The following is a 57,671-nucleotide window of genomic DNA, read 5'->3' on the forward strand; positions in this document are numbered from 1 at the left end:
CCTACAACGAGGTTGTCGCCCTCCTCGAATCCGAAGGCCTCGACAAATTCGTGGCCAGCTGGAAGGAACTCCTGGCCGACGTCGAAGAAGCACTCGCCGCCGCACGGAAGGCTTCCTAAGCCCCATGAGTACTCTCAGTTATAACGCCACCGGCGCTGCCCAGCAGGCACTCGAACTGCACGTCCCTGCCCTGGTAGCCGATCGCATTGCCACCAGGATCTTCGCCAAGGACCACACGCTGTGGGGTCCCGACGCCGAAGCCGAGTCAGCCGTTCGGCTCGGCTGGGTCGAGGCGGCCACCGTCTCGCAGGCCTTGGTCCCGGGCATCCTGGAACTCAGGGACGCCCTCCGCGCCGAAGGCGTGACACGGATTGTGCTGTGCGGCATGGGCGGTTCGTCGCTCGCTCCCGAAGTGATCGCCGGGACCGCAGGCGTTGAGCTGACAGTACTCGACAGCACCGACCCGGATCAGGTTCGCGCCGCATTGGCGGATCGCTTGGCCGAGACCGCAATCGTGGTCTCGTCCAAGTCCGGGTCGACGCTGGAAACGGATTCCCAGCGACGTACCTTCGAGCATGCCTTCACGGAGGCCGGCGTGGATGCGAAGAGCAGGATCATCATTGTGACGGATCCCGGCTCGCCGCTGGACAAAGCTTCCCGCGAAGCTGGCTACCGGGCCGTGTTCAACGCCGATCCCAACGTGGGCGGCCGGTACTCTGCGCTGACTGCGTTTGGACTGGTGCCCTCGGGACTTGCCGGAGTGGACATCCAGGCTTTCCTTGATGAGGCTGAAGAAGCTGCTGAGCACCTCAACGAGGACGCTGCAGACAACATTGGCCTGGCCCTGGGTGCTGCCTTGGGCGGCACCAGCCCGCTGCGCAACAAGATCATCATTGCCGAGGACGGCTCCGGCATCGTGGGCTTCGCCGACTGGGCTGAGCAGCTCATCGCCGAGTCCACCGGCAAGCTGGGTACCGGAGTCCTGCCCGTGGTGGCCGGTCCGTCCTCACCCGAGGCGACCACCGGCGCAGCTGACGTCTTGGTGGTGCGCTTGGTAGCCGCCGACGCCGATGCTGAACTCGGTGCGAATGAAGCGGCAATCGCTGGTGGCCTGCCCACGCAGATGATGGTCTGGGAATTCGCCACCGCCGTTGCCGGCAGGTTGCTGGGCATCAACCCCTTCGATCAGCCCGACGTCGAGGCCGCAAAGGTTGCCGCCCGCGGCCTCCTGGACGCCCAGCCCGAACCCACACCTGCAGCGTTCGTTGACGGTGCCATTGAGGTCCGTGGCGGCGAATGGCTCGGGTCCGCCAGCACAGCTGCTGAGGCAGTGGCCGCACTCCTGGCGACGCTCGAAGCCGACAGCTACCTCAGCGTGCAGGCGTACTTTGACCGCCTCGCGTTTGCTCAGCTTGAAGGGGTCCGGGACGAGCTTGCGGCTGCTACCGGCCGACCTGTCACCTTTGGCTGGGGTCCGCGCTTCCTGCACTCCACCGGTCAGTTCCACAAGGGTGGTCCCGCGATCGGCGTGTTCTTGCAGATCACGGCCACCGAGGTGGAAGACTTGGCTATCCCGGAACGTCCGTTCACCTTTGGTGAGCTGATCTCCGCTCAGGCTGCCGGCGACGCACAGGTCCTGGAAGGTCATGGCCGCCCCGTGCTGCGCCTGCACCTCACGGATCGCAGCGCTGGTGTTGCCCAGCTGCAGCACCTCATTTCGGCACTGTCCGTCTGAAGACTGTCCGCCTAGAACCATCCGCCAACCAGAGCTAGGGCGTAAGAACAAACATGCCAGAAACTGAAAACGGCCGGAACCAAGCAGGGCGTCGGCGTAATCCGTTGCGCGACCCTCGGGATCGGCGTTTGAATCGTATTGCTGGGCCGTCGTCATTGGTGCTTTTTGGGGTTACCGGTGATTTGGCTCGCAAGAAGTTGATGCCAGCTGTGTATGACCTGGCGAACCGTGGTTTGTTGCCGCCTAGCTTTGCCTTGGTGGGGTTTGCGCGGCGCGATTGGTCGCGGGAGGAATTTGCTGCCGAGGTGAAAGCATCGGTCCAGTCCTATGCACGGACGCCGTTTGATGAGGCGGTGTGGAACCAACTCGCTGAGGGTATCCGTTTTGTGCGGGGCGAGTTTGATGATGACGAGGCGTTTGAGCGCCTGGGTGCCACGATCGCGGAGTTGGATGAGCATCGTGGCACCAGGGGTAATCATGCGTTCTATCTCTCGATCCCGCCCAAAGCGTTTGAGCAAGTTTGCCGGCAGCTGTCCAAGCACGGGCTGGCGGAAGCTGGTGGGGATACCTGGCGGCGGGTGGTGATTGAGAAGCCCTTCGGGCATGACCTGGAGTCGGCGCGGGCATTGAACGATATTGTCGAGTCGGTGTTCCCTGCGGACGCCGTGTTTCGGATCGACCACTACCTCGGTAAGGAAACGGTTCAGAACATTCTGGCGTTGCGGTTCGCGAACCAGTTGTTTGAGCCGTTGTGGAACGCGAATTACGTGGATCACGTCCAGATCACCATGGCCGAAGATATTGGGACGGGTGGCCGGGCCGGGTATTACGACGGTGTGGGTGCGGCCCGCGATGTCATCCAGAACCACCTCCTGCAGTTGCTCGCGTTGACGGCGATGGAAGAGCCCATCTCCTTTAACGCGAACGATCTGCGGGCGGAGAAGGAAAAAGTCCTCGCTGCGGTGAAACTCCCGGCGGACCTCTCACAGCATTCAGCGCGCGGCCAGTTCGCTGGTGGTTGGCAAGGTGGCGAGCAGGTCCAGGGCTACCTGGAAGAAGAAGGCATCCCTGCCGACTCCACTACCGAAACGTTCGCTGCGATCCGGGTGGATATCCATACCCGCCGGTGGGACGGTGTCCCGTTCTACCTACGGGCAGGTAAACGCCTGGGCCGGCGCGTCACCGAAATCGCGGTGGTCTTCAAACGCGCCCCCAACCTGCTGTTCCGTGACAACGGAGACGATGACTTCGGCCAGAACGCCGTCGTCATCCGGGTCCAGCCCGATGAGGGCGCCACGATCCGGTTCGGCTCCAAGGTTCCCGGCACACAGATGGAAGTCCGGGACGTCACCATGGACTTCGGCTACGGCCATTCCTTCACCGAGTCCAGCCCCGAAGCCTACGAACGCCTCATCCTCGATGTGCTCCTGGGCGAACCACCATTGTTCCCCCGCCACCAGGAAGTTGAACTGTCCTGGAAGATCCTTGACCCGTTTGAGGACTACTGGGCCGAACTAGCTGAACAACCCGAACCGTACGCTCCCGGAAGTTGGGGCCCAGCCTCCGCCGATGAGCTGCTCGCCCGCGACGGACGCACCTGGAGAAGGCCATGATCGTAGACCTGCCCGATACCACCACCTCGAAAGTGTCCAAGGAACTCACCAACCTGCGTGAGCAGGGCGGCGTGATCGCCTTGGGCCGGGTCCTGACCCTGGTGGTCATCACCACCTCGGGGTTGGAAGAAGAAGCCATCGAGGCCGCCAACGAAGCCAGCAGGGAACACCCTTGCCGGATCATCGTCCTCGCGGACGCTGGCGCCGAAAAAGAGGACCGTCTCGACGCGCAGATCCGGGTCGGTGGGGACGCTGGCGCGTCGGAGGTGATCGTGCTCCGCGGCTACGGCGAGCTCGCCCACGAGAACGAATCCCTCGTCGCAGCTCTCCTGCTCCCTGACGCGCCCATCGTGGCTTGGTGGCCGCACGGTGCGCCGGATAACGCCTCCGAAACATCCATCGGCAAGATCGCGCACCGACGGATCACTGACACCGCGAACGAAGAAGACCCGCAAACGGCCCTGACCCGGATCCAGAAGACCTACCAGGCCGGTGATACCGACCTGGCCTGGACCCGTCTCACCAACTGGCGAATCCAACTCGCGGCCGTCCTGGACCAGATCGATGACAGCGCCATCACCGCCGTGACCGTCGAAGGCGCCACCGACTCCCCCAGCACCGCCCTGCTGGCGGCTTGGCTGACCTTGGCACTCGACGTCCCCGTCAGCATCATCGCCGACCCCGCAGGCACCGGCATCCGCCGCGTCCACCTCACCAGGGCTACCGGCGACGTGCAACTCTTCCGCCCCGGCACCAGCATCGCCGAACTCACCCAACCCAACCAACCCGACCAACGCATCTCACTCCCCCGCCGCGACCTCAAAGACTGCCTCGCCGAAGAACTCCGCCGGCTCGACCCCGACGAAGTCTTCGGTGAAGTGATTACTATTGGACTGCCACGAACCAATCTAAGGAGCGACCTGCCCAGTGACCGTTGAGCCCAGAGTAAGCATCCATCCCGATTCGTCAGTGTTGATGGCAGCGATCGCCGCGCGGTTGATCACCAAGCTCGTTGACGTCCAGGACACCTACGGTGAAGCCACCGTTGTGCTGACCGGAGGCACCGTGGGCATCGGCACCCTGAAAGCGGTGGCAGATTCCCCAGCCGCGCCGGCGGTCGATTGGTCACGGGTGAACTTCTGGTGGGGTGACGAGCGGTTTGTCGGCGCAGCGGATCCAGACCGGAACGTCAAGCAGGCGTACGACGCGCTGCTCTCCCACATTCCCGTTGATCCCGCCCGGGTGCATGCCCCCGGTTCCACGGAAGAATTCGCAACTGTGGACGACGCCGCGGCAGGCTATGCCTTGGAATTGGCCGACGCAGCAGCGGCAGAGCATGCCGCGGATATGTCAGACGACCGGCCCGAGCAACCGGGCGCGCTTCCTCGCCTGGACGTAGTCCTCCTTGGCGTGGGACCTGACGCCCACGTGGCCTCGCTGTTCCCGGAACAGGGCGGTATCCGCGAAAAGAACCGCACGGTGGTGGGCGTCGAAAACTCGCCCAAGCCGCCACCGTTGCGTGTCTCGTTGACCTTGCCCACCATCAACACCGCTGCTGAGGTGTGGATGGTGGTAGCCGGTGAAGACAAGGCTGGCGCTGTTGGCCTCGCGCTTGCCGGCGCGAACCCCATCCAGGTTCCGGCGGCTGGCCCGCGCGGCACCTCCCGGACGCTTTGGCTCATCGACGAGAACGCGGCGTCACGGGTCCCCCAGCAGCTCGTCCGGAAGGACGCTGCGGGCGCGTAGTTTTTCCAGCGCTCCGGCCAGGACATCTTCGGCGTCCTGGCCGGAGCGTCGCTCTTTAAGATATTCCAGGTGGGTCTTGTAGCCGTCTTCACCGGCGTCCGCCGATGCTGCATCTTGGCCGTACCGCGACGCCTGGCCACCGCAACGCCGACAGTCCCACATTTCGGGGATCTGTTCGTCAGGCAACTGCATGAAGATGGGCTGGGTTTGGTGCCCTGAAGGGCACCAGTACGAGACCCTGATCCGGGGCACAGCTACCCCTGGTGAGCCCGTGGCGTGCAGTGCGGATCCACTCCCCGCGGTGACGCCGGCACGAGTGCCTCTGAATCCTGAACCTGGATGCACCATGGGGGCTCCTGACGGGCAACAAAAAACTGTGGCTGTCGGATGAAACCGACAGCCACAGTTTAGTTGGCTTGGAGCGGCAGCGGGAGTCCCGCCACTGTCCAGGGTGCAGCAGGCCCTGTTTAGGAGTCGCCTGCTCCGCTGAAGCGCATGATCAGGCCAAGGCCAATGATCACTACACCCCAGGTGATGCCGAGGATGATCGTGAAGCGGTTGAGGTTGCGCTCCGCTACGCCGGAGGAGCTCAAGCCCGAGCTCATGCCGCCGCCAAACATGTCAGAGAGGCCGCCACCCCGTCCTTTGTGCAGGAGGATGAGCAGCGTGAGCAGAAGGCTGGTGATGCCAAGCAGGATCTGCAGGATGACATGAAGAACGTCCACGACGGCCTTTCAGGGAGTTGGGATGACGGGAGCTTGCGTTGGAACGGACTAGTCCGTGACCAAGTGGCTCTCGAACCTGACAATATTAGCAAACTCCGCCGGATCCAGGCTGGCGCCACCCACGAGGAGGCCGTCAACATCTTTCTCTTTCAGGATTGCTGCGGCGTTGTTTGCCTTGACCGAGCCGCCGTACAGGAGCCGGGTCTTGGCGGCGACGTCTGCGCCGAAGAGCTTTTCCAGCTCGGCGCGGATGGCAGCGCACAGTTCCTGCGCGTCACCGGGGCCCGCCACCTCGCCGGTACCAATGGCCCAGACGGGCTCGTAGGCCACCACGAGTTCTGCAGCTTGATCGTTGGTCAGGCCAGCGACGCCTGCCCGCACCTGAGCGAGGGTGTGCTCAACGTGGGTGCCCGCCTGGCGGATCTCCAGGCCTTCGCCCGCGCACAGGACCGGGGTGACGCCGTGCTTGAACGCTGCGTGGACCTTGGCGTTCAGCGTCTCATCCGATTCGTTGTGGATGGTTCGCCGTTCACTGTGGCCCACCAGGACGTAAGAGCAACCCAGCTTGGCCAGGAACTGCCCGGAGATGTCGCCGGTGTACGCGCCGGAGTCGAACTGGGAGAGGTCCTGGCCGCCGTACACCACATCGAGGTTGTCGCCCTGGACCAGGGTCTGCACCCCGCGAAGATCCGTGAACGGTGGGAAGACCGCCACCTCGGTCCGGCTGTAGTCATGCTTGGCATCGGAGAGCGTCCAGGCCAGCTTCTGCAGCAGCGTGATGCCCTGCACGTGGTCCATGTTCATCTTCCAGTTGCCCGCAATGAAGGGCTTACGGTCGAAAGCACCGTTCGTTGACGTCGTCACGTTTTCTCCAAAGTTTGATAAATGGAACGGCCGGTTGGCGGCTGGGATCAGCCTGCCAACCGGCCGAGGCACTACAGTATTTCCTGGCCGTCAGCGGCCCAGGACGGTCAGGCCCGGCAGGTCCTTGCCTTCAAGGTATTCCAGGCTTGCGCCACCACCGGTAGAGATGTGGCCGAACTGGTCGTCAGCGAATCCCAGCGTCCGGACTGCTGCTGCCGAGTCGCCGCCACCCACAACAGTGAAAGCAGCCGTCTCGGTGAGCGCCTTGGCGACTGCCCTGGTGCCGGCAGCGAAGGACTCGAACTCGAACACGCCCATGGGCCCGTTCCAGAAAACCGTCTTGGCGCCGGCAATCCGAGCCGCAAATGCTGCTGCGGAGTCGGGGCCAATATCCAGGCCGATGCCCTGTGCACCGAAGCTGCTCGATTCGATGGCGTCGGCGGGCACGGTTTCGAACGCTGCATCTGCGGCGAACTTCTCAGCCACGACGACGTCGGTGGGCACCACAAATTCAGTGCCCGCGTCTGCTGCCCGCTTCAGGTAGTCCTGAACCACCGGGATCTGGTCCTTCTCGAGCAGGCTGGCGGCCACATTGTGGCCGGCTGCTGCCAGGAAAGTGAACAGCATGCCGCCGCCCACCAGGATGGTGTCGGCCTTGCCCAGGAGGTTGTCAATGACAGCCAACTTGTCGGAGACTTTTGAGCCACCTAGCACCACAACATACGGGCGCTGGGTGTCGGCGGTGAGCTTGCGCAGCACCTCAACCTCGGTGTGGACAAGGTCGCCCAGGTAGGACGGCAGGAGGGTTGCAACGTCATAGACGCTGGCGTGCTTCCGGTGGACGGCGCCGAAAGCGTCATCCACATAGGCGCCGTTGGTGCCGGTCAAGGCCACGAGTTCAGCGGCGAAGGCGCCACGTTCGGCGTCGTCCTTGCTGGTTTCGCGAGCGTCGAAGCGAACGTTTTCGAGGACGAGAACAGCGCCATCCTGGAGTGCGGCTGCACTTTCCTTGGCGGAGTCACCCACGGTGTCTGCAGCCAAGGTCACGGGGAAGCCTGCCAGTTCCGCGAGGCGGTCCACGGCGGGCTTGAGCGAGAACTTGGCCTCGGGTGCACCCTTGGGGCGGCCGAGGTGGGCGGTGACGATCACACGGGCTCCGGCGTCCGTCAGCTTTGCCAGCACTGGGAGCGAGGCCTTGATGCGGCCGTCGTCAGTGACGGTAGAGCCGTCGAGCGGCACATTCAGGTCACTTCTGACAAGAATGTACCGCCCGCGGACACCTTCAGCGATCAGTTCGTTGAGGGTGTTTGAAGTCATGTGTCTAACCCTAGCCCAGCTTGGATCCGACAAGCTCCGTGAGGTCAACGAGGCGGTTTGAGTAGCCCCATTCGTTGTCATACCAGGAAACAACCTTGACCTGGTTTCCGATGACCTTGGTGAGGCCGGAGTCGAAGATCGAGGAGGAGGGGTCGCCCACGATGTCCGAGGAAACGATGGGCTCGTCCGTGTAGGTCAGGAAACCCTTCAGCTCGTCGGACTCAGCAGCGCGCTTGAGTGCGGCGTTGACTTCCTCGACAGTGGTTTCGCGGCCAACGGTGACGGTGAGGTCGGTGGCGGAACCGGTGGGCACGGGAACGCGGATGGCGTAGCCGTCCAGCTTGCCCTTGAGTTCCGGCAGGACCAGGCCGATTGCCTTGGCGGCACCGGTGGAGGTGGGGACCATGTTGATGGCGGCGGCGCGGGCGCGGCGGAGGTCGCTGTGCGGGCCGTCCTGCAGGTTCTGGTCTGCGGTGTAGGCGTGCACGGTGGTCATCAGGCCGCGTTCGATGCCGAACTCGTCGTTGATGACCTTGGCCAGCGGGCCGAGGCAGTTGGTGGTGCAGGAAGCGTTGGAGATGATGTGGTGCGTGGCGTTGTCGTACAGGCCGTGGTTCACGCCCATGACGATCGTGATGTCTTCATCGGACGCCGGGGCGGAGATGAGGACCTTCTTGGCACCGGCATCGATGTGCTTCTGTGCTGCTGCGGCCTTGGTGAAGAAGCCGGTGGACTCGATGACAATGTCGACGCCCAGCTCGCCCCAGGGAAGGTTTGCGGGATCGCGCTCGGCGAGGACCTTGATGACCTTGCCGTCGACGACGATGTTGCCGTCCTTGACCTCGACGGTCTCCTTCAGGCGGCCTCCGACGGAGTCGTACTTGAAGAGGTGTGCCAGCGCTTCGGGGCTGGTGAGGTCGTTGACAGCAACGATCTCGAGGTCTGCGCCCTGTGCGAGTGCTGCGCGGAAGTAGTTGCGGCCGATGCGGCCAAAGCCGTTAATACCAATACGGGTCGTCACGATTTTTTCAGTCTCCTTAGTGCACGAGTTGCACTACTAGTTGAGCGGGCGTTCAAGCCAACTAACAGATCCCGCACGCCATTGGGCAGAGATGATTACAGATCGGAGGGCGACCAGCCTCATTGCTGAAGGCTGACCGCCTTCCGTGACCTATCTTACGTTTATTTCGGTCCGCCCCCGCAAGTACGGCGGCGGACCGTCCACATCTCGGCCCAAACGGGCCCAATTGTGAAGTTTGTTACACGCAGATGTAACGGCAATCACTACGAGAGGGTAATGAGTCCCGTGGCGTTGGTGCGGGCGGCGTCAAAGCGCTTGGCGACGTCGGCCCAGTTGACGATGTTCCAGAAGGCCTTGACGTAGTCGGCCTTCACGTTGACGTAGTCCAGGTAGAAGGCGTGCTCCCACATGTCCAGCATCAGGAGCGGGGTGGTGCCCAGCGCCACGTTGCCCTGCTGATCGTAAAGTTGCTCGATCACCAGGTTGCCGCCAATGGGCTCGTAGGCGAGGAAGCCCCAGCCGGAACCCTGCAAGCCGAGTGCCGCAGCGGAGAACTGGGCGCGGAAAGCATCGAAGGAGCCGAAGGCGTCGTCGATCGCTGCCGCCAATTCACCCTCGGGCTTGTCCCCGCCGTCCGGCGAGAGGTTGTTCCAGAAGACTGAGTGGTTGACGTGGCCGCCGGTGTGGAACGCCAGGTCCTTCGAGAGCCGGTTGATGTTGGCGAAATCGCCCTTATCGCGGGCCTCGGCCAGCTGTGCCAGGGCGTTGTTGGCGCCAGCCACGTAGGCGGCGTGGTGCTTGCTGTGGTGCAGCTCCATGATGCGCGCAGAAATGTGCGGCTCCAGGGCTGCGTAGTCGTAGCTGAGTTCCGGCAATACGTACTCGGTCACAAAATCCTCCAATATCGTGGACGCTCGGTCCGGTTGGTAACTCTTGGATTGTGCATCCGGACGCGGTGCGTCCGGAAATCTGTGGGGTTTGGTGGTTGCGGTAAACATCCCCTCCCTTTGTGGCCAACCACGGCCAGGGTCAGGATATTTCCCGCCAGGGCTGGGATTTCAGGACAGTCTTAGTCGTCCAGCATTTCGGGAGTCACATTCGCGTCGGTTCCGGGGATGCCAAGGTCAGTGGCGCGTTTGTCGGCCATGGCGAGGAGCCGCCGGATCCGCCCGGCAATCGCGTCCTTGGTCATGATCGGGTCCGCGAGCCGGCCCAGTTCGTCCAGGCTGGCCTGCTTGTGCGCCACCCGCAGTTCGCCGGCGTACTTGAGGTGGTCGGGGACGTCGTCGCCGAGGATTTCCAGCGCCCGGTCTACCCGTGCGCCTGCAGCCACGGCCGCCTGGGCCGAGCGGCGAAGGTTGGCGTCATCAAAGTTGGCCAGCCGGTTTGCGGTAGCACGGACTTCCTTGCGCATGCGCCGCTCCTCCCACGCCATCAAGGCATCGTGGGCGCCCATCCGGGTGAGCAGCGCAGCGATGGTGTCGCCGTCGCGGATCACCACCCGGTCCACACCACGGACTTCGCGGGCTTTGGCCTGGATGTCCAGCCGGCGGGCGGCACCCACCAGAGCCAGGGCGGACTCGGGGCCCGGGCAGGTCACCTCCAGGGCTGACGATCGGCCAGGCTCGGTGAGCGAGCCGTGCACCAGGAACGCGCCCCGCCAAACTGCCTCGGCGTCGGCTGCGGAACCGTTGACGACGGCGGATGGCAGCCCGCGCACGGGCCTGCCCCGGCCGTCGAGGAGGCCTGTCTGGCGGGCCAGCGCTTCGCCGTCGCGCACCACCCGCACCACGTAGCGGCTGGCGCGCCGGAGCCCGCCGGCGGAGACCACGATGATTTCGCTCTGGTGCCCGTAGACCTCCGCAATCGCTGCGCGGAGTCGGCGCGCGGTGGAGGCCAGATCGACTTCCGCTTCGATCACGATCCGGCCCGAAATGATGTGCAGTCCACCCGCGAACCGAAGCATGGCAGAGACTTCCGCCTTGCGCACGGACGACTTTTTGATGTCCAGACGGGACAGTTCTTCCTTGACCGATGCTGTCAGTGCCATGGCACCTTCCTAACTGTTCCCAAAAATGTCTTGGTACGCCGTCGCCAGTCGCAGGGGATCGTGGACGGGCCGGCTTCCCGACGCCCCCACTTTACCCATGACCACCTCGGCGCCGATCATTGCGGCTGCATCTCGGAAGGCTGGGACGTCCACTACGGACTCTGGATCGGCCAGCACGACGTCGACTTTGAAGTCGGGTGCGTAGCGTCGCAGCACGTGCAGGTGATCGGCCGCCGTCATCCCCGAGGTTTCCTTGGTGTCCATGGCGAGGTTCATGGCCAGGCAGCGCTTGGCTGCGGTGTTGCACAGCGCCTCCCGCATCTCGGGCAGCAACAGGTGCGGCAGCACCGAGGTGTACCAGGAGCCGGGGCCAAGGATCACCCAATCCGCCAACTCGATGGCCGTCAGCGCCTCCCGACAGGCGGGGGCGTCGGCGGGCAGTAGGCGGACCTGCTCCAGTGAGCCGGCCACGGCGCAGCGAGCCTGGCCGCTCACGGTCGCCAACGCTGACTCGCCGTTGGGTGCTGTGACGCGCACTTCTCCCTCGATGGTCAGTGGCACCGTGGACATCGGCAGGACCTGGCCGCGGGCACCGAGGAGGGCGCCGGCCCAGGCCAGTCCGGCCACGGCGTCACCCAGGAGCTCCCAGAGGGTGACGATCAGCAGGTTGCCCGTGGCGTGGTTGTCCAGTGAACCGCCGGCGCCTTGGCCGGGCTGAAAGCGGTGCTGCATGACATCCCGCCAGGTGCGGCCCCAGTCGGTGTCGTCGCACAGCGCGGAGAGCGCCATCCGGAGATCGCCGGGCGGGAGGACGCCGTACTCTTCGCGCAGCCGCCCGGAGGACCCGCCGTCGTCCGCCACCGTGACGATTGCCGTCAGCTCGGAGGTGAGCAGCCGCAAGGCGGAGAGCGAAGCGGACAAGCCGTGACCGCCACCGAGCGCCACCACGTTGGGACCCTTGTCTTGCTGTGCGAAACTACTCCCCGACGCCATTGGGACCAGCGGCAAAGCCCCCGTGAAGAGCGCCATTACTCGCGGCCCAAGTCCCGGTGAGTGGTGGTCACGGTAACCCTGGGGAACTGCGCCAGTTTCTTGGAAATTTCCATCGCCACGGCCACGGAGCGGTGCTTGCCGCCTGTGCAGCCCACGGCGATCGTGGCGTAGTGCTTGTTCTCGCGACGGTAGCCATCAAGGACAGGTTCGAGGGCCATGACATACCTGTCTACGAAATTCTTGACGCCCTCGGCTTCCAGGACGTAGTCGCTGACGCCCTTGTCCAGCCCGGTGAGCGGCCGGAGCTGCGGCACCCAGTGCGGGTTGGGGATAAAGCGGACATCGGCGACGTAATTCGCGTCGACCGGCAGCCCGTATTTAAAGCCGAAGCTGGTCACGTTCAGGCGCAGCGCCACCGGACCGGTTTCGCTGAACAGTTCCGTGATGGCCGTGGCGAGGCCGTGGACGTTGTAGCCTGACGTGTCCAGCACGACGTCGGAGCTGTCGCGCAGTTCCTGCAGCAGCTCGCGTTCGGCGGCAATTCCGTCGAGGATCCGGCCGCCACCCTGCAGTGGGTGCGGCCTGCGGCCTTGTTCAAAGCGGCGGACGAGGTCGTTGTCATTGGCGTCCAGGAAGAGTACCCGGAAGGCAACGCCGCTGGCTGCCAAGGCGCCCAGGGCTGTGCGAATGTCCGTGAACAGGCCCTTGCTGCGGACATCGACTACTACCGCCAGGCGCGGGATGGACTGCGGAGCGTGCGAGACCAGGTCGGCAAGGGTTCCAAGCATCTGCGGCGGCAGGTTTTCCACCACGTACCAACCGTGGTCCTCCAAGGCGTCGGCGGCGGTGCTGCGGCCTGCGCCGGACATGCCGGTGACCACCAGGAGCTCGGCTTCCAAAGGCTTGACGGGCCGGAGGCCGTCTTCGCCGGCGCCGAAATCCGCCGTTGTCTCTGCCATGAAGTCTGCCTCATTCCTGTGATTGGCTGGGGATTCCTTTGGTGGCTGAATCCCCAGCCTTTACCCTAGCTAAGATTCGATGATTTCGCCGGTTGTCATGTTGATGGCAGGCAGCTGTTCCGCATCGGCGCCGTCTGCTGCGAAGTGCGCCACGATGGCGTTGGCCAGCGCCGGGCCGATTCCCTTGGCTTCGCCCAGTTCGGCCAGCGAGGCAGCTTTCACGCCCTTCACGGAGCCGAAGTGCGCCAGCAGCGCCTTTCGCTTTGCCGCTCCCAGTCCTGGCACGGAATCAAGGGCGGAGACCGTCATGGCCTTGCCCCGCTTTTGCCGATGGAAGGTGATGGCGAACCGGTGCGCCTCGTCACGGATCCGCTGCAGCAGGTACAGTCCCTGCGAGGTGCGGGGCAGGATCACCGGGAAGTCGCTGTCCGGCAGCCACACTTCTTCGAGCCGCTTAGCCAGGCCCACCACATACACGTCGTCGACGCCGAGGTCCGCCAGGGCGCGCGCGGCCGCGTTCACCTGCGGCTTGCCACCATCCACCACCACCAAGTTGGGTGGATAGGCAAATTTACTGCGTGGGGCCGGCGTGGTGGTGTCGGTCAGGACCTCGGCAGGTCCAGCAGGCTCAGCAGCCGCGGTATCTGGTTTCAGCACGGCGTCGGTCAGTTGCGCGGTTTTATCCTGCAGGTAGTACCTGAATCGCCTGGTGAGCACATCATGCATGGCCGCCGTGTCATCGGTAGCGGCGGCTCCCGTGATGGAGAATTTCCGGTAATCGGATTTCTTGGGCAGCCCGTCTTCCACCACCACCATGGAGGCCACCACATTGGTGCCTTGGACGTGCGAGACGTCGTAGCATTCGATCCGCATCAACGCGACAGGTATATCCAGGGCTTCCTGGAGTTCCTGCAGGGCCTGGGACCTCACGTTGATGTCCCCCGCGCGGCGGCTCTTGTGAAGTTTCAGCGCCTGTTCGGCGTTTTCCCGCACGGTGGACATCAGCGCCGCCTTGTCACCGCGCTGGGGCACCCGTACGTCCACTCTGGCGCCCCGGATCCCGGCAAGCCATTCGGTCAGCTCCCCAACGTTGCTGGGTTCAACGGGGACCAAAACTTCCCGTGGCAGCCGGCCGTGGCTGTCGCCGTCTTCGCCGTAGACCTGCTGGAGCAGGTGCTCCACCAGGTCGGGGGTGCTGAAGTCCTCCACCTTCTCCACCACCCAGCCGCGCTGGCCACGGATCCGCCCGCCGCGGACATGGAAGACCTGCACGGCCGCTTCGAGTTCGTCGTCGTGCAGCGCGAAAATATCCGCGTCGGTATCCTCGGCCAGTACCACCGCATTACGTTCAAAGACCTTGCGGAGGGCAATGATGTCATCCCGGATCCGGGCGGCGTGCTCGTAGTCGAGTTCGGCCACGGCGGCGGCCATCTTCTTCTCGAGCGACGTGATGAACCGCTTGGCCTCGCCGCCCATGAAGGAGCAGAAATCATCCGCGAGGGCACGGTGCTCTTCGGGGGTGACCCTGCCAACGCAGGGCGCCGAGCACTTGTCGATGTAGCCCAGCAGGCACGGCCGGCCGCTCGCCTCGGCGCGCTTGAAGACACCGCCGCTGCAACTGCGGACGGGAAACACTCGGAGCACGGTGTCCATGGTTTCGCGGATGGCGCCGGCCGTATAGGGGCCGAAATATCGTGTGCCTTTTCGTTTGTCACCGCGTAGCACCTGGACCCGCGGGTACTTTTCGCTGAGGGTAACCGCCAGGTACGGATACGTTTTGTCGTCCCTGAAAACCACGTTGAACCGTGGCTTGAATTCCTTGATCCACGTGAATTCGAGTTGCAGGGATTCCAGTTCACTGCCCACGACTGTCCACTCAACACTGCTGGCGGCGTGCACCATGGCATAGGTTTTAGGCAGCAGCCCGGCAGGGTTCGCGAAGTAGGAGTTCAGGCGTGAACGGAGGCTCTTGGCCTTGCCCACATAGATGACGCGGCCATGCGGGTCACGGAACCTGTAGACACCAGGATTGGTGGGAATTTCCCCCGTCTGGGGCCGATAACTTGCTGGATTTGCCACCCCACCAGTCTACTGAGGCGCACCGACACCCAACGCCACGCGGCCTGCGTGGGGGCCTACTCGGCAACCTTGCTCTGGTTGTAGCTGGCAGACCGTTCCTGGCCGCTGAGCTCGGCGATGGCGGACATGATCCGGTCCGTCACCTGCCGCCGTGCTGGCAACGAGTGGTCGGGGCCGGTCTTATCGAAGTAGAGCGGCTCGCCCACCTTCATGGTGAAGTGCTGGGGCCGGACACCCTTCTCCCCCGCACGCTGCAGGTTTTCAGTCCCGATCAGGCCCACGGGGATCACCGGTGCCCCGGTGGTCAGCGCAAGCCAACCAACGCCTGTCCGGCCGCGATAGAGGATGCCGTCCCGGGACCGGGTGCCCTCTGGGTAGATGCCGATGCCCTTGCCCGCCTCGAGGATGTCCAGGAGGGTCTTCAAGGCCTGCACGCTGGCAGCCTGCTCGCCGCGCTCCACCGGAATGGAACCCACGGATTCGAAGAAGGACTTCATGACCCGGCCCTTGACGCCACCGGTGGTGAAATATTCGGCCTTGGCAAAGAAGGCCACCGGCCGCGTCATCAGGGCCTGCACAATCACGCTGTCAAAGAACGACAGGTGGTTTGGCGCCACAATGAAGGGACCGTCCTTGGGCACATTTTCGAGCCCAATGACGGTAGGGCGGCACGAGCCGGAAATAATGGTTCGGGTGGTCCACCTGACGGCATCAAACATTTCCATCGTTGGTCACCTCGCTCATGGCTGCCGAGTGGATGGACTGCAACCGGTCGACGGCGGCAAGCAGGGCTGCGGCGTCCGGCACCACCGTGACGGCGCCGGCTTCCTCAAGTTCGCCGTCGGGCGCGAAACCCCACGCGACACCGATGCAGTCGAGGCCGTTGCCAAGGGCACCGGCAACATCCTGGGCACGATCGCCCACCATGATGGCGTGCCGGGTGTCGAGATCCGCCAGCGCGGCTGCGATGATTTCGGTCTTGCCGAGCGGAACACCCTGGGTGCTGGACTCGTTGTCAGCCGAGCCGTTGATGCTGTGGAAGTACCCATCCAGGCCGTGGTGGGCCAGGAGGACCCGCGCCAACGCCTGAGGTTTCTGGGTGGCGACGGCCACGGGGCGGGACTCCGCAGCGTATTGATCAAGGGCCTCCCGAATGCCGGGATAGACGCGGCTCTGCGCGATCCCGGTGTTCCGGTAGCGCTGCCGGTAATCGTTGATCACCGCTTCGAGCAGGTGCGCCGGGACATGTGCCACGTTCAGCAGCGCGTCGCTGAGCTTGGGGCCGATCATGGTCTGCAGCTGTTCTGGGCTGGGCACGGGAAGTCCGTGGGCCTGGAGCGCCGCAGCGATGCCGTCCGTTATCCCACCTGCCGGGTCGACAAGAGTGCCGTCCAGGTCAAAGATCACAGGCACTGTTGTTTGAGTCACCGGGATAGCTTCTCACGACCTGAGTGCTGCCCGAAACTCGCATGCCCGCACGGGAATACTTCCGGTGCGGGCATGCGGTGCTCAGCCGAGGATTTCGGCAAGGAACGTGGCCGTGTGGCTGGTGGTTGATTTGGCCACCTGCTCAGGTGTTCCGGTGGCAACGATCTGGCCGCCGCCCGAGCCGCCATCGGGGCCCAGATCAACCACCCAGTCGGCGCTCTTGATGACGTCAAGGTTGTGCTCGATGGTGATCACCGTGTTGCCCTTGTCCACCAGGCCCTGCAACACCATCAGGAGCTTGCGGATGTCCTCGAAGTGCAGGCCCGTGGTGGGCTCGTCCAGGACGTAGATGCTGCGGCCGTTGGAGCGCTTCTGCAGTTCCGCGGCGAGCTTGACGCGTTGCGCTTCGCCGCCGGAGAGGGTGGTGGCGGGCTGGCCAAGGCGCACATACCCCAGGCCAACGTCCACCAGCGTGGTCAGGTGCCGGGCAATCGGGGTGAACGCGGCGAAGAACTCGGCCCCCTCCTCGATGGGCATGTTCAGGACGTCGGCGATGGTCTTGCCCTTGTAGTGGACTTCAAGGGTTTCGCGGTTGTACCTGGCACCGTGGCAGACCTCGCAGGGCACGTAGACGTCCGGCAGGAAGTTCATTTCGATCTTCAACGTGCCGTCACCCGAGCAGGCTTCGCAGCGGCCGCCCTTGACGTTGAAGGAGAATCGACCGGGCAGGTAGCCGCGTACCTTCGCCTCGGTGGTTTCGGCGAAGAGCTTGCGGATGTTGTCAAATACGCCGGTGTAGGTGGCGGGGTTGGAACGCGGCGTCCGGCCGATGGGGCTCTGGTCAACGTGCACCACCTTGTCCAGGTGCTCCAGGCCCAGAACGCTCTTGTGCCGGCCGGCCACCTGCTTGGCGCCATTGAGCTTGTTCGCGAGGACCTTGTACAGGATCTCGTTGACCAGGGTGGACTTGCCGGAGCCGCTGACACCCGTTACCGCCGTGAACAACCCCAACGGGAAGGCTGCGTCAACGTTGATGAGGTTGTTTTCGCGGGCGCCCACCACCTTGAGTTCGCGCTTGCGATCGTACTTGCGCCGCTTTTTGGGAACCTCAATGCTCTTGCGGCCGGACAGGTAGTCACCGGTGAGCGACCTGGTGTTGGTGAGCAGGTCCTCGTAGGAACCCGAGTGGACAATTTCGCCACCGTGCTCGCCAGCGCCCGGCCCAACGTCCACAATCCAGTCGGCCACGTGGATGGTGTCCTCATCGTGTTCCACCACGATGAGCGTGTTGCCCATGTCGCGGAGCCTGGTGAGGGTGTCAATCAGGCGCCGGTTGTCCCGCTGGTGCAGCCCGATGGAGGGCTCGTCCAGCACGTACAGCACACCCACCAGGCCGGAGCCGATCTGAGTTGCGAGCCTGATGCGCTGAGCCTCGCCGCCGGAAAGCGTGGCGGACGGACGTTCCAGGTTCAGGTATTCGAGACCCACGTCCAACAGGAAGGTCAGGCGGGCCTGGATCTCCTTGAGGACCTGGTGCGCAATCTGCGCCTCGCGGCCCGTCAGCACCAGGTTGTTGAGGAACTCCGAGCATTCGCGCATGGGCATCGCGGCAACAGCGGCAATGGATTTGTCGTTGATCAGCACGGACAGGGAAGCCGGGTTCAGGCGGGCGCCGTTGCAGGCGGGGCAGGGAATCTGCCGCATGTATTCTTCGTAGCGGTCTTTGGCCCACTCTGAGTCCGTTTCACCGTGCTTGCGGTGGACGTACTGGATGGCACCTTCAAACCCGGTGCTGTACTTACGTTCGCGGCCGAACCTGTTTTTGTACTGCACCACCACTTTGTGGTCCTTGCCGTGGAGCACTGTCTGGCGGACCTCGGCGGAGAGCTTCTCCCAGGGGGTCTTCATGCTGAAACCGAGCTCGTCGGCGAGGCCTTCAAGCAGCCGGTTCCAGTATTCGGTGGTGGCGGTTCCCAAGGACCAGGGCGCAATGGCCCCTTGACCCAGGGCCAGCTCGGGGTTGGGAATGATGAGCTCCTCATCAACTTCCAACCGGGTACCAATACCGCTGCACGCGGCACAGGCGCCGAACGGATTGTTGAACGAGAAGGACCGCGGCTCGATCTCGTCGATGGCGAGGGGGTGCTCGTTGGGGCAGGCCAGGTTTTCCGAGAAGGCGCGGAGCCGCTCCGGATCCTTGGCGTCCACGTCCACGAATTCGGCGAGGACCCGGCCTTCAGCCAAACCCAATGCGGTTTCGACGGAGTCGGTGAGCCGCTGGCTGATGCCGTCCTTGACGACCAGCCGGTCCACCACCACCTCAATGGTGTGCTTGTACTGCTTGCCCAGCTTGGGCGGATCGTTGAGCTGGATGAGCTCGCCGTCCACCCGGGCCCGGGAGTAGCCCTTGGCCGTGAGCTCCTTGAAGAGTTCGACGAACTCGCCCTTACGGGCGCGGACCACGGGAGCCAGGATCTGGAAGCGGGTGCCTTCAGCCAGTTCCAGAAGCTGGTCCACGATCTGCTGCGGGGTCTGCTTGATGACCGGCTCGCCACAGACGGGGCAGTGCGGCCGTCCTACACGGGCCCACAGGAGGCGCATGTAGTCGTAAATCTCGGTGATGGTGCCCACCGTGGACCGGGGATTCTTGCTGGTGGACTTCTGATCGATGGACACCGCCGGCGACAGGCCTTCAATGAAGTCGACGTCCGGCTTGTCTACCTGGCCGAGGAACTGGCGTGCGTAGGCGGACAGCGACTCGACGTAGCGGCGTTGGCCTTCGGCAAAAATGGTGTCGAACGCGAGCGAGGACTTCCCCGAACCGGACAGGCCGGTGAAGACGATCATGGCATCGCGGGGCAGGTCCAGGTCCACGTTGCGCAGGTTGTGTTCCCTGGCGCCCTTGACTACAAGGCGGGACAGGTCCGGCCGCTGCACTCCGCTGCCAGGTTGCGCACTGGCAGGCGAATTTCGCTGGGGCACGACGGCGGTACTCGCCGTGGGTGCGGCACTGCCAACGCCGTTGGCGGGCTCGGAGTGGACGGGGGATTCGTCAGCTAAGGCTTTAGGCACTTATCCATGCTAATCGAAAACTTCTTCGAATATCCACGCGGCTCCCCCGTCAGTCCGCGTCGTAGGCTGCGGCCAGCAGCTTTACCGCTTCGGCGAAGGAGGCGCCCTGGGCTTTGGCTGCCGAGGAGTACTCAGCGGCAGCGGCAGAAAGGCTGCCGAGGCGGGTTTCCGGGGCGCATACCACCGTTCCGTTTCGTCCCCTGGTGGCCACCACGCCTGCCGCTTCGAGTTCTTTGTAGGCCCTGGCGACGGTATGCGGGGCAACAGCCAGCGTTTCGGCGAGGGCCCTGACTGCGGGCAGCCGAGCACCGGGAACCAAGGTTCCGTGGTCGACGGCGTGGATGACCTGAAGCCGGAGCTGATCGAATAAGGCCACGGTACTGCCCTGGTTGGGCCGCCACGTGCCGGGGAATTCTGCGGCCTTGGCGTTCATCGGCCGGCCTCTGAGAAACCCTGCTCTGCTGACTCCACAGCAGGTGCGGGAAATTGGGCGCGGTAGAGGCTCGCATAGGAGCCGCTCGCCGCCAATAAACTCTGGTGCGTGCCCTGCTCCACGATGCGTCCTTGTTCCATGACGAGAATTAGATCAGCGTTCCGCACGGTGGCCAAACGGTGCGCAATGACAATACTGGTCCGGCCGTGGAGCAGGCCCCTCATGGCATGCCGGAGGAGCAGTTCCGTGCGGGAGTCCACCGAGCTGGTGGCCTCGTCGAGGATCAGGATGGACCGGTCCGCCAGTTGTGCCCTGGCGATGGCGACGAGTTGGCGTTGGCCCTTGCTCAGCGGTTCGCCGCCATCGTCCAGGACGGTGTCGTACCCCGCGGGCAGGGCCCGGACAAAGTGGTCCACGTACGCTGCCTCGGCGGCAGCAACAATGTCCTCCTCGCTGGCACCAAGCCGTCCGTAGCCAATGTTTTCCCTGATGGTGCCGCCAAAAAGCCAAGCATCCTGCAGCACCACGCCGAAACGGGTCCGGAGCGAGTCCCGCCCCATGTCTGCGATGTCTGTGTCACCCAGGCGGATCTGTCCCGTGTTTGGCTCGCAGAACCGCAACAGCAGGTTGACCAGCGTTGTCTTGCCCGCACCCGTGTGCCCCACGATCGCTACGTTTTGGCCTGGTTTTACGGTGAAGGAGATGCCCTGAACAGCGGGCGCGGCATCCGGATAGCTGAAGGTGACGTCGTCGAACACGATGCTGCCGGCGGGGGCGGCTGAGTGCTGACCGGGGGCTGGGGCGGCGGGCTGGTGACCGGCGTCGTCCGGCCCTGCGGCATCCCCGGCGACAGGACTGTCCGTGGCCTCCTCCTCCTCAGCATCGAGGAGGTCGAAGACGCGGGCAGCCGACGCCGCGCAGGACTGGATGAGGTTGAGGAGCCCGCCGATCTGGCCCACCGGCTGGGTGAACAGCCTGCTGAACTGGATGAAAGCCTGGATCCCGCCGATGCTCATGCTGCCGGCGAGGACTTGACGGGCGCCAACCACCGCCACCGCCACGTAGTTCAGGTTGGACACCAGTATCAGGAGCGGCTGGACCATTCCGGAGGAGAATTGCGCCCGGGTGGCGGCCTTGGCAAGGCGGGCGTTGCTGGCGTTGAAGGTCTGCGCTGCCTGTTCCTGGTAGCCAAAAGCCTTGATCACCTCGTGGCCGGTAATGAACTCTTCGGCGTGTCCGTTCAGTTCCCCGGTTTCCCGCCACTGCCGTGCGAACTGCTCCTGCGACCGCCTGGCCACCAGGACGGTGATCAGGGTGGACACCGGAATCGACACCACAGCGATCAAGGCAAGGAGGGGTGAGATCCAGATCATCATGGCCAATGAACCCAGCAGCAGCAGGACCGAGGTGATGAGCTGGGTCAGCAGCTGGTTGAGTGCCTGGGCAATGTTGTCGATGTCGTTGGTGGCCCGACTCAGGACATCACCGCGGGATCGTTCGGTGAAGTAGCCGGCCGGCAGCCGTTGCAGTTTGCCTGCCACCTGTTCACGCAGGCTGTACATCACGCCTTGCACCGAACGGGCGGTCAACGCACCCTGGATCCAGTTGAACAGCGAGGCAAAAACGTACATGCCTGCCACGACGGCGAGCAGGCTCCCCAGTGCGCGGATATCGAGCCGGCCGCTGCCCACGCCGGCAACCACGACGTCGGTCGCGTCGCCCAGGATTTTCGGCGCCACCACGTTGAAGGCAGCGAAGCCGCAGGTAGCAAGCACCGCGCCCACCATTTTTCGCCGGAACGGCTGCAACTGGCCGAGCAGTCTGCCGGCGGTGGGCCAGAAGCCCGGGCCCTCTCCCCCGGTGGAGGCAACTGCCGTCACGGCTGACCCTCCAGTGCCAGCTGCGATTCAGCGATCTCCCGATACGTCTGCGAGGTGGCGAGAAGTTCCTGGTGCGTGCCCTGGGCGACGAGGCGGCCGCCGTCGAGCACCAGGATCAGGTCTGCCGATTCGACGGTGCTGATCCGCTCGGCCACCACAACGACGGTTGCGTCGGCAAGTTCGATATCCAGGGCTGCCCGGAGCCGGGTGTCCGTTTCGTAGTCCAGCGCGGAGAAGCTGTCATCGAACAGATACAAGGGTGCCTCGCGAAGCAGTGCCCGGGCGATGCAGAGCCGCTGCCGCTGGCCGCCGGAGAAGTTGGAGCCGCCCTGGCCAAGGGGCGTCGCCAGGCCCAGCGGCAGGTCGCGCATGAACCGCATGGCCTGGGCCGTCTCCAACGCCGCCCACAGCTGGTCGTCGCTGGCATCCGGGGCGGCAACGCGGAGGTTCTGGGCGATGGTGCCTGAGAACAGGTGTGAATGCTGCGGGACAATCGACATGGCCCGGCGAAGATCAGCCACCGGAAGGTCAGCCGTTCCGACGCCACCCAGGCTGATTCGGCCTTCAGTGAGGTCCAGGAACCGGGGAAACAGGTTCAGCAGCGTCGTCTTGCCACTGCCGGTAGCGCCCAAGATGGCTACGGTGCTGCCACCAGCCGCTGTGAACGAAATCCCTGCCAACACCGGCTCCTCAGCGCCCGGATAGGAGAACGAGACGTCGTCGAAAGCAACAGCCACTGCCCGGCGGTGATGCAAAGGCTCGGCAGCGGGCGGGTCTGCTGCAGGAGGGCCAGTTGCGGGCGGATCGGCGACGGCCTGTACGGTCTCGGCGTGTGCGGTGTCCAGGATTTCGGTGATGCGTTCGGCGCACACGGCTGCCCGGGGCGCCGTCATGACCACGTACATAGCCATCATGATGGCCAGCAGGATCTGCAGGATGTACGAGATGAAGGCGGTCAGGGCGCCCAGTTCCATGTGGTCGGCCAGGATCCGCTGACCACCGAACCAGACAACCGCAACGGAGGACAGGTTGACCACCAGCATCAGTAACGGCAACATTCCTGCAACCAGCAACGCTGACTGCAGGTTGTTAGCGGTGAGCCGATTGTTCACCACCGCGAATCGGCGGACTTCGTGGTCTTGGCGCACCAGGGATCGGATGGCCAAGGTGCCAATGATCTGCTCGCGGAGAATGCCGCCGGCGCGGTCCAGCAGCCCTTGGCCCTCACGGTACAGCGGGATAAGCCGACGAACGATCAGGATCAGGATGAGCGCCAGGATGGGGACGATGGTGATAACCACCGTAGAAAGGCCCACGTCCTGCCTGACGGCAAGAATCACGCCGCCTATCCCCATGGCTGGGGCTGCCAAAAGCATGGTGAAAACCAGCAGCGAAAAGCCCTGGATCTGCGCGGTATCGTTAGTGGCCCTGGTGCTGAGGCTTTGCGTTCCAAAGAAGGCCACGTCCTGGGTGGACAGCCGTTGGATCCGGTTGAAAACCAGGGAGCGGAGTTCCCTGCCCAGGCGCATCGCCAAGACCGCGCCCAGGTAGCCGGCGCAGATCGCTGCGCCCGCTTGGACGGCGGCCACCACTGTCATCAGGAGGCCAAGGCGGGCGATGACGTCGATGTTGCCGGCTACGATGCCGTCATCAATGATCTCGGCATTGATGGTGGGCAACAGGAGGGTGGCGCCCGACTGCACGAACTGGAGGACCACGAGTGCCGCCAAGGAAACTCCGTTGCCCCGCAACAAGCGCCTCAGCAACGCAATCAGCAACGAACCTCCAGAGCCAGACCAGGAACTACTGTCTCTGGGCTGCACCCCAGTGACCACCTCGTCATTGTAGGGCACATCACATTCAGCAGCTGTCACATCGCGTGACTGGGCCTGTCGAAGCCGGACTCAGGACCGTTTCTGTCCTACGGCGAAGAGCCGCCGGAAAGGGAAGACCGTTCCGTGCTGCCCTGCCGGGTAGGCCTTGGCCAGCAGCGCCGCGTACTCGGCTTCGAACAGGCTGAAATCCGCAGCCGATAGTGCCGCCATGACAGGACGCAGCGCGGTGCCCCGTACCCATTCGAGCACGGGGTCCGGGCCGGCAAGCACCTGCTGGTAGCTGGTCTCCCACGCATCGGCGCTGAAGCCCGCGTCCAACAGGAGGTTCAGGTAGTCCGCCGGTTCGCCCACCGACTCGTCACCGCGGAGCACACCAGCCAGTTTGGTCGACCATGCCGCAGAGGAAGCCAAGTCCCGCATCAGCGCGTGCGACGGTGCGGTGAAATTACCTGGGACCTGCATGGCGAACCAGGCACCGGGCCGTAAACCTGCCAACCAGCCTGGTATCAGGTCCCGGTGGTTCGGCACCCACTGCAGGGCGGCGTTGGTCACCACCACGTCCGTGTCGGCAGCAGGGTGCCACGTGGCGATGTCTGCCTGTTCAAACGTGAGGCGGCCATTGGCCGGTTCGAGGCGTGCGGCCGTGGCCAGCATCTGCGCTGAGGAATCCAGGCCCACCACCGCCGCGTCGGGCCAGCGGGCGGCGAGGGTGGCGGTCAGGTTCCCCGGCCCACAGCCCAGATCCACCACCAGGCCCGGAGCCTGCGCACCCACCCTCCCGGTGAGGTCAAAGAACGGCCGGTCCCGGTAGTCACCAAACTGCACGTACTTCGTTGGGTCCCACTTCATGTCCGCCTCCTGTGCGCGCTGCCGCCGGAACCTTCCGCCCGGGTCATTCCCCGCCTGCGCCGAGCCTACCCGGGGAACAGCGGGCGCCAGGGCAGTAAGCTGGAAATCAATGAAACTCGTTGACCAGCTGACTGAACTTTCCGCCCTCAACCCGGCTACCGCCGTCGACCCCGACCTCCTCTACACCCGCTTCGGTGAGTGGACGGAAAGCCGCGGCCTGTCGCTCTATCCGGCGCAGGACGAGGCAATCATGGAGCTGGCCACCGGCGCCAACGTCATCCTGGCCACGCCAACGGGTTCCGGTAAGTCCTTGGTGGCAATTGCCGCGCACTTCCAAGCCATGGCCCACGGCCGCCGCAGCTATTACACCGCCCCCATCAAGGCGCTGGTGTCGGAGAAGTTCTTCGCCCTGTGCGAGATTTTCGGCGCGGAAAACGTGGGCATGATCACCGGCGACTCGGGCGTCAACCAGGACGCCCCGATCATCTGCTGCACCGCCGAAATTCTGGCCAACGTGGCGCTCCGCGAAGGCACCGACGCGGAGCTCGGCACCGTGATCATGGACGAGTTCCACTTCTACTCGGATCCGCAACGCGGGTGGGCCTGGCAAGTTCCGCTGCTCGAACTTCCGCAGGCCCAGTTCCTCCTGATGTCCGCCACCCTGGGCGACGTGGCCCGATTCGAGACCGGCCTGACGGACCTCACCGGCCGCCCCACCACCACCGTGAGCTCGGCCGAGCGGCCCATTCCGCTGCATTACTACTACCACGAGACCCCCGTCCACGAGACGCTCGAGGAACTCCTGGCCACCCGCCAAGTTCCTGTTTACGTGGTGCATTTCAGCCAGATCGAGGCCATCGACCGGGCGCAGACGCTGATGAGCATCAACGTCTGCAGCCGGGAAGAAAAGGACAAGATCGCCGAGTTGATCGCTGGCTTCCGCTTCGCGGCAGGGTTCGGCAAGACCCTGAACCGGCTGGTACGGCACGGCATCGGCGTCCACCATGCGGGCATGCTGCCCAAATACCGCCGCCTCGTGGAGCAGCTGGCCCAGGCTGGACTGCTGAAAGTGATCTGTGGGACGGACACGCTGGGCGTCGGCATCAACGTGCCCATCCGCACCGTCCTGCTCACCGCTTTGAGCAAGTACGACGGTGTCCGCACCAGGCCGCTCAACTCTCGGGAGTTCCACCAAATCGCAGGCCGGGCCGGCCGGGCGGGCTACGACACCGCAGGGACCGTGGTGGTGCAGGCACCGGAACACGTCATCGAAAACGTCAAGGCCATGGCGAAAGCCACGGCCAAGTTCGGCGACGACCAGAAGAAGCTGCGCCAAGTGGTCAAGAAGAAGCCGCCAGAGGGCTTCGTGTCGTGGGGCGAGCCCACGTTCAAGCGACTGGTCGAATCCATCCCGGATCCGTTGAGCTCAAGCTTCACCGTGACCCACTCCATGCTGATGAACCTGATGGAGCGCCCCGGCGATCCATTTGCCGCTGCCCGCCGCCTCCTCACCGAAAATCACGAGCCGCGCGTGTCGCAGCTACGGCTCATGCGGAGCGCCCTCGGGATCTACCGCGAGCTTTTGGCAGCCGAGGTCATCGAGCGGATTCCGGCAGACGAACAGGGCCCTGACGGCCGCACCGTGCGCTTGACCGTGCACCTGCAGGCCAATTTCGCCCTGAATCAGCCACTCTCGCCCTTCGCCCTGGCGGCGCTGGAGCTCCTGGATCCGGAGTCGCCGTCGTACGCCCTGGATGTGGTGTCGGTGATCGAATCGACCCTGGAGAAGCCGCGGCAGATCCTGTCCGCGCAGCAGAAAAAGGCCCGCGGCGAGGCGGTGGCAGCGATGAAGGCCGACGGCATCGAGTACGACCAGCGGATGGCCCTGCTGGACGCCGTCACCTACCCGCAGCCGCTCGCCGACATCCTCGGTGAAGCGTTCGAGGTGTACCGCAAGGCAGCCCCGTGGGTGGGCGACTTCGAGCTGGCCCCCAAGTCGATTGTCCGGGACATGTACGAACGGGCCATGAACTTTGGTGAGTTTGTCCAGTTCTACAGCCTGGCGCGCTCCGAAGGCATCGTGCTCAGGTACCTGTCCGACGCCTTCAAGGCCCTGCGGCAGACCGTCCCGCAGGACATGCTCCGGGAGGACCTGGAAGACCTGATGGCGTGGCTGGGTGAGATGGTGCGCCAGGTGGACTCGAGCCTCCTGGACGAATGGGAGGAGCTCACCTCCGGTGACACGCTCACTCCGCACGATGCGCCCCCGCCGCCGCCACCGCTGCTGACCGCCAACATCCGGGCGTTCCGCGTGATGGTCCGCAACGAGATGTTCAGGCGCGTGGAACTTTTCGCCGACGAGGACGCCCAGGCGTTGGGCCAGCTCGACGGCGGCGCAGGCTGGGATTCGGAGCGCTGGGAAGATGCGCTGGACGACTACTTCGACGAACACGACGACATCGGCACCGGACCTGATGCCCGCGGCCCCGGCCTGCTCATCATCACCGAAGAACCGGGAAGCTGGAAGGTGCGGCAGATCTTCGAGGACCCCGCCGGCAACCACGACTGGGGCATTTCCGCCACCGTTGACCTGGCCGCCTCTGATGAGTCCGGCACCGCAGTGGTCACCGTGACTGACGTCAACCGGCTGTAGCTGTTGCCCGGGGCGCCGGCGGTAACGCAGCGCGGCGGCCCGGCTGGCGGTGGCCCAGCTGGTGGCTGCGCCCGCCGACGGTAAGCTCGGAATCATGAGTGTTATTCGCCCCGCCACTGCAGCCGACGTACCAACAATCCTCAGGATGATCCACGAGCTGGCCCACTACGAGAAGGAACCGGACGCGGTCCGGAACACCCCGGAGATGCTGCACGCAGCGTTGTTCGGCCCCGAGCCGCGCGTGTTTGCCACCATGGCCGAAAACGGTGCTGGCGACGTGCAGGGTTTCGCGCTCTGGTTCTTGAACTACTCCACCTGGGAGGGCGTGCACGGGATCTACCTCGAAGATCTTTACGTCAGCCCGGACGCCCGCGGCGAGGGCCACGGCAAGGCACTCTTGCAGCACCTCGCCGGTGAGGCAGTAGCCAAGGGGTACGCCCGGGTCGAGTGGAGCGTCCTGGACTGGAACGAACCGTCCATCAATTTCTACCGCAGCCTGGGCGCGGCGCCGATGGATGGCTGGTCCACGTTCCGCCTCACCGGGGAACCGCTGGCACAGTTCGGTGCCACCGTGTCCGGGAGCCAGCTTGATGGAGCCGCGCGTGCTTGAGTCGGCCGGACCTACAGGGAGTACCAGTCACACAGTGGGTGCCAGCCACGAGTTCCGCGGCCTGCGCAGCACTGAACATCGCTTCACTGTTCCCCTTGACCACGCAGCCGCGGGTAGCGGAGCGTCGGGCAGCCAAGAGGCTGAGTCCATCACCGTGTTCGCCCGCGAATACGTGTCCACGGCACACTCCGCAGAGGCAGCTGCCGAGCTGCCCTGGCTGCTGTTCCTGCAGGGTGGACCCGGCGGTCGCGGAAACCGGCTCACCTCCTTGGGCGGCTGGAGCAAGGCTGCCGCCCAGGACTTCAGGATCCTCATGCTTGACCAGCGGGGCACCGGGCTCTCGGCGCCGATCGACCGCAGCACCCTCGCACGGCGCGGCGATGCAGCGGCCCAAGCCCGCTACCTGGAGCACTTTCGCGCCGATTCCATCGTGGCGGACGCCGAACTGATCCGCGGCGCGCTGGGTTCGCCGGCGTGGAGCATCTTCGGCCAAAGCTACGGCGGCTTCTGTGCGCTGACGTACCTGTCTTTTGCCCCGGAAGGAATCCGCGAGGTCCTCATCACCGGTGGCCTGGCACCCTTGTCAGCGCCTGCGGACGACGTCTACCGCGCCACCTTTCAGCGGGTGGAAACGCGTAACGCCGAGTACTTTGGCTGGTACCCGGAGGACCGGCACACCGTGGAGCGGATTGCCCAGCACCTCCGCAGCAACCCCACCGTGTTGCCGGACGGCAGCCCGCTCACGGTGGAACGGTTCCAGATGGTGGGCTCCTTCCTGGGCGGGAACACCCGGATCAACGGGCTCCACTACCTGCTGGAGGACGCCTTTTCCACGGCCGACGACGGCGGCATGCTGTCCGACGTGTTCCTCGAGCAGGTGCAGGGCCTGGTGAGCCGTAGGGCCAATCCGCTCTACGCCCTAGTGCATGAGTCCATCTACGGCCAAGGGAGTGCCACCGAGTGGGCTGCGTGGCGGGTGCTGGCAGAGTACCCGCAGTTCAGTCCGGACGCCGCTCCCCTGCTGCTCACCGGCGAGATGGTCTACCCGTGGTACTTCGAACAGGACCCTGCCCTCCTGCCGCTCCGGGAGGTGGCCGACCTGTTGGCGCAGAAGGCCGACTGGCAGCCGCTCTACAGCCTGGAGCAGTTGGCAGCCAATACGGTGCCGGCAGCAGCTGCGGTCTACGCCGATGACATCTATGTGGATCGGGAACTCTCCCTGGCCACTGCGGCGGCGGTGCGTGGCTTGCAGGCCTGGGAGACCAGCGACTTCCACCACGACGGCATCGCCGACGACGGTGAGGCCATCTTTGGCCGCCTGCTGGGAATGGTGCGCTCGGCACAGGATTGAGCGCCGCCGTCGTGCATTAAAAAAGCATCGATCCCTGCCACCCCCACGCGGCCGGGATCGATGCTTTTTAGGTTTCCTTGGATAAGGACGCTGAGAGGTTAGTCTGCGGCGTTGTGCGTCTTCCGCTCGTCGTCCACCAGGCGCTCGTCAATGTGTGCTTCCTTCGCCTTGGAGCTCAGCAAGCTGGCAATCACGGCGACGATGATGGTCCCCACAATGACGGCGAGGGAAACGAAGGTGGGGATTTCCGGGGCCCATTCAATGTGCTGGCCGCCATTGATGAACGGAAGTTCGTTCACGTGCATGGCGTGCAGGACCAGCTTGACGCCGATGAACGCCAGGATGAAGGACAGGGCGTGCTTGAGGTAGATCAACCGGTTCATCAGTCCACCGAGCAGGAAGTACAGCTGACGGAGACCCATCAGGGCAAACAGGTTGGCGGTGAAGACGATGAACGGGCTCTGCGTGAGTCCGAAGATCGCGGGGATGGAATCCACGGCAAACAGCAGGTCGGTCAGGCCGATGGTGACGAAGACGATCAGCATCGGGGTGAAAACGCGCTTGCCGTTGACGGTGGTGCGCAGCTTGCCTTCGTCGAACTTCTCCGACATGGGGATGATCTTGCGGATCCGGGCGATGAGGGGGTTTTCCTTGTCCTCCTCGTCTTCGCCTTCATCCTGGGCCTGCTTCCAGGCTGTCCAGAGCAGGAAGGCGCCGAAGATGTAGAACACCCAGCTGAACTGTTCGATCACAATGGCGCCGAGGAGGATGAAGATGCCGCGCAGGATCAGGGCGATGATGATGCCCACCATCAGCACCTCTTGCTGATACTTCCGGGGAACGGAGAACCTGGCCATGATGATGATGAAGACAAAGAGGTTGTCGATGCTGAGGCTGTACTCAGTGACCCAGCCGGCCACGAATTGGCCACCATATTCTGGGCCGGTGAAGTAGAACATGGCGCCAGCAAAGACTAATGCCAGGCCAACATAGAACGCCACCCACAGGCCAGCTTCCTTCATGGACGGCTCATGCGGGCGCCGCACAACAAGGAGGAGGTCTATCAGGAGGATCAGGCCGAGGACGACGAGGGAGCCGACCTCAAACCACACGGGTAGTTCGAGCACAGGGAGGACCTTTCGAGGGTGCAAAGAATCGAGATAAGTCTCTCCGGCGCGCCTGTGCACTTGGTGCTGATGTGGCGGCCCGCTACGCCCGGCAAGGCGACTATGCCTTACGTGTTGACGATCGTAGCGCTTGGGATACTCCCCTACGTGGGCCTCATCATATCGCACACTTTTCCGGCCTGCCCCTTACTCGCCGGTACGTGACTTTCGGCCCTGTCCTGCGACCACCTGGTGGACAAATCTAGGACCAGGAAACTATCAAAGGACACGACCAACATGCTCATGAAACACGGCTCACCCGTTAAAAGGATTATCGTCGGCGTGGACGGTTCGGCTTCATCGGTGGAGGCGCTTCGGCAGGCGCAACGCCTCGCTGTGCCATCAGGTGCAAAAATTCTGGCGACGACATACTGGGACTACCCTCAGATTCACGATGGGTACCTGGCCATGGGCATTGATGGCTTCGAGGAAAGCGCCAAAAATATTCTCACCGAAGCACTCCATGAGGCTTTTGGGTCTGATGTCCCTCGCAATGTAGTACCCAAGCTTGTCAGGTGTCATCCACGCGAGGGTCTGATCGAAGCCACCCGGGATGCAGACATTCTTGTTGTTGGACGGCGAGGCCAAGGCGCGTTCGGCATTTTGCTCGGTTCCATCAGCTCAGCCTGCGTGGCCCACTCCCATTGTCCCGTTCTGGTCGTCCACGAATTACCAAAGCCCAGAGCTCATACGCAAGAAAAGGATGAGGCAGTCATTGAGCCAAGAAAGGATCTGTAGCGGCGATCCACTCTTGTGCTGACTCGGGGACTTGCCTGCCTATAGCCTCCCTGGACTACGGTAGGGTCGTTCGGATTTCCAGCTGGTTTTCGACCGACGTGACGTGCGGGGAAGACCACGTTGCGGCTTCAACCAGGTGCTTTTCAGACCACGACCGCACGTGCCCGGTCAGGACAGCTTTGGTCTCTCTGACAGAGACGCTGATGTGATTGGCATCAAGCTGCGCGTGACGAACCAGTGCTTCCCTGATGCGCTCCTCGGCATCAGCTGCTGAGGGCCGCGGTGTCAACGTGAGCATGTTGTTGACCGCGTAAATCCCCCGCAAGTACTGCACGGCATAGGAGGCAGCCTGTCGTTGGAAGTCCCAGGCGACCTCCCCGGTAAGGAGTACGGTGTGCTCCCTTACCTCGGCTTTGACCGTATCGGGAACATTCGTCGCCCACGACAATGCAGCTGCTACCGCTTTCGCCATGTCAGCTTCGCTGCAAGTCTCGCCCTTCTGGTCCACGAGCAAATGGTCAACGACGGTTGAGACCCCACGGACACGAAAGGTTGCATCTTTTACGGCCGCTGCTCCTGCGATGTCATCGACATGGCCGGACAGGGTCACAACGCCCGCGTTTACCGCGACTCCAATGGCAGCAGCATCGACGTCTGCAGCCCACGTGAGCTCGTCGAGAACTGTGGTTTGTACATCGTGATCGCTGAGTGGTTCATGTGTAGCCGTCATGACAGATCCCGTTCCCTTATGCGCATCGGAATACGCGCCCACTTCAGACTGAAGGGCCAGGCGCCGAATTTCCAGAGCCCTTGGTCCCTACCGCTGGCTGCTTCACCAGGGTGTTTTTTCTCTATCAGGGCCCCTGTCGAGTAGATGCTTTCCAGCAAACCAAATTGAAGGAGCCCGCGCGCTCGTTAGGAGCGGAGGCCGTTTGGCCCTAGTCCACCACGCCTAAACCGGGAATCCTAGAAAAACCAACCTGCGGGTCGCGGTGCAGCCTCTTCACCCCCGGCCCACGACTGCCCTCAAGGAGAGTTTATGAATTCCGAAGTATCAGGCTCCGAACACTACATGCAGCGTCTGAAAGCTTTAGGCGGCTCGGAAAATGATGTCACTGAACCCCACTACCTGCTTACCCAAAACGACACCGTAGAAAGCGTGGTCTCCCACCTCGTTATGGAACAACGAGCCCGGGGGCGTGGTGCTACAGACCCGGCCATCTTGCATGCAGCAGCAGAATTCTTGATCAGCAGAAGAAATGAACACGCATCCGGCCACGGTCCAGCGGCTTTGCAGCAAGGCCACTACCAGTTAGATATACATTGTGGCGGCGCTGGCACCACCCGAGAGAGTATTCCTGTGAAGGACTTAGCCGATGCCAAGGTTTGGGCCCAAAAACGCATCGAAGCGCACGGGGCGATTTTTGGAGCCATCTACTTTCCGGCAGGTCACGAAAATCAGCCTGGAATGGGAGCTCTCGTCTCGAGTTTTGACCGGTCCGTGGGCTGGTACCGGTAGGAGCAGACGGCCGTGCCTCCAAGCCTTGACGTTGCCTTTACTATGAGGGGTCCACGTTTCCGCGGGAGGCCGCCGGGTCCAACGGCAGCCACCACTTCGAAGGAGGGTCAGGGGCGAACCGCCGTCCGCTGATCTCCAACGGCGTCACGCGCACCAGAATGTCCTTGGCACCAGGCTGCCACGGTGACAAGTCGGTGCTCGCAGCTTCCTGGATTTCTTCGGGCATGGTTACGAACTCTGGGTTGCCTTTGATGATGACGCTCCAGGCGATGGTCCCATAACGGTTGAAACCGTCGGCCTCCAACGCAATCACTCCTCTTTCCGAGAGTGCCGAGTATTTTGTTCCCGGCCCGGTCCTGAACAGGATCGTGCCAAAATTGGGGACGTAGTTCACTGGGAAGATCTCCGGAACATCACCGTTGATTAACGCAATCCTGCAGGTTGATGTTGATTCGAGGTATTTCCAGCAGTCGTGAACACTGAGTTCGGTGGTGTCTTGGTCTGTTGATGTTTTCGCCATGCGGCCGAGCCTAGTGCCTCCTATCCCACCGATATAGGGCAGAAAGTCCCTCCCCACATCACCCGCTCAGGAGTCCTGGCCCGGCAGGGGAAAGATTGCAGCGACCCGTGTTCCTTCACCGAGTTTGGACGAAATGATCAGCGATCCGTGGCGGCCTTCGACCCTGCGGCGCATATTGAGTAGCCCGCTGTGATTGCGTACCTGGTTGAAGCCGGTTCCGTCATCCGTGATTCGAAATTCGACTTCTTTGGCGCGAACCAAGACTTCGACAGAAACTGCGGATGCGTTCGCATGCCGGACCGAGTTGGAGAGTGCTTCCCGGATGATCGTTTTGCCTTCTTTTGCGGTGACGCTATCCACCTTGCTGTCAATGGGTCCGGAGAACTGGACGGTCTGGCGAAGGTCTGTTCCTTCGCAGGCCGCGCGAACCAGTCCTAGGATTCGAGTACTGAGTGCAGGCTGGCTCGGGGGCGCCGCATGCAGCGAATAGATGGTGTCCCGCAGGTCTTTAATGGTCGCGTCCAGTTCTGCCGTTACGGAGGAGATGCGGGACAACGGTTCATCCCCGGTGACAAACTTCCGCAGGCTCTGGATGCTGAGACCGGCGGCGAAGACGCGTTGGATTACCAGGTCATGCAGGTCCCGTGCGATCCGGTCCCTATCGCCAAAAATTGCGTCCTGCTCTCGCTGGATGTGGAGCTGTGTGAGTTCCAGTGCCAAGGAGACATGCGCGGCGAAAGTGGCGACCATCTCCTGGTCGAACTGTGAGAACACTGCCCGGTCGCGGGCACGTGCGATGACCAAGAACCTTGAGTGGTTTCCACGGCTCGTGATCCTGGTGCAGAGGGCTGCACCTACGGATTCCATTTCTCGTGGCGAGAAGACGCTGGCCAGTTGTTCGCCGATGAGGACGCTGGTACTGCCGAAGCCGGATGTTAGCTCGTGAAGGGTGGCACCGCTGCCGAGGTGGGCACCGTTGAGGGCTTCGTGCCCAGATCCCAGGGCGACCTCGCAATACAGCTCATCCCCGGAACTGAGTTTGGTCATGACCAGCACTGCGTCGGCCTGTGATGCCGCCAAGGCGTAGTCGGCGAGGATTTCCACGTCACTGCGCACAGGGCTTTCTGATTCGTTCAGTAAGGCGCGCACGGCCTGCTGGCCCTTCTCCAACCAGCGGGAGCGGTGGGTTTCGTTCTCAAAGAGCCGCATGTTCTCGATTGCCACTCCAGCGGCCGCAGCCAGGGCTACCACCAAATCCTGATCTTCTTGAGTGAATTCCCCTGATCCCGACTTCTCTGTCAGATAGAGGTTCCCGAAGATGGTGTCACGCACCTTGATGGGAACCCCGAGAAAGGACGTCATTTGCGGGTGGTGGTCCGGGAAACCAACCGCCGTTGAGTGTTCGCGAAGATCCTTAAGGCGCATGGGCCAGGGGTCAGTGGTGTGGGACCCCAAGACGCCGTGGCCTACGGGGAGCTTGCCGATCTTCCGGGCATCATCATCGTCGAGGCCCACGGTGATGAACTGCGAAAGTTTGTGGTCGCTTCCCATCACACCCAGGGCGCCGAATCGGGCTTTTGCCAGTTTGCAGGCTGCCTCAAGTACTCGTTCCAGCACCGCGTCCAGGCCGGCGTTTTCGGCGATAGCGGCGAAACCCGAAAGCAGGTGATCAATTCCTCTAACATCACTCTCTTGCGAGCTTGAGAGGTCGTTTCCTCTTGAGTGGCCTGTGTTGTTCCACGCTGCTCCCATGGATTCCGCCCCACGTAGTGTTTCCCGGTTGCGAGCTCTGCCATGTTTCACGGTAAGCACATCACTCTACCTCCGCGGTTGGATGACCCCGCACCCTTCCGTCGGTTATGCCCCCGACTGTCGGCCCTGGGCTTCGTCCCTGTCACCGGTAGTACCTACTACTCGGCGCCTGCGCGCGTCGCACTGTCAAGTGGCGGCTGCCAGGCGGCAAGGCCAGCCACGGAAAACAGTCTGCCAGTGATGGTTTCTGGAGTGACACGGACAAAGCGTTCCTTTGTCCCGTTTTCCCAAGGGTGGAGGGGCAGGAAAACGGTGTCCAGCAAGTCGTCGGTCCGGCTGATCGCCACAGCCCTTCCTTTGACGATGACGCTCCAGGCGGCAGCACCAGCGTTGGTGGTTCCATCGGCCTCGAAAGCGACCTCTCCGCCATCGGCCAGAGCGAGCAGTTTGCGTCCGTTGGCCGTCCTGAAAACCATGCTGCCATGATCCACGACGAAGTTCACAGGGTAGATCTCGGGTTTCCCGTTGAGAACAAAAGCGAGCCGACCGACGGTTGCTTCCCTCAAGAAGCCCCAGCAGCGGTCGGCGGTGAGGACTTGTGTTCCTGATACAGGGGGCTGGTTTATCATAACGCCATGATGTGCGCTGGGAAGCTGGCTGCACAGGGCCCTTAGCCCCTGAATTGGACTGACGTTATTGGTGCCGTTTGGCCGCCGGTGTCCGGATGTCGGCCATGAAGACAGCCGCCTGCGTGCGGCGTTCGAAGCCGAGCTTGCCCAGCATAGAAGAAACGTAGTTCTTGACCGTTTTTTCTGCCAAGGACATTGACTGCCCGATCTGGCGGTTGGTCAGTCCTTGGCTGACCAAGTCCAAAACACGTCTCTCCTGCTGGGTGAGGGTGGCCACCCGCGGATCTGTTGGAGCTGTTGCGGTGAGACCGGCCAGGATGGACGTGCGGGTCGCGTCGTCGAAGAGTGATTCTCCCCGCGCTGTCGTGGCAATTGCACCGAGGAGGTCGGAGCTGCCAATTTCTTTGAGTACGTACCCGGAGGCCCCAGCCAGAACAGCGCCCTGCAGTGCTTTTTCGTCATCGTAGCTGGTCAGGATCAAGCACTTCAGTGACGGATCGACGGACCGCACGCTGCGGCACACTTCAATGCCCGTTCCGTCGGGAAGGCGTGCATCCAAGATGGAGACGTCCGGGCGCAGCGCCGGAATCCGCCGGGTAGCTTCCTCAGCAGACCCCGACATCCCTACGACCTCGAATCCTTCACTGACGAGGAGTTCCTGCAGGCCGCGACGGACCAATTCATGGTCATCCAGGACATAGAGCCTCAAGGGCGCTGTCGCGGGACTCCCCGGCTCGTCAACCCTTGGGACCGTCTCTGACATCACGTTCTCCTTCGGTCTGCAAGGCGAGAAGCTTTTGCTGATTCGTCCATCTGGGTGGGTTTGTGAACCACTAGCACGGGGCAATGGGAGTACGCGACGCACGCCGAACTCACTGTTCCCGTATTCAGACCGTACAGGCTTCCGAACCCGCGGCGTCCGATGACCAACATGAGGGCCGTGAGGCTGGCCCGGACGAGAACCGCACGGGGGTCTCCGTGGACGACCATCGACCGGCTCTCAGGCAGGCTGTGGTGGCCGTAGACCTTCAGCAGGACCTCGGTGAGAGTAGCTGAGGCCTCGGCTGCGCTGGTCGAGGCTCCGCCTTGGACTACTGAGCCCGTGAGAGCCGGACGCTCCCACACGGTGAGGGCGGGAACCGAAGCGCCGGCGCTTCTTGCGAGCCTTTGGGCTTCGCGGAGGGCGGAAATCGACGACTGTGAACCATCGATTCCGACCACGATTTGGGGTGCTGCTTCCGTGCGCTCCACTCCGGCTCCTCTTTCCAATTGCTACTTGTACGCCTGCTGTTCAGTCTGCGGGGCTCCCTCGGGTCTGCACAGTGCCAAAGGACATCAGCTCCGGGGGCCCGGTGCGATGCAGAGTCCGGAGCCCAACAATCGCGTGGGGACAGTTTCTGGCCAGACAACCATTGACGGAGCTGAGAGTCCCGCGTCCCACTCTTTAGTTTTGGTGCGGCGTCCACTGCCAGGATCGTATCTCTGGTAAATCTTGGAAGTGCTCTGCGATGTAGGCGGTATGCGCCTTAAGTTGATCGCTGCAGTGATCCCGTAGTTCGGCCATGCCGGGAAGTTCTTGCCCTGCCCTTTGTATGGCTTCCACTGCCAGGTGGTAACGGCTCATACGGTTCAGAACCACCATGTCGAAGGGCGTGGTGGTGGTTCCCTGCTCGCTGTATCCCCTTACATGGAATCGTTCCGGGTGTGGCCGGCCGTGCAGGAGCTGGTGGAGGGCGCGGGCGTATCCGTGCCAGGCAACCACGACGTCCGTGTCGGTCGTGAAGAGCCTTGCGAAGTAGTCGTCGGTCATCCCGTGTGGGTGGGTTGAGGCCGGTGGGAGGACCATGAGGTCCATGACATTGACAACCCTGGTCCGCAGCGTCGGTACGTAGTGTCGCAAAAGCCAGGCTGCGGCGAGTGTCTCTTCCGTGGGAACGTCTCCGATGCAGGCAAGGACTATGTCGGGGGCATCGCCTTGCGTTCCGTCGCGGGCCGTTTCGTGCCCCGCCCAGTCCCAGGTAGAGGCTCCTGCGGCGGCCTGCTCCCGCGCTTCGTCCAGGCTTAGGTACTGCGCGTGGGACTGTTTGTCCACCACAATCACGTTGACGTAGTCCTGACTGCCCAAGGCGTGCTCGGCCACTACCAATAGGGAATTGGCATCCGGGGGTAGGTAGACCCGGGTTACGGTTCCCGAGAGCGAGAGTACGACGTCAACCAGTCCGGGACCCTGATGGCTGAAGCCGTTGTGGTCGTTGCGCCAGCACGTTGATGTGAGCAGAATGTTCAGGCTCGGCACGGGAACCCTCCATTCGAGCCCGCGGGCATGCTGAAGCCACTTGGCGTGCTGGATGGTCATGGAGGCGCTGACCATGGCAAACGCCTCGTACGTGGCGAACAGCCCGTAACGGCCAGTTAGGAGATAGCCCTCAAGCCAGCCTTGGCACAAATGTTCGGATAGAACTTCCATTACCCTGCCGTCCGGTGAAACCTGGTCCTGAGCCACCGGGTGCTCCCAACGTCCGGGAGCTGGCATGAGGCACCGATCCGTGGCCTGGAAAACGGCACCAAGGCGGTTGCTGTTCGTCTCGTCGGGGCAGAACAGTCGAAACCGTGGATTTTCTGCCGTATTCACGTACAAATCCCGCAGCAGTTTTCCCAGCGGTCTGGTGGTTTCGTGGTACACCCGCCCTCTGGGCCAGATGTCCAGTGCATAGGCTGCGAGGTCCGGGATATCCAGGGCCTTGATGTTTCTCGGCCGGGAACACCCCATCCGGAGAACGCCCAGGGGTGCCAGCGCCGCCAGCTCCGGAATGAGACATCCCTCCGCGTCGAAGAGAAGTTCTGGGGCGTAGGAAGTGAGCCACTTCTCCAATTGGGCTAGGTGCTCGGGGTTCTCCCGGACCCCTGCCAACGGCACTTGATGCGACCGGTACGTTCCTTCAACCGGAAGCCCGTCCACCTCCGCCGGACCAGTCCATCCTTTGGGAGTCCGAAGAATAATCGCCGGCCACAGCACCTGGCCGGCGACCCCGATTTCTCTCGCAGTAGTTTGAATGGAGCGGATTTCGGCGTAGGCGGCGTCCATCGCTGCTGCAAGTGAAGAATGCACCGCTAGTGGGTCGTCCCCGCTGACAGTCACCGGGGCCCATCCGTGGGCCCGCAACAATTCTTCAACCTGGTGGTCAGAGGTTCGGCCTAGAACAGTGGGCCCGGAAATTTTGTGTCCGTTCAAGTGCAAGATCGGTAAGACCGCTCCGTCTCTAGCGGGGTTAATGAAGGACGGCGCTTTCCACGAACCCTCCAACGGCCCGGTTTCCGCCTCTCCATCGCCAATGACGCAGGCGGCTATGAGATCAGGGTTGTCCATAACCGCACCCGTAGCGTGCATGAGCGAATAGCCGAGCTCCCCGCCTTCATGGATGGATCCTGGAGTTGCCGGGCCTACGTGACTGGGTATTCCCCCAGGTGTCGAGAACTGTCGGACCAGTAGACGGAGGCCACGCTCGTCGGCGCTGATCGTCGGGTAGACCTCTGAATAGGTTCCTTCCAGATAAAGGTTCGCCACGACGGCAGGACCGCCGTGGCCGGGGCCGGCAATGAACAGTACCTCAGCCGACGTCCGCTGAATGAGCCTGTTCAGATGGGCGTAAATGAGTGAAATTCCGGGGCTGGTCCCCCAGTGGCCCAGCAGCCGCGGCTTGATATCCCCGGCCGTCAGGGGCCGTCGGAGCAATGCGTTCTCCTGCAGGTAGATTTGCGCCACCGTCAGGTAGTTCGCTGCTTCCCAGTACCGATGCAACGCGGCGAACGACTCCCGGGTTGCGGAGGGCTGTTCTGTGATTCCTTCTTCCATGGCATGACCTTTTCAATTATGGTGGCGAGCCAGCTTTGATCCCACGTCGCGTCTAGTGGTGCCGATAGCTGGTTCTGCCCACTGTCTACGTTGTTGTGGGGGCCAAAACCGTGAGGCGGGGATGCGGGAGCATCGGGTATCCGGCGGCGGTGCCCACGAAACTTGATCCGATGATGTCTGTCGGCACCAACATGCCTAGCTTTGCGTCGGTGAGATTCAAGACAATCGGAATGCCAGGACAGATCGCATTGATTCGGCGGATGATGCTCGTCAGGGCATAGAGGTTCTGGGGACTTAAAGTTCCCAGAACGCGGATGTCGGCGCTGGACGTGTCGACCTCGACTCGGACAAGAACCTTGAGCCTGGGCCAAGATGTTGTCATCGGTGCAGCTGTCCTCTTTCTGGCGAGTCCCCGCCAGTCAAGGCGGTCAAGAGTTGCCCGCTGTGGTCGCGTTCCGAGAATCATCGAAATCAGTACTCGATGACTAGGCGGGCGAGGATCCTGCCTGAGGCTACGTCTGCCATGGACTCATTGATTTGGTCCAGGCTTCGCGGCTCGGCAATGATTCGGGTCCGGCCGCTGGCATGCAGAGCAAAGACTTCAGCCAGATCCTGTCGTGTGCCGACGATGGAGCCAATGATCGAAAGTCCCCTAATGACGGTCTCGAAAATGGAAATGCTCATCTGCTGATCGGCCGGCAGGGCAACGCAAATCAGCCGGCCGCCACGGTTCAGGGAAGCGAATGCCTGCTCGAAGACCCGTGGCGATGCGGCCAGCACCACGGCAACGTCTGCACCCCCCAAGTCCTTGATCGCTGCTACAGGGTCTGCCTCCCTGGCATTGATGCCGTGCTCAGCGCCCAGATCCTTGGCAAGCTGGAGTTTGGAGTCTTCGATGTCCACCGCAATCACGGAACCGCCCATGATGCGGCCATACTGCACTGCCAGATGCCCCAGACCGCCAATACCGAAGATCGCTACCCGTTCGGTTGGAGCGATGTGTGCAACTTTCAGGGCTTTATACGTGGTCAGGCCTGCGCAGGTCAACGGCGCCGCGTCCGCTGGCGAGATACCTTCCGGCACTGGTACTGCGAACCGTGCATTGACCACCGCGTACTCCGCGAAAGCTCCGTCGCGTGAGTATCCGGTGTTTTGCTGCAATTCACAGAGGGTTTCGCGTCCGTCAATGCAAAAGCGGCATTCACCGCAGGCGTATCCAAGCCAGGCAATGGCTACCCGTTCCCCAATCACCCGGGCGGATACCCCCGCGCCCAGCTTTTCGATGATGCCGATTCCTTCGTGCCCCGGGACAAAAGGCAACGTCGGCTTGACCGGCCAGTCACCCTGCGCCGCATGGATATCGGTGTGACACAACCCGCATGCCTCCATCCGGACCAAGACCTCCCCTTGGCCTGGCTCCGGAATCGCTCTGTCAAGAATTTGAAGAGATTCCCCAAAGGCTGTTACAACGGCGGCTTTCATCAAGTTCCCTCGATTTGTGTGTGCATCGGTTGAGGGCGGCTGTGCAGGCACCCATTCACATACTGTGAACCCGCGGGCCACGGCTGCACAGAGCAGAAAGACCCTCCTTGGTCTCGCTCGTCAGGGCCATGGCAGAGGGCCCATATGTCTTTGTGCTCTAGTGGCGTCAGCCGTGGGAGAGGACGCTGGCGAGGAAGCTTGTGTTCTCCATTGATCGTGATCCACCACTTTGAGGGCGTCCTCCATGTCCGCGGACCTTTCTCTGTCCCCGATTCTCCTCGTCTACGCCGGGCCTCTGGCTGTCGCCGCAGCGTTCTTTGCTCTGAGCTTCGCCGCTGCGTTCATACTTCCGCTGGTCAGTGTCTTTGCACACACGGTGCTGTATCGGCTCGCTGAGCGGTGGGCACCGTGACAGCAGGCGGAATGGCCACCGTTGCTCAGGCCCCTGCCGCGGACGTGAAGGGCCTTTCCACCCTAGAGGTGACGGCGCGGGTCAAAGGCGGGCTGACCAACGTCGCCCCAAACCATTCGAGCCGGAGCTTGTGGGGAATCTTTCGCTCCAATGTGCTGACCCTTTTCAATGGAATTGTTGCCGGTAGTTTCGTGCTGCTGTTGCTCATCGGGCAATGGCAGGATGCCTTGTTCGGCTTCGCCGCTGTCGGCAACGCACTTATCGGCGTGGTTCAGGAGTTCCGAGCCAAGAGATCCCTTGATCGGCTGGCGATCCTTAACGCACCCCGGGCCCGTGTCCGCCGGAACGGTCTCATTGAGGACGTTGATATCCAGGACGTCGTGCTGGACGATGTGCTGATTCTACGTGCGGGCGACCAGGTACCCGCCGACGCCGCGCTACTGTTTGCCGTTGGGTTGGAGGCCGATGAATCCCTCCTCACAGGAGAATCGGCGGCAGCCAATAAGATCATGGGGTCCGAAGTGCTTTCCGGCTCCATTATTGTCAGCGGCAACGGCGAGGCAATAGTTACCCGGGTGGGCATGGACTCCTACGTTGGCCGGCTGACATCAGAGGCCAAACGCTTCACACTGGTCCATTCAGAGATCCGCCAAGACCTCAATAGGTTTCTCGGCTGGATCACCCTGGCGCTGATACCCATTATCCCTATCGTCGCGAACAGCCAGATGCAAAGCCATGGCGGCTGGCAAGTAGCTCTGAGCACCGGGGCTTGGAAAGACGGCGCGATCGGCGCAATCGCCGGCATCATTGCCATGATCCCGCTGGGACTGGTCCTCATGAGCAGCGTCGCATTTGCCGTCAGCGCAGTAACCATGGCACGCCAGAAAGTTCTCGTCCAGGAATTGGCATCGGTTGAAGGGCTAGCCCGGGTCGATGTGTTGTGCCTGGACAAAACCGGTACCCTCACCGTGGGCCAGCTGAGCTTAGACACCACCCACGTGTGCGCTGAGATTCTCCCCTCAGGCTGGGAAAAGGTGCTGGGATGGTTCGGCGCCGACCCAAACGCCAATGTCACAGCCCGCTGCCTGAACGGTCCCTTTCCCCATGACGAGACCCTCAAACCGCACGCCATCATCCCGTTTTCCTCGGCACGGAAATGGAGCGCGATTTCTGTGTCCACAGGAACTCCGGGAACCGGTACATGGGTGCTGGGCGCACCCGAATTTGTCCTGGACCATACCCCCGCCCATAAACACGCTCTCGACTTGGCGGGGAAACTTGCATCCACCGGTCAACGAACGTTGGTCCTCGCCCACACCGTAAATCTTCCGCCTCTGAATCCAGAAGATCCGCTCCTCCCCGCTGGGCTGACTGCCGTTGTGCTCCTGACATTCCGCGAAACCTTAAGGAACGATGCTGCGCGGACGCTGTCCTTCTTCCGTGAGGAAGGCGTTGAACTGAGAATCATTTCCGGGGATGACCCGCGGACAGTGGCCTCGATCGCCGGATCAGTAGGAATCGCCGTCGATCACGGCTTCGACGCCCGTCAGCTACCGGAAGACCCGGTCGAGCTGGCCGATGTGATGGAACACCACACGGTTTTCGGTCGTGTGACCCCGGAACAGAAACGCGAAATGGTTCGGGCCTTGCAGCTGCGCGGGCACGTGGTGGCGATGACCGGTGACGGCGTCAATGACGCACTGGCCATGAAGGAAGCCGATCTAGGCATCGCAATGGACTCAGCAGCAGCGGCAACCAAGGCCGTGGCCCGCCTCGTCCTATTGGATGGCCGCTTCGACAGGCTTCCCGGTGTCGTGGCGGAAGGGCGGCGGGTCATAGCGAACATCGAACGGGTTTCCATGTTGTTCCTGACCAAAACCGTATACGCCGTCCTCCTGTCGGTGACCTTCGGTCTAGTCCTCTGGGACTTCCCCTTTCTTCCGCGGCAGTTATCTGTCACAGATGGGCTCACTATTGGTATTCCGGCGTTCTTCCTCGCCCTCATGCCGAACTCCCGCCGCTACCAGGCCGGTTTCCTCAGACGTTCCCTCTCCTTCGCCGTCCCAGCAGGGGTCGTGGTGGCACTTTGCGTGGTCGCCATCAATTTGTACGCACGGCAAACGGGGCTGGACGCCGGAGCTTCGGCGCGAACCGGTTCCCTTCTCGTACTGGCCATCATCGGTTTGTGGGTCCTGGTCGTGCTCTCGCGGCCGCTGGACCGTTGGCGGGTACTGATTATCCTTGTCATGTACGGTGCTCTCACCGCACTCCTGTCCATTCCATTGTCGGTGACCTTCTTGGACCTCGTCCCCCTTGCCCCCGATCATTTGGCTGCCTCAATCCTGACAGGTCTCATCGGTGCACTGGCAGTAGAGGTCCTGTTCAGATACCACCGGCACCAGCTCACAGCCGGCTCAGTCCGGAATTCAAATCCCGTGTCGTCCCTGAGACGGCCGAAGTCTCAGTAGCAGCTGATTTTGTCGTTGGCTTGGTCAGGCCGGGATGGTGGCTTCGCGGGTGAACCGGGAATGGGCTTTCTCCGCTGAACCATAAGGACCGCTCGTCGGGGGTCATTCTGCGGGCAACGAGCCTGCATCTCAGGACCTTGGACTCTGGTGGGGTCCGGCCCGCAAACCTAGGCTCGGACCAGCGAATAGCCAGACTAGCCCGCCATTAGGAATTCAATTCAGGAGACGACAATTATGGAAAATGACGAGCGACCGGGAACTGTCCTCTCTGACGACGAGTCCTGGAAGGTCCTCGAACGGTGCCAGTATGGTCGCTTGGCTTTAAGCGTCCTAGATGAACCGGACATTTACCCAACCAATTTCATAGTCCACAATCAGACCCTGCTGGTGAGAACGAATCCGGGAACCAAACTAGCTGAGTTGACTGTCAATGCACGGGTCGCCTTTGAAGTGGATGAGGTAGTGGACGGCGAAGCCTGGAGCGTTGTACTCAAGGGAACAGCACGAGTGATCGAATCGCAAAAGGAGATCGACGAAGCCAACAAGCTACCGCTTAAACCGTGGATACCGACACGCAAATACACTTATGTCGAGATCACTCCTGCCCGCGTCCACGGCCGTTACTTTGAACTTGGTGATGAGCCAGAACGATACTGAGTTCTTTGCTGCGCTCCCTGGAGTGCAGCGGCCCGGCGGTCGGACCGTCCTGGTCCTAAGGCTCTGAGCGCGTTCAGGATGGTGGCAAGGTCAACCAACTCTTGCAGCAGCGCGCCAGCCACTGCGGGAATCAAACCAAAGGCGGCAGCTACCATCAAGGTGAGGCTCAGCGTAATTCCTACCCATATGCTGGTTCGAGCAATTCTCGACGTCCGCTGACCGATCTCGACCGCCGTCGCAGATCTGGACAAGTCGTCGACCATGATCACGATGTCCGCCGACTCGCTGGCAGCAGTTGCCCCCTTGGCGCCCATGGCGATTCCGACGTCGGCCGCGGCCAAGACCGGTGCGTCGTTGACACCGTCGCCCACCATCATGACGAGCCTGACTGGCATTGCTGCCACGGCGGCGACTTTGTCAGCTGGAAGGCACTCGGCAATAACATTGCCGATGCCTGCTTCGGCGGCGATGTGTTCGGCAGTACTAGCCGTATCACCCGTCAACAACACCGTTTCGCTAATACCCAACCGCCTGAACGCGGCCAGCGTGTTCCTCGCATTTTCCCTCAGCGGATCGCTCATGATCAGGGTGCCAGCAAATCGGCCGTCCACGCCCACGTAGATGCCCAAATGCCCGCTGGGCAGTGAGGCCCGTTCGATTTCACTCACCAACAATCCAACGTAGGCAAGCTTGCCCACCACCACCTGGTGAGCGCCGCAGGTAGCCTTGACCCCGTTCGTGGCATGCTCACTCGCCCTGGTGGCCGGCACCAGCACCAGGCCCCGGGCCTCTGCTGCCGCTATGACCGAGGCTGCTAAAACGTGCGTCGAATACTGTTCAGCCGAGGCCGCCAACTGAAGTAGCCGTTCTGCTGAGAATTCCCCGCCTGCCGCAACCCGGACTTCCGTCAGGGTTGGTTTGCCCTGGGTCAGAGTCCCGGTCTTGTCGAAAACCACCGTCCCGATCCGGCTGAGTTGCTCGAGGGTACCTGCGTTCTTGATGACAATGCCAGAACGAGCAGCCCGGCTGGTGCCGGCCAAGAACGCGACTGGTGCAGCAATCAGCAAAGGGCATGGTGTGGCCACTACCAAAACCTGCGCGAAGCGGCCAGCGTCTTGGCTGATGAACCAAGCAACTCCGGCCAGGACCAGCGCAACCGCAGTGAATGGCAACGCATACTTGTCCGCCAGTCGAACCATCGGAGCACGGCTTGCCGAAGCTTCCTGAACCAGGGCAACTATGTGACCGTAGTGCGAATCCTGTGCTGTAGCCGTAGCCTTCATGCGGATGGCATCGGACCCGTTGATGGAGCCGCTAAGCAGCAGTTCTCCTGTGCTTCGCTCGGCGGGCATGCTCTCTCCCGTCAGCGCAGACTCGTCGAACGTACCTCCGTCGGACAACAATGTTCCGTCGACCGGAACCAGCTCAGCGGGCCTCACCATGAGAACGTCCCCGGGGCACACTGCGTCCACCGATATGTCCTCTAGATGACTCCCCATCCGTTCGCGATGGGCGATGCTGGGAGATCGGTCTATCAAAGCCCGAAGTTCCTTGGTCGCGCGGCCTTGAGCGAATTGGTCCAGCGCTTCGCCGCCCGTCAGCATCAGCACAACGATCAGGGATGCTACGTATTCGCCCACAGCGATGGTAGCGCAGATAGCCGTGACGGCCAGCAGGTCAATCCCCCAGCGCCCGTGTAGGAGCCCTCTAACCATGGACCATGTGCGATAGAGAGCTACGGCGAGGGCATAAATGCTTGCGGCCACTTGGGCCGCCACGGATTGGCCGACAACGGCCAACGCCGCAACGCATAGGATCACCAAGAGGGTGGCCGCTACCCACGGAAAACGTACAACGAGTTGACTTGGATGCAGTAGCTTGGCCGTCATCCGTCGTGTGGGGTGCCGCGGTGGATTGCTTCCAAGCCCCAGGTTCCGATCACTGGAATTGTTCCCGGCGCGGATCGTTCAAGGGGGTACGCCAGATGTCTGGGCGCACGGTTTTGAACCTGCGTCCTGTGACCGACGTTGGAACGAGCCGCAGATAGCAGCTTTTTCTTCCTGCCTGCCATGGCTCCAGGTTCAACTCATTAGCATCCGCTATTTCTTGGGGATCCACGATCAACTGCGACTGGCCGCGCACGACGACGCTCCACGCCAATCCTGTGGAGGAGTTGTATCCATCGATTTCCAATGCGCTCGGGTCCACCAGCGTGCTCCGATACTTAGTGCCCGGATCGCTGCGAAAAATAACACTGGCACCACTCAGGACGAAGTTCACCGGAAAAATGTCAGGAATCCCGTCCACCAAAACCGCTAAACGACCTACAGCGGTCCCGTTCAGGAGTTCCCAGCATTCGTCCGGGGCAAGACGTCCCACGACATCTTGATCTATATTCATGGCGTTGACGCTAGCGGCAGCAGAATGCCGTTGTTAGGGCCGTTGGTCCCATCCGGTCTGCGAAATTCACCGACTACCCACTGGACCAACGTCGATAGGTGGTGAGATCCCAGGACTTCCGGCCCTAACCCTCAGAAGGTGGCCACCGGAGACTGGAGTGACACATCCCCAGCTGTCGCGCTGGGGTCCTTGTCGAATCAGAATGGGCCAGCCATGAACGCAGCAATTGTCGTCGGTGTCAGTGATTCGCCCAGCAGCCGGGCCGCCATACGATGGGCAATGCACCGGGCAGCCGCCCTAGCACTACCCGTGTTACTCGTGCATGCCGTGGACGATCGCTGGGTGCTCGATTCCGTCGGCTACAACGACTGGATTCGGGAGTCCAGCGTCAAGTTCTTGGCAGCTGCAAAAGACCATGCCACCAAAACGGAGCCAACCGTTACTCTCACCACCGATCTCGTCTCGGGGGGAGCCGGGTACGCCCTGGGCAAGAGGTCAAAGAAGGCATCAATCGTCGTTGTCGGCTCAGGCCATGGCTGGCCGGGTGGCTCGCTCACCGACCGGGCCCTGCAGGTCGCCGCCGTCGCGCGCTGCCCCGTGGCAGTTATCGGCCAGGAGGACATGACTAACCGGCGGGGCATCTTGGTTGGGGTTGACGGTTCCGAGGAGTCGACCCAGGCTGTTGCCTTTGCCGCAGCCGAAGCTGACCGTGAAGGCCAGGAACTGACCGTGCTGCATGCGTTCCGGACACCCGACCCTTGGGTAAGCAACGGAGTCCAGCAAAAGAACTTCTTTGAGGCTCTCACGGAGGAGGCCCGTGTCGTGTTGGCCGAGACTGCAGCGGGACTGAGAGCCTCTTACCCGGACTTGGTGGTTCACCAGGTTTTGGACACGCGCCATCCTGCGGCTGAGGCGCTGATCGCGGCGGCCGCCACTGCACATTTGCTGGTGATCGGCAGCCGAGGCCGTGGCACCTTTAAGCGCCTCTTCATGGGATCCACCGCACACGCAGTCCTCACCAAACTGCCCTGCCCTACGATCGTCACCAGAATCAGTCACGTAAAGCACTCCTAGTAGGCGTTCAGGAACGTGTCAGCGGCGGCGTTTTCCAAGCCGGAGACGCTCCAATGCCAACGGATTGAGTTGGACAGCGAGGAACATTGCCTGCTGTTCCCGAATCCCTGACTTTACTGTGACCTTAGGCCCTGTTTCCCCTTCCCTCTGCAGCACATGCTGGAAAGAACAACAGGAGGCGATCATGGGACTCCCAGAGATCGAAAAGCCCCGAGTGGCTGACCACGTAGAACGTCGATACACAACCGCCCCCAAGCCGACCACAGTCCCGGATTCGAAAGATCCCGACAGACGACGCTGGCTACCCACTGAACGCGGCATCATTGCGGGTCTCGCCGGTCTCGGCCTGATGCTGGCAGGGTTCGCACTGGGTAACCTCGCCCTCGAGGTGGTCGGATTCTTGCTGATGGGAGGGGGAACGTACTGGGCAACTCTCTTTATGGGCGACCGCCCCCTCCGGTGGAAGCCCGGCGTCCTCACGCCCGGTATCGGAGCGGAGAAGAGAAAGTGATGACCGTACCCCACACAGAGGAGGACATGATGACCGGCAATCTGGACACGGGAAAGATCTTGGTCGGCGTCGACGGGTCCGAGGCATCAGTTGAGGCACTACGCCACGGCCAACGGCTTGCAACGGCTCTCAACGCGCCGCTGGAAGCGTGGGGCTGTTGGGAGATACCGCTGGGATACCAAGGATATCTGGCGGTGGGGTTCGATACCTTCGCTCATGACGCCGAGGAGACCCTGAAGGAAACCGTCATCACAGCCCTCGGGCCGGATAAACCCAAAAATGTCAGTACGCACTTGGTGCACGGCTCGGCTCGCACCGTTCTGATCGAAGGCAGTAAACAGGCCGCCATGCTCGTTGTTGGACGACGCGGACACGGTGGTTTCGGAGGACTTCTCCTCGGCTCCGTCAGTTCGGCCTGCATCGCCCATGCCCACTGCCCCGTCGTCGTGGTCCATTCACCAGAATCGTCCACCTAACATGCCGGCAGGTCAGCGGACGAAATCTGGTTCAATCGTTTTGCTCGTTGTCGGCATCGCCCTGTCAATCTTCGGCTTCACGCTCACTGCAGCAGGTGCAGCAGCCTCGTGGTTTGCCACGGCACAAAGCGACGGAGAATTCTTCACATCACCCACGGAGCGCTACACCGTCTCGTCCTACGCCTTAGTCTCACCACAACTCTACGCTTTCGGCGAGGGCACGCCCGAGAGGCTTCCTTTCGACATCGGGACACTGAGGTTGCGGGCCACCGCGGCCGATCCTGGCCGCGACGTGTTCATCGGCATTGCCGCGAACGACGACGTGGAGGAGTATCTCGGGGGAATACAGCACACCGTTTTGCAGGAAGTGAAATTCCGGCCTTTCCGGCCCGGGTATAGGGAAGTCGCGGCATCATCGACGCCAACACTTCCAAGCCTTCAGAAGTTTTGGGCCGCATCGGCATCAGGACCGGGCCAACAGGAAGTGACGTGGAACCTCACGGCCGGCAATTGGACCGTAGTGGTCATGAATGCTGAGGCCACACCTGGTGTTTCCGCTGATCTACAAGCGGGGTTCCGCTCCGAGCTGATCAAGCCGGCAGCAACAAGCATGTTGCTCGTCGGGGTCCTAGCACTCATCGTCGGACTACCGCTCTTGATCGCTGGCGCCGCTCGTATCGGACGGCATCACGGGCCGTTGGGGCCGGTACAGTCAAGAGGCTTCGAACCAATCAGGCGGCCTTCTCCAGCTCCCGAAACAGCTGGAGCGTCCTCCTATCCCTTGCACATAGCGGGCCACTTGGACCCCGCTATTTCGCCATGGATGTGGCTGGTGAAGTGGTTCCTCGCTGTTCCACACTACTTCGTGCTGGTCTTCCTATGGTTCGCCTTCGCCATAACCAGCATTTTCGCTTGGTTTTCCATTCTCCTCACGGGCCGCTATCCACAATCGCTTTTCCACTTCAACGTCGGCGTCCTGCGCTGGAACTGGCGCGTTGCCTTCTACGCCTACGCTGCTGCTGGCACCGACCGGTATCCCCCGTTCACCCTCGCCCGCACGGACTACCCAGCAGACCTCGACGTAGACTATCCACAGCGGCTCTCTCGAGGACTAGTCCTCATCAAGTCCTGGTTCCTCCTCATTCCACACCTACTAATCGTCGCTTCCTTCACTGGAGCTGCTACCCGGCTGTGGGAGGTGCGAAGCGAATCAGGCGTCGTCGACGACCGCGTCGGCGGACTGTCCTTGATGGGGCTACTGGTGCTCACCGCAGTGTTGATCCTGCTGTTCACCGGCCGGTATCCGCAGTCCTTGTTCGCCTTAATCATGGGCATCAACCGGTGGATCTACCGCGTACTCGCCTATGGGGCACTCATGCGCGACGAATATCCACCTTTCCGCTTGGATCAAGGCGCCACCGATCCCGACCAAATGGTGCCTCAAACGGCGGCACTCGTGCCTATCGACGCACCAACAGTAAAACGATAGGGGCTGCATTTCGGATGAAATTCGCCATTGAATATTCGTTCCGTCTCCGGTCTGATGACGATCTACACGAAGTCATAGTCCCCGCTGAACAACTTCTGAATACTCCATTGACTGTCGACGCCGTCCGCCTCGTGGTGGAAAAGGATGAACTGTTGTTGGCGGACTTGTTCCGGGACTTCCTACCGCGGTACCACCTGATGGCCAACGACCCCAGTTACTGGTCCCAGGAACTCGAGAGGTACACCGAACAAATCAAACTGGTTAAAGTCGTCTAGAAACGGGCTTCATCAATACTGCCGGCCGAACGAACCGACCGGCTTCCACCTATCGGCTAAAGAGGTCCTCAATGCATGACCCAGACAGCATCAGCGAAACCACATTCGCAAACGGTTCCGCATCCTTGTCCTATAACCAGTGCTGGGAACTTCTGGCTGCAGCAACCCTCGGCCGCCTTGGCCTAGTGGTTGATTCGCGTCCTGAGATCTTCCCGGTGAATTACGTCCTTTATGAACGCCACATCGTTTTCCGCAGCGGTCCTGGACGGAAACTGTGGGGAGCGATGGCGTCAAGGCCCAGCGTATTGGAAATCGACGGTTACGATGCGGCTACTACGGAGGCGTGGAGTGTGGTAGCTGGCGGTGAATCAGTTCTCATGACAGATCCTGTGGAGACGGCGAAAATTGATGCCCTAGGGCTCGAGCCGTCGCAGCCCGGCGCTAAGGACCATTACATCCGCCTGATACCCCGTTCTCTCACTGGCCGGCGATTCGCAGTGGTTCGTCCTGATCCGTGGAAACGCACGACCAACGACGCCCGTCGGGCGCTGTTCGAATAGCCCCGCCATCGGAGGATTTCACACGCACGCAAGCACACGCAGCAAGGCAGGGCAGGGTATGGCTGACCAACAAAAGACCTGGCACGACAAACACAAAGCCTCCCTCACAAGAGGTCAGCGCGCGGCCGACGTCATGCGGAACGGAATGGGAAGCTGGCCTTTTGTGGGGAGCTTCATCATCTTCATGTTGGTCTGGGCAGGCATCAACACGTGGGCACTGATAACGAGTGCCTGGGACCCCTACCCCTACATACTCCTCAACCTTTTGCTCTCAATGCTGGCCGGGCTACAAGGCGCCATCCTCCTCATTGCCGCCAAACGACAGGACGCCATCACTGCGGCCATGGCCCAGCACGACTACGACACAAACCTCAAGGCTAAGGAAGAGATCGAACTTCTGATTTCCATTAATCGCGAGCAGCTCGCCATCTTGAAAGAATTGAAAAGGATCAGAGGAGAATAGCGGGGTTACTCCCGGTTTTTCTGGGTCCCCCCACGTTGACCGCCTTACGCGTGCCCGGCCGCCTGCATCTGGCGCAGTTCCTTCTTCAGTTCGCTGACTTCGTCCCGGATCCGGGCCGCCACCTCGAACTGAAGGTCCGCAGCAGCACCATGCATCTGCTCCGTGAGCTGTCCGATCAGGCCCACCAAGTCTTCGGCAGGGGCAGCGGCCAGGCCGTCCGACCGGACCTGCACCGCGCCCTTCTTGGCCCCAGGCTTGTTCGCCCCCGTAATGCCACGCTTGCCCTTGCCGTAGTCGAAGCTGCCCAGCAGCTCATTGGTATCGGCATCTTCCTTGGCCAACTGGTCGGTGATGTCGGCAATCTTCTTCCGTAGTGGCTGGGGATCGATGCCACGTTCGGTGTTGTAGGCAACTTGGATGGCCCGGCGGCGGTTGGTTTCGTCGATGGCGTGGGCCATGGAGTCGGTGATCCGGTCCGCATACATGTGGACCTGGCCCGAGACGTTACGGGCTGCGCGGCCGATGGTCTGGATGAGGGACGTGGAGGACCGCAGGAATCCTTCCTTGTCCGCATCGAGGATGCTCACCAGCGATACTTCGGGCAGGTCAAGGCCTTCACGGAGCAGGTTGATGCCCACCAGGACGTCGAAGGATCCCATCCGCAGTTCACGGAGGAGCTCCACGCGGCGCAGCGTATCAACGTCAGAGTGCAGGTATTCCACCTTCACGCCGTGGCCCAGAAGGTAGTCCGTGAGGTCCTCTGACATGCGCTTGGTGAGGGTGGTGACCAGGACGCGCTCGTCCTTGGCTACCCGGACCCTGATTTCGGCGAGTAGGTCATCAATCTGGCCCTTGGTGGGCTTGACGATCACCTCCGGGTCGATCAGGCCGGTGGGCCGGATGATCTGTTGCACAAACCCGTCAGCCTTGCCGAGCTCGTATTTGCCGGGGGTGGCGGACAGGTAGACGGTCTGGCCCACGCGCTCCAGGAACTCGTCCCACTTCAGCGGCCTGTTGTCCATGGCGGACGGCAGTCGGAAGCCGAAGTCCACCAGGTTGCGTTTACGCGACATGTCGCCCTCATACATGGCACCGATCTGCGGCACCGTCACGTGGGATTCGTCAATCACCAGCATGAAGTCGTCAGGGAAGTAGTCAATGAGGCAGTGCGGAGCTGTGCCGCGCGCCCGGCCGTCAATGTGGGACGAGTAGTTTTCGATGCCATTGCAGAACCCCATCTGCTGCATCATTTCCAGGTCATAGGTGGTGCGCATCCGCAGCCGTTGGGCTTCCACCAGCTTGTTCTGGCTTTCGAGTACCTGCAGCCGCTCCGCGAGTTCGTCTTCGATCCGTTTGATGGCGCGGGCCATCCGCTCCGGCCCTGCCACGTAGTGCGAGGCTGGGAAGACGTACATTTCTTCCTCGTCGCGGATCACCTCACCGGTGAGTGGGTGCAGCGTCTGGATGTTCTCGATCTCGTCGCCGAAGAATTCGATGCGGAGGGCAAGTTCCTCATACATGGGGATGATTTCCACGGTGTCGCCACGGACCCGGAAGGTGCCCCGGTGGAAATCCATGTCATTGCGGGCGTACTGCATGGAGACGAACTTCCGCAGCAGATCGTCTCGGTTCATCTCGGCGCCCTTGCGGAGCGTGACCATGCCGGCGATGTACTCTTCCGGGGTGCCGAGGCCGTAGATGCACGACACTGTTGCCACCACGATCACGTCGCGGCGGGTCAAGAGGGCGTTGGTGGCGGAGTGCCGGAGCCGTTCAACTTCCTCGTTGATGGAAGAGTCCTTCTCGATGAAGGTGTCCGTCTGGGCTACGTACGCTTCGGGCTGGTAGTAGTCGTAGTACGAAACGAAGTACTCCACCGCATTGTTTGGTAGGAGCTCGCGGAACTCGTTGGCCAACTGGGCGGCGAGGGTCTTGTTTTGCACCATCACCAGCGTTGGCCGTTGCACCTGTTCAATCAGCCAGGCGGTGGTGGCGCTCTTGCCGGTACCGGTGGCGCCCAGCAGCACCACGTCCTTCTCGCCGTTTTTAATCCGCTCCGTCAGTTCGGCAATGGCGGCTGGCTGGTCACCGGCGGGCTTGAACTCGCTGATGACTTCGAAAGGCGAAACTACCCGGTTGATTTCCTGCGCAAGGCTCATGCATCCAATCTACAACCGGGCACTGACAACGTAGTGGCCGATCCGTTACGAGCGAACGGGCAGCCCACTCACACCAACCTTCAGGACGCGTACGACGGCGGCCGCCACCCCGTGCGTTCGGCCCACGCGCTCATGCGGGGCCAAGCAAAGTCCGTGAACCACGGCTCCTTGGCGGTGGCGTAGGCAGAAGTCCCGTGCGCGGCCGCAAACTCCTTGGCCAGGGCGTGTTTGTGTTCGGAGTAGGCCACCCGGGCGGTGGCATCTGCCTGCAGCCAATCCCGGAACATCAACGCGTACCGCCAGCCTGGCGAATCCACTGCTCGGACGTGGACGTTGGTGGCCCGGCCGGGATCGGCACTCGCATGGAATCGTTTCTGCCAGGCCGCCGGATCCGGGTCCGATGGCTTTGGCGTATCAAAGCCCGTACCCGGCACCACGGGAAACCCAGCAGCAGCGAGCAGGGGCGCAATCCGGTCAGCGGCAGCGAGGTCAGGAACCGCAACCTGGAGGTCCAGCACATCCTTGGCAGCCAGTCCGGTCACAGCGGTGGAGCCAATGTCGTCAACGGCAAGAATGACATCGGGTGCAGCGGCCTTGATTCTGGCTGCCAGCCGAGCTGCAGTGGGCGCCCAGTTCGCCTGGTGCGGCACCATCGCCGCTGCTCCTGTCCGTTCGGCGCGGCGCTGTTCCACTATGTTGCGGGCGAACGGCAGCAGCCGGGACTCCCAAAGGTGATCCACCTGGGCCAGCACGTCCGCGGGAACACCGTTGTTCTGTAGCACCACGTCAGCGGCGGCCAACCGGTCCTGTCGCGTGGCCTGGGCAGCCATCCGGGACTCGGCCTCCGCCGTCGTCATTCCCCGGTACTGGACCATGCGTCGTAGCTGCGCTTCCGCCGTCGCGTCAACCACCAGCACCAGGTGGAATGCACTCCCCTGCCCGGACTCGACCAGCAGCGGAATGTCCTGGACCACCACGGAGCCGGGAGGCGCCTCCGCGACCAGTGCGGCGGATCGGGCCCGCACCAGCGGATGCACGATCGCGTTCAGCGCGGCCCTCCGGCCCGCGTCGGCAAAGATCACGGCACCCAGGGCAGGCCGGTCAAGACGACCGTCGGCGGTGAGGATGTCAGGACCGAACTCGGCCTCGATCGCGGCCAGGCCGGGGGTGCCGGGCTCCACCATTTCCCGTGCCAGCGCATCCGCGTCCACCAGGATGGCGCCCAGCTCCCGCAGTCGCGTGGCCACCAACGATTTGCCTGAGGCGATGCCGCCCGTCAATCCAATCTTCAGCACTCCCCCACACTAGCGCCACCGCTACACTTGACCGGTGCAGGAACAGGAGAGCAGGGCGACGCGGTACACCACCCTGGCCGCCGGCTCCGACGTCCGGCACGAGCTTGAGATCCGCCGTTCCCGCTTCATCACCGTCCTCCGCCGGACGCCAGACGAGGCAGCGGCCCGGGACCTGGTTGCCGAACTCCGCCGCGAATTCCACGATGCCCGGCACCACTGCTCAGCCTTCATCGTGGGCCCCGACCGGACCACCCAGCGCTCCAACGACGACGGCGAACCGGCCGGTACCGCGGGGGCGCCCATGCTCGAGGCCCTGGCGAAACGGGAGACAGCTCCCGGAGTGAGCGACCTCAGCGACATCAGCGCCGTCGTCGTACGCTATTTTGGCGGCGTGCTCCTCGGCGCCGGTGGCCTGGTGCGCGCCTACTCGGAATCGGTTTCTTCCGCGCTGGCGCTGGCACCCCTGGTGCAGCGGAACCGGTTGCGGATTTGCGCCGTGACCGTGCCCCCGGGCAACGCTGGCCGACTCGAGAACGAGTTGCGCTCCGCAGGCTACGCCATGGCCGCAACAACTTATGGCGTCAGCAGTACCGTCCTGCGCCTCGCCCTGCCGGACGAGGTCGCGGCTCTCGCGGACGCCCACAGCAGGTTGCTGTCGCTGACGTCAGGCACGGCGGAATTGGTTCCCGAGGGAACGGAATGGCTGGATTCGGCGGGTCTTTCCACACGCTGAATCGGGCCCGCTGCTCCACCTCCAGCGCCACCAACGTCCCACACTTTGGGCCTGTTTGGGGGGATAATTGGCTATGGAAGGCACGCAGGATTCGCAGACTCCGACGACGCCGGCCGGCACCGTTCCTTCCCGCGGCACCACAGTTGGCCAGCTGATTTCCGGGGTCACAGCGCTCATACCTGCCACCACGAACGCCGGCCTCATTGACCAGCTCCGCGAACTCGAAGACCTCAATTCAGCCGCCGCCGGAGCGCAGGCCCGGCTCAGCGTCACCTTTGATCTTCGCGAACGCAGGGTACAGGCTGATGCCGGTGTGTCCCCTGCAGACCAAGGCCAGGGCGTCGCTGCGCAGATCTCGTTGGCGCGGCGCGATTCGCCCGCCCGCGGCAGCCGGCACCTCGGTGCGGCCAAGGCCCTGGTCACGGAAATGCCGCACACTCTGGCCGCGCTGGAGAGCGGACACCTCAGCGAATGGCGGGCCACGCTGATCATCAAGGAGACTGCCTGCCTCAGCGCTGCAGACCGGGCCGCGGTGGACGACGAAATCGCCGCGGATACCGGGAACCCTCGATGGTGCCGGCGACCGCGCCATCGTTGCGGTGGCCAGGGCAGCAGCGTATCGACGTGACCCGCGCTCCGTGACCCAGCGGGCAAGCCATGCCAGTGCGGAACGGCATGTCAGGCTCCGCCCGGCACCAGACACTATGACCTACCTGACCGCTCTCCTGCCAGTCGCCGAGGGCGTCGCCGCCTACGCCGCTCTCACCAGGCACGCAGACACCCTGAAAAGCGCCGGCGATGAGCGCAGCCGCCAGCAGATCATGGCCGATGCGCTGGTGGAACGCACCACGGGGACGCCCAGCGGCATCTCAGGCGTCACCGTCAACCTGGTCATGACGGACCGAACCCTGTTCCAGGGCGACGCGGAGCCTGCGCGCCTCTCAGGCTACGGAATCGTGCCCGCAGGCTGGGCCCGGGCCCGTCTCGGCGGCGGTGCAGCGGACAGCCTGCAGGTGTGGCTTCGCCGGCTCTACACGGCGCCAGGCACCGGTGAATTGATGGCCTTGGAGTCACAGGCGAGGCTCTTCCCGCCGGGCTTGCGTCGCTTCATTGATATCAGGGACCACACCTGCAGGACACCGTACTGCGACGCCCCCATCCGGCACGTTGACCACGTCCTGAGCAGTCAGAACGGCGGTACCACGGCCGCCAGTAACGGAGCCGGTCTCTGTGAGGCTTGCAACTACACCAAGCAACTCCCTGGCTGGAAGGCAAAGGCGGACCTCCGGCCGGGCCGGACGCATCGCATCCGGCTCAGCACACCCACGGGGCACCTCTACCACTCCGCGGCACCGGCCACCGCCGGGCGGCACGATCGCCGAGGTTGTGCTGGCTCTGAAGCAACCAGGCTAAGACCGCCGCTAGACGTGCAGCCTGCCGTTAAATACTGCAGGCCCCCGCCGAAGCGGAGGCCTGCAGTAGGTGGCGCCTAGCAAGGCGCCGGTGGCAATTAGTTGCCGGTGAGCTTCTCACGCAGTGCGGCGAGAGCCTCGTCAGACGCAAGCGTACCTGCACCAGCGTTGGACTCTGCAGCCGGCTCCGAGGAGTAGCTGGTGGTGCCGGAATCGCTGTCACCGGACGTTGCAGCTGCAGCGTCGTCGGCAGCGTGCTGGGCAACCTGCTTCTTGTGGGCTTCCCAGCGAGTCTGGGCGTCAGCGTACTGCTGCTCCCAGGCGGCGCGCTGGTTCTCGTAGCCTTCAAGCCACTCGTTGGACTCGGGATCGAAGCCCTCGGGGTACTTGTAGTTGCCCTCTTCGTCGTACTCTG

The 57,671-nt window shown here is 62.7% G+C and carries 53 protein-coding genes and 1 pseudogene (2 of these 54 cut by a window edge); 22 read left to right on the forward strand and 32 right to left on the reverse strand.

Translation table 11 applies throughout. The features are described from left to right. The 5 genes in view from tal to pgl are tightly spaced (at most 53 nt apart) and all read left to right on the forward strand, a layout consistent with a single transcriptional unit that may run on beyond the window. Window positions 1-119, forward strand: partial view of a transaldolase gene (tal, locus tag PSET11_RS14005; RefSeq protein WP_124092927.1) — the 3' portion only. Its footprint begins 997 nt before the window's first position; only the last 119 of its 1,116 coding nucleotides appear in the window; the start codon falls outside the window, past its left edge; the stop codon is at window positions 117-119. 5 nt (window positions 120-124) lie between these two features. After that, window positions 125-1,735, forward strand: coding sequence for a glucose-6-phosphate isomerase (locus PSET11_RS14010; RefSeq protein WP_124092928.1), 1,611 nt, complete (start codon window positions 125-127; stop codon window positions 1,733-1,735). Between the two features lie 53 nt (window positions 1,736-1,788). After that, on the forward strand, window positions 1,789-3,348 hold the full coding sequence (gene zwf / locus PSET11_RS14015; protein WP_124092929.1) for a glucose-6-phosphate dehydrogenase: 1,560 nt from the start codon (window positions 1,789-1,791) through the stop codon (window positions 3,346-3,348). Beyond that, the gene (locus tag PSET11_RS14020) at window positions 3,345-4,286 is read left to right on the forward strand and encodes a glucose-6-phosphate dehydrogenase assembly protein OpcA (RefSeq protein ID WP_124092930.1); all 942 of its coding nucleotides are present in this window, start codon (window positions 3,345-3,347) and stop codon (window positions 4,284-4,286) included. Before zwf ends, PSET11_RS14020 begins: the two co-directional genes overlap by 4 nt. Further along, window positions 4,276-5,094, forward strand: a complete 819-nt coding sequence (gene pgl, locus PSET11_RS14025) for a 6-phosphogluconolactonase (protein ID WP_124092931.1) — start codon at window positions 4,276-4,278, stop codon at window positions 5,092-5,094. The genes PSET11_RS14020 and pgl overlap by 11 nt, the downstream gene beginning before the upstream one ends. On the opposite strand, the gene PSET11_RS14030 is transcribed toward pgl, so the two are convergent. The 17 genes from PSET11_RS14030 to PSET11_RS14110 all read right to left on the reverse strand — a co-directional run bounded on the left by PSET11_RS14030 (window position 5,047) and on the right by PSET11_RS14110 (window position 24,599). Continuing rightward, window positions 5,047-5,442, reverse strand: coding sequence for an RNA polymerase-binding protein RbpA (locus tag PSET11_RS14030; RefSeq protein WP_124092932.1), 396 nt, complete (start codon window positions 5,440-5,442; stop codon window positions 5,047-5,049). The two genes, pgl and PSET11_RS14030, sit on opposite strands and share 48 nt — an antisense overlap. A gap of 119 nt (window positions 5,443-5,561) precedes the next feature. Next, complete coding sequence (gene secG, locus PSET11_RS14035; protein ID WP_124092933.1) at window positions 5,562-5,819, reverse strand: preprotein translocase subunit SecG; 258 nt, start codon at window positions 5,817-5,819, stop codon at window positions 5,562-5,564. Between the two features lie 48 nt (window positions 5,820-5,867). Next, window positions 5,868-6,683 carry a triose-phosphate isomerase gene (tpiA, locus tag PSET11_RS14040; RefSeq protein WP_124092934.1) on the reverse strand — a complete coding sequence of 272 codons (816 nt, stop codon included), beginning with the start codon at window positions 6,681-6,683 and terminating at the stop codon, window positions 5,868-5,870. A 90-nt stretch (window positions 6,684-6,773) separates the two neighbouring features. Next, window positions 6,774-8,000, reverse strand: a complete 1,227-nt coding sequence (locus PSET11_RS14045) for a phosphoglycerate kinase (RefSeq protein ID WP_124092935.1) — start codon at window positions 7,998-8,000, stop codon at window positions 6,774-6,776. 10 nt (window positions 8,001-8,010) lie between these two features. After that, the gene (gap, locus tag PSET11_RS14050; RefSeq protein ID WP_124092936.1) at window positions 8,011-9,021 is read right to left on the reverse strand and encodes a type I glyceraldehyde-3-phosphate dehydrogenase; all 1,011 of its coding nucleotides are present in this window, start codon (window positions 9,019-9,021) and stop codon (window positions 8,011-8,013) included. A 263-nt stretch (window positions 9,022-9,284) separates the two neighbouring features. Further along, window positions 9,285-9,911: a superoxide dismutase gene (locus PSET11_RS14055; RefSeq protein ID WP_124092937.1), complete on the reverse strand. Its 627-nt coding sequence runs from the start codon at window positions 9,909-9,911 to the stop codon at window positions 9,285-9,287. Window positions 9,912-10,090: 179 nt separating this feature from the next. After that, window positions 10,091-11,071, reverse strand: coding sequence for a DNA-binding protein WhiA (whiA, locus tag PSET11_RS14060; protein ID WP_124092938.1), 981 nt, complete (start codon window positions 11,069-11,071; stop codon window positions 10,091-10,093). Window positions 11,072-11,080: 9 nt separating this feature from the next. Beyond that, window positions 11,081-12,100: a gluconeogenesis factor YvcK family protein gene (locus PSET11_RS14065; RefSeq protein WP_124092939.1), complete on the reverse strand. Its 1,020-nt coding sequence runs from the start codon at window positions 12,098-12,100 to the stop codon at window positions 11,081-11,083. Then, entirely contained in the window at window positions 12,100-13,023 is a 924-nt protein-coding gene (rapZ, locus tag PSET11_RS14070) for an RNase adapter RapZ (protein ID WP_124092940.1), read from the reverse strand. The genes PSET11_RS14065 and rapZ overlap by 1 nt, the downstream gene beginning before the upstream one ends. Before the next feature lie 69 nt (window positions 13,024-13,092). Then, a complete protein-coding gene (gene uvrC, locus PSET11_RS14075) occupies window positions 13,093-15,102 on the reverse strand; it encodes an excinuclease ABC subunit UvrC (protein WP_124092941.1) in 2,010 nt (669 codons plus the stop codon). 56 nt (window positions 15,103-15,158) lie between these two features. Beyond that, on the reverse strand, window positions 15,159-15,827 hold the full coding sequence (locus tag PSET11_RS14080) for a lysophospholipid acyltransferase family protein (protein WP_124092942.1): 669 nt from the start codon (window positions 15,825-15,827) through the stop codon (window positions 15,159-15,161). After that, window positions 15,814-16,530: an HAD hydrolase-like protein gene (locus PSET11_RS14085; RefSeq protein WP_124092943.1), complete on the reverse strand. Its 717-nt coding sequence runs from the start codon at window positions 16,528-16,530 to the stop codon at window positions 15,814-15,816. The genes PSET11_RS14080 and PSET11_RS14085 overlap by 14 nt, the downstream gene beginning before the upstream one ends. 81 nt (window positions 16,531-16,611) lie before the next feature. Further along, on the reverse strand, window positions 16,612-19,602 hold the full coding sequence (gene uvrA / locus PSET11_RS14090; RefSeq protein ID WP_377946819.1) for an excinuclease ABC subunit UvrA: 2,991 nt from the start codon (window positions 19,600-19,602) through the stop codon (window positions 16,612-16,614). Window positions 19,603-19,651: 49 nt separating this feature from the next. Next, window positions 19,652-20,035 (reverse strand): GntR family transcriptional regulator, encoded by a 384-nt coding sequence (locus tag PSET11_RS14095; RefSeq protein WP_124092944.1) that lies wholly within the window; start codon window positions 20,033-20,035, stop codon window positions 19,652-19,654. Further along, on the reverse strand, window positions 20,032-21,915 hold the full coding sequence (locus tag PSET11_RS14100; protein WP_377946823.1) for an ABC transporter ATP-binding protein: 1,884 nt from the start codon (window positions 21,913-21,915) through the stop codon (window positions 20,032-20,034). Before PSET11_RS14100 ends, PSET11_RS14095 begins: the two co-directional genes overlap by 4 nt. Further along, window positions 21,912-23,693 (reverse strand): ABC transporter ATP-binding protein, encoded by a 1,782-nt coding sequence (locus tag PSET11_RS14105; RefSeq protein ID WP_124092945.1) that lies wholly within the window; start codon window positions 23,691-23,693, stop codon window positions 21,912-21,914. Before PSET11_RS14105 ends, PSET11_RS14100 begins: the two co-directional genes overlap by 4 nt. A 126-nt stretch (window positions 23,694-23,819) precedes the next feature. Continuing rightward, a complete protein-coding gene (locus PSET11_RS14110) occupies window positions 23,820-24,599 on the reverse strand; it encodes a trans-aconitate 2-methyltransferase (protein WP_124092946.1) in 780 nt (259 codons plus the stop codon). Between the two features lie 109 nt (window positions 24,600-24,708). On the opposite strand from PSET11_RS14110, the gene PSET11_RS14115 reads away from it, so the two are divergent. The 3 genes from PSET11_RS14115 (at window position 24,709) to PSET11_RS14125 (ending at window position 29,213) form a co-directional block, all read left to right on the forward strand. Further along, complete coding sequence (locus PSET11_RS14115; RefSeq protein WP_124092947.1) at window positions 24,709-27,252, forward strand: DEAD/DEAH box helicase; 2,544 nt, start codon at window positions 24,709-24,711, stop codon at window positions 27,250-27,252. Window positions 27,253-27,346: 94 nt separating this feature from the next. Continuing rightward, window positions 27,347-27,862: a GNAT family N-acetyltransferase gene (locus PSET11_RS14120; RefSeq protein WP_124092948.1), complete on the forward strand. Its 516-nt coding sequence runs from the start codon at window positions 27,347-27,349 to the stop codon at window positions 27,860-27,862. Further along, complete coding sequence (locus tag PSET11_RS14125) at window positions 27,843-29,213, forward strand: alpha/beta fold hydrolase (RefSeq protein WP_124093042.1); 1,371 nt, start codon at window positions 27,843-27,845, stop codon at window positions 29,211-29,213. The genes PSET11_RS14120 and PSET11_RS14125 overlap by 20 nt, the downstream gene beginning before the upstream one ends. A 98-nt stretch (window positions 29,214-29,311) precedes the next feature. On the opposite strand, the gene PSET11_RS14130 is transcribed toward PSET11_RS14125, so the two are convergent. Continuing rightward, complete coding sequence (locus PSET11_RS14130; protein ID WP_124092949.1) at window positions 29,312-30,340, reverse strand: TerC family protein; 1,029 nt, start codon at window positions 30,338-30,340, stop codon at window positions 29,312-29,314. A 282-nt stretch (window positions 30,341-30,622) separates the two neighbouring features. Between PSET11_RS14130 and PSET11_RS14135 the strand changes: the two genes are divergently transcribed. Then, a complete protein-coding gene (locus PSET11_RS14135) occupies window positions 30,623-31,117 on the forward strand; it encodes a universal stress protein (protein ID WP_377946860.1) in 495 nt (164 codons plus the stop codon). Between the two features lie 55 nt (window positions 31,118-31,172). Here PSET11_RS14135 and PSET11_RS14140 read toward each other — a convergent pair whose 3' ends face one another. Continuing rightward, window positions 31,173-31,847 carry a BON domain-containing protein gene (locus PSET11_RS14140; RefSeq protein ID WP_124092951.1) on the reverse strand — a complete coding sequence of 225 codons (675 nt, stop codon included), beginning with the start codon at window positions 31,845-31,847 and terminating at the stop codon, window positions 31,173-31,175. A 309-nt stretch (window positions 31,848-32,156) separates the two neighbouring features. On the opposite strand from PSET11_RS14140, the gene PSET11_RS14145 reads away from it, so the two are divergent. After that, a complete protein-coding gene (locus PSET11_RS14145) occupies window positions 32,157-32,636 on the forward strand; it encodes a hypothetical protein (protein WP_124092952.1) in 480 nt (159 codons plus the stop codon). Window positions 32,637-32,676: 40 nt separating this feature from the next. Here PSET11_RS14145 and PSET11_RS14150 read toward each other — a convergent pair whose 3' ends face one another. The 8 genes from PSET11_RS14150 to adhP all read right to left on the reverse strand — a co-directional run bounded on the left by PSET11_RS14150 (window position 32,677) and on the right by adhP (window position 40,872). Further along, on the reverse strand, window positions 32,677-33,156 hold the full coding sequence (locus PSET11_RS14150; protein WP_124092953.1) for a pyridoxamine 5'-phosphate oxidase family protein: 480 nt from the start codon (window positions 33,154-33,156) through the stop codon (window positions 32,677-32,679). Between the two features lie 66 nt (window positions 33,157-33,222). Beyond that, entirely contained in the window at window positions 33,223-34,908 is a 1,686-nt protein-coding gene (locus PSET11_RS14155; RefSeq protein ID WP_124092954.1) for a GAF domain-containing sensor histidine kinase, read from the reverse strand. Window positions 34,909-35,066: 158 nt separating this feature from the next. Then, window positions 35,067-35,537, reverse strand: a complete 471-nt coding sequence (locus PSET11_RS14160; protein WP_124092955.1) for a pyridoxamine 5'-phosphate oxidase family protein — start codon at window positions 35,535-35,537, stop codon at window positions 35,067-35,069. 64 nt (window positions 35,538-35,601) lie between these two features. Further along, complete coding sequence (locus tag PSET11_RS14165; protein WP_124092956.1) at window positions 35,602-36,300, reverse strand: response regulator; 699 nt, start codon at window positions 36,298-36,300, stop codon at window positions 35,602-35,604. After that, window positions 36,300-36,788 (reverse strand): universal stress protein, encoded by a 489-nt coding sequence (locus tag PSET11_RS17195; RefSeq protein WP_160118988.1) that lies wholly within the window; start codon window positions 36,786-36,788, stop codon window positions 36,300-36,302. The genes PSET11_RS14165 and PSET11_RS17195 overlap by 1 nt, the downstream gene beginning before the upstream one ends. A 193-nt stretch (window positions 36,789-36,981) precedes the next feature. Then, window positions 36,982-39,390, reverse strand: coding sequence for a phosphoketolase family protein (locus PSET11_RS14175; RefSeq protein WP_124092958.1), 2,409 nt, complete (start codon window positions 39,388-39,390; stop codon window positions 36,982-36,984). An 85-nt stretch (window positions 39,391-39,475) separates the two neighbouring features. Next, the gene (locus PSET11_RS14180) at window positions 39,476-39,772 is read right to left on the reverse strand and encodes a hypothetical protein (protein ID WP_124092959.1); all 297 of its coding nucleotides are present in this window, start codon (window positions 39,770-39,772) and stop codon (window positions 39,476-39,478) included. 89 nt (window positions 39,773-39,861) lie between these two features. Next, window positions 39,862-40,872 carry an alcohol dehydrogenase AdhP gene (gene adhP, locus PSET11_RS14185; RefSeq protein ID WP_124092960.1) on the reverse strand — a complete coding sequence of 337 codons (1,011 nt, stop codon included), beginning with the start codon at window positions 40,870-40,872 and terminating at the stop codon, window positions 39,862-39,864. 244 nt (window positions 40,873-41,116) lie between these two features. Between adhP and PSET11_RS16660 the strand changes: the two genes are divergently transcribed. The 3 genes from PSET11_RS16660 to PSET11_RS14195 all read left to right on the forward strand — a co-directional run bounded on the left by PSET11_RS16660 (window position 41,117) and on the right by PSET11_RS14195 (window position 44,409). Next, window positions 41,117-41,284, forward strand: a complete 168-nt coding sequence (locus tag PSET11_RS16660) for a hypothetical protein (protein WP_160118989.1) — start codon at window positions 41,117-41,119, stop codon at window positions 41,282-41,284. A gap of 11 nt (window positions 41,285-41,295) precedes the next feature. Continuing rightward, complete coding sequence (locus tag PSET11_RS14190; protein ID WP_124092961.1) at window positions 41,296-43,752, forward strand: HAD-IC family P-type ATPase; 2,457 nt, start codon at window positions 41,296-41,298, stop codon at window positions 43,750-43,752. 234 nt (window positions 43,753-43,986) lie between these two features. Continuing rightward, window positions 43,987-44,409 carry a pyridoxamine 5'-phosphate oxidase family protein gene (locus PSET11_RS14195; protein WP_124092962.1) on the forward strand — a complete coding sequence of 141 codons (423 nt, stop codon included), beginning with the start codon at window positions 43,987-43,989 and terminating at the stop codon, window positions 44,407-44,409. Here the strand turns inward: PSET11_RS14195 and PSET11_RS14200 are convergent. Beyond that, the gene (locus PSET11_RS14200) at window positions 44,373-46,298 is read right to left on the reverse strand and encodes a heavy metal translocating P-type ATPase (RefSeq protein ID WP_124092963.1); all 1,926 of its coding nucleotides are present in this window, start codon (window positions 46,296-46,298) and stop codon (window positions 44,373-44,375) included. The genes PSET11_RS14195 and PSET11_RS14200 overlap by 37 nt on opposite strands. 49 nt (window positions 46,299-46,347) lie before the next feature. Then, complete coding sequence (locus tag PSET11_RS14205; protein ID WP_124092964.1) at window positions 46,348-46,809, reverse strand: pyridoxamine 5'-phosphate oxidase family protein; 462 nt, start codon at window positions 46,807-46,809, stop codon at window positions 46,348-46,350. Between the two features lie 213 nt (window positions 46,810-47,022). Here PSET11_RS14205 and PSET11_RS14210 point away from each other — a divergent pair, with 213 nt between their 5' ends. The 7 genes from PSET11_RS14210 to PSET11_RS14240 all read left to right on the forward strand — a co-directional run bounded on the left by PSET11_RS14210 (window position 47,023) and on the right by PSET11_RS14240 (window position 51,657). Next, window positions 47,023-47,883 (forward strand): universal stress protein, encoded by an 861-nt coding sequence (locus tag PSET11_RS14210; RefSeq protein WP_124092965.1) that lies wholly within the window; start codon window positions 47,023-47,025, stop codon window positions 47,881-47,883. 184 nt (window positions 47,884-48,067) lie between these two features. Then, complete coding sequence (locus tag PSET11_RS14215; RefSeq protein WP_124092966.1) at window positions 48,068-48,394, forward strand: DUF3040 domain-containing protein; 327 nt, start codon at window positions 48,068-48,070, stop codon at window positions 48,392-48,394. Further along, window positions 48,394-48,870 carry a universal stress protein gene (locus tag PSET11_RS14220; protein WP_377946828.1) on the forward strand — a complete coding sequence of 159 codons (477 nt, stop codon included), beginning with the start codon at window positions 48,394-48,396 and terminating at the stop codon, window positions 48,868-48,870. Before PSET11_RS14215 ends, PSET11_RS14220 begins: the two co-directional genes overlap by 1 nt. Before the next feature lies 1 nt (window position 48,871). Then, on the forward strand, window positions 48,872-50,359 hold the full coding sequence (locus PSET11_RS14225) for a DUF4389 domain-containing protein (RefSeq protein WP_124092967.1): 1,488 nt from the start codon (window positions 48,872-48,874) through the stop codon (window positions 50,357-50,359). Between the two features lie 14 nt (window positions 50,360-50,373). Then, window positions 50,374-50,634: a hypothetical protein gene (locus PSET11_RS14230; RefSeq protein WP_124092968.1), complete on the forward strand. Its 261-nt coding sequence runs from the start codon at window positions 50,374-50,376 to the stop codon at window positions 50,632-50,634. A gap of 71 nt (window positions 50,635-50,705) precedes the next feature. Next, complete coding sequence (locus PSET11_RS14235) at window positions 50,706-51,194, forward strand: pyridoxamine 5'-phosphate oxidase family protein (RefSeq protein WP_124092969.1); 489 nt, start codon at window positions 50,706-50,708, stop codon at window positions 51,192-51,194. Between the two features lie 58 nt (window positions 51,195-51,252). Further along, entirely contained in the window at window positions 51,253-51,657 is a 405-nt protein-coding gene (locus PSET11_RS14240) for a DUF1003 domain-containing protein (protein ID WP_124092970.1), read from the forward strand. A gap of 44 nt (window positions 51,658-51,701) precedes the next feature. On the opposite strand, the gene uvrB is transcribed toward PSET11_RS14240, so the two are convergent. Both uvrB and coaE read right to left on the reverse strand, forming a co-directional pair. After that, the gene (uvrB, locus tag PSET11_RS14245) at window positions 51,702-53,816 is read right to left on the reverse strand and encodes an excinuclease ABC subunit UvrB (RefSeq protein ID WP_124092971.1); all 2,115 of its coding nucleotides are present in this window, start codon (window positions 53,814-53,816) and stop codon (window positions 51,702-51,704) included. A gap of 80 nt (window positions 53,817-53,896) precedes the next feature. Further along, complete coding sequence (coaE, locus tag PSET11_RS14250; protein ID WP_124092972.1) at window positions 53,897-55,111, reverse strand: dephospho-CoA kinase; 1,215 nt, start codon at window positions 55,109-55,111, stop codon at window positions 53,897-53,899. 34 nt (window positions 55,112-55,145) lie between these two features. Between coaE and PSET11_RS14255 the strand changes: the two genes are divergently transcribed. Continuing rightward, window positions 55,146-55,844 (forward strand): IMPACT family protein, encoded by a 699-nt coding sequence (locus PSET11_RS14255; protein WP_124092973.1) that lies wholly within the window; start codon window positions 55,146-55,148, stop codon window positions 55,842-55,844. A gap of 73 nt (window positions 55,845-55,917) precedes the next feature. Then, window positions 55,918-57,337: pseudogene (locus PSET11_RS14260) on the forward strand (HNH endonuclease). 17 nt (window positions 57,338-57,354) lie between these two features. On the opposite strand, the gene rpsA reads toward PSET11_RS14260, so the two are convergent. Then, window positions 57,355-57,671, reverse strand: partial view of a 30S ribosomal protein S1 gene (gene rpsA, locus PSET11_RS14265; RefSeq protein ID WP_124092974.1) — the end only. The gene runs 1,162 nt beyond the window's last position; the window shows 317 of its 1,479 coding nt (coding positions 1,163-1,479); its start codon lies beyond the right edge, outside the window; it ends in the stop codon at window positions 57,355-57,357.

Source organism: Arthrobacter ulcerisalmonis (genome assembly GCF_900609065.1).
Taxonomy (GTDB): Bacteria; Actinomycetota; Actinomycetes; order Actinomycetales; family Micrococcaceae; genus Arthrobacter; species Arthrobacter ulcerisalmonis.

Coding starts and splice junctions, on each gene's coding strand:
- PSET11_RS14150 (WP_124092953.1), bottom strand. CDS start 33,156: ATGGCGAAAACATCAACAGACCAAGACACCACCGAACTCAGTGTTCAC.
- PSET11_RS14225 (WP_124092967.1), top strand. CDS start 48,872: ATGCCGGCAGGTCAGCGGACGAAATCTGGTTCAATCGTTTTGCTCGTT.
- PSET11_RS14140 (WP_124092951.1), bottom strand. CDS start 31,847: ATGACGGCTACACATGAACCACTCAGCGATCACGATGTACAAACCACA.
- PSET11_RS14020 (WP_124092930.1), top strand. CDS start 3,345: ATGATCGTAGACCTGCCCGATACCACCACCTCGAAAGTGTCCAAGGAA.
- PSET11_RS14010 (WP_124092928.1), top strand. CDS start 125: ATGAGTACTCTCAGTTATAACGCCACCGGCGCTGCCCAGCAGGCACTC.
- PSET11_RS14045 (WP_124092935.1), bottom strand. CDS start 8,000: ATGACTTCAAACACCCTCAACGAACTGATCGCTGAAGGTGTCCGCGGG.
- PSET11_RS14125 (WP_124093042.1), top strand. CDS start 27,843: ATGGAGCCGCGCGTGCTTGAGTCGGCCGGACCTACAGGGAGTACCAGT.
- PSET11_RS14220 (WP_377946828.1), top strand. CDS start 48,394: ATGACCGTACCCCACACAGAGGAGGACATGATGACCGGCAATCTGGAC.
- PSET11_RS14230 (WP_124092968.1), top strand. CDS start 50,374: ATGAAATTCGCCATTGAATATTCGTTCCGTCTCCGGTCTGATGACGAT.
- PSET11_RS14120 (WP_124092948.1), top strand. CDS start 27,347: ATGAGTGTTATTCGCCCCGCCACTGCAGCCGACGTACCAACAATCCTC.
- PSET11_RS14175 (WP_124092958.1), bottom strand. CDS start 39,390: ATGGAAGAAGGAATCACAGAACAGCCCTCCGCAACCCGGGAGTCGTTC.
- PSET11_RS14155 (WP_124092954.1), bottom strand. CDS start 34,908: ATGGGAGCAGCGTGGAACAACACAGGCCACTCAAGAGGAAACGACCTC.
- PSET11_RS14160 (WP_124092955.1), bottom strand. CDS start 35,537: ATGATAAACCAGCCCCCTGTATCAGGAACACAAGTCCTCACCGCCGAC.
- PSET11_RS14215 (WP_124092966.1), top strand. CDS start 48,068: ATGGGACTCCCAGAGATCGAAAAGCCCCGAGTGGCTGACCACGTAGAA.
- PSET11_RS14210 (WP_124092965.1), top strand. CDS start 47,023: ATGAACGCAGCAATTGTCGTCGGTGTCAGTGATTCGCCCAGCAGCCGG.
- PSET11_RS14030 (WP_124092932.1), bottom strand. CDS start 5,442: ATGGTGCATCCAGGTTCAGGATTCAGAGGCACTCGTGCCGGCGTCACC.
- whiA (WP_124092938.1), bottom strand. CDS start 11,071: ATGGCACTGACAGCATCGGTCAAGGAAGAACTGTCCCGTCTGGACATC.
- PSET11_RS14190 (WP_124092961.1), top strand. CDS start 41,296: ATGGCCACCGTTGCTCAGGCCCCTGCCGCGGACGTGAAGGGCCTTTCC.
- PSET11_RS16660 (WP_160118989.1), top strand. CDS start 41,117: ATGTCCGCGGACCTTTCTCTGTCCCCGATTCTCCTCGTCTACGCCGGG.
- PSET11_RS14180 (WP_124092959.1), bottom strand. CDS start 39,772: ATGACAACATCTTGGCCCAGGCTCAAGGTTCTTGTCCGAGTCGAGGTC.
- PSET11_RS14165 (WP_124092956.1), bottom strand. CDS start 36,300: ATGTCAGAGACGGTCCCAAGGGTTGACGAGCCGGGGAGTCCCGCGACA.
- PSET11_RS14200 (WP_124092963.1), bottom strand. CDS start 46,298: ATGACGGCCAAGCTACTGCATCCAAGTCAACTCGTTGTACGTTTTCCG.
- PSET11_RS14145 (WP_124092952.1), top strand. CDS start 32,157: ATGAATTCCGAAGTATCAGGCTCCGAACACTACATGCAGCGTCTGAAA.
- PSET11_RS14240 (WP_124092970.1), top strand. CDS start 51,253: ATGGCTGACCAACAAAAGACCTGGCACGACAAACACAAAGCCTCCCTC.
- rapZ (WP_124092940.1), bottom strand. CDS start 13,023: ATGGCAGAGACAACGGCGGATTTCGGCGCCGGCGAAGACGGCCTCCGG.
- PSET11_RS14205 (WP_124092964.1), bottom strand. CDS start 46,809: ATGAATATAGATCAAGATGTCGTGGGACGTCTTGCCCCGGACGAATGC.
- PSET11_RS14135 (WP_377946860.1), top strand. CDS start 30,623: ATGAAACACGGCTCACCCGTTAAAAGGATTATCGTCGGCGTGGACGGT.
- uvrB (WP_124092971.1), bottom strand. CDS start 53,816: ATGAGCCTTGCGCAGGAAATCAACCGGGTAGTTTCGCCTTTCGAAGTC.
- PSET11_RS14110 (WP_124092946.1), bottom strand. CDS start 24,599: ATGAAGTGGGACCCAACGAAGTACGTGCAGTTTGGTGACTACCGGGAC.
- adhP (WP_124092960.1), bottom strand. CDS start 40,872: ATGAAAGCCGCCGTTGTAACAGCCTTTGGGGAATCTCTTCAAATTCTT.
- PSET11_RS14195 (WP_124092962.1), top strand. CDS start 43,987: ATGGAAAATGACGAGCGACCGGGAACTGTCCTCTCTGACGACGAGTCC.
- PSET11_RS14235 (WP_124092969.1), top strand. CDS start 50,706: ATGCATGACCCAGACAGCATCAGCGAAACCACATTCGCAAACGGTTCC.
- PSET11_RS14065 (WP_124092939.1), bottom strand. CDS start 12,100: ATGGCGCTCTTCACGGGGGCTTTGCCGCTGGTCCCAATGGCGTCGGGG.
- zwf (WP_124092929.1), top strand. CDS start 1,789: ATGCCAGAAACTGAAAACGGCCGGAACCAAGCAGGGCGTCGGCGTAAT.
- PSET11_RS14115 (WP_124092947.1), top strand. CDS start 24,709: ATGAAACTCGTTGACCAGCTGACTGAACTTTCCGCCCTCAACCCGGCT.
- PSET11_RS14080 (WP_124092942.1), bottom strand. CDS start 15,827: ATGGAAATGTTTGATGCCGTCAGGTGGACCACCCGAACCATTATTTCC.
- PSET11_RS14095 (WP_124092944.1), bottom strand. CDS start 20,035: ATGAACGCCAAGGCCGCAGAATTCCCCGGCACGTGGCGGCCCAACCAG.